52 protein-coding genes (1 of these 52 only partly in view) are annotated in these 57,201 nt (G+C 65.3%); 25 read left to right on the forward strand and 27 right to left on the reverse strand.

All coding sequences use genetic code 11. The features are described from left to right. Positions 1-3: 3 nt before the first annotated feature. Positions 4-384, forward strand: coding sequence for an aromatic ring-hydroxylating oxygenase subunit alpha (locus BN1313_RS07540; RefSeq protein ID WP_176695938.1), 381 nt, complete (start codon positions 4-6; stop codon positions 382-384). Between the two features lie 103 nt (positions 385-487). On the opposite strand, the gene BN1313_RS07545 is transcribed toward BN1313_RS07540, so the two are convergent. Further along, entirely contained in the window at positions 488-1,273 is a 786-nt protein-coding gene (locus BN1313_RS07545; protein ID WP_004213209.1) for an SDR family NAD(P)-dependent oxidoreductase, read from the reverse strand. Further along, complete coding sequence (locus BN1313_RS07550) at positions 1,270-1,821, reverse strand: recombinase family protein (protein WP_004213210.1); 552 nt, start codon at positions 1,819-1,821, stop codon at positions 1,270-1,272. Before BN1313_RS07550 ends, BN1313_RS07545 begins: the two co-directional genes overlap by 4 nt. 139 nt (positions 1,822-1,960) lie before the next feature. Between BN1313_RS07550 and BN1313_RS07555 the strand changes: the two genes are divergently transcribed. The 12 genes from BN1313_RS07555 to der all read left to right on the forward strand — a co-directional run bounded on the left by BN1313_RS07555 (position 1,961) and on the right by der (position 15,385). Next, positions 1,961-4,918, forward strand: coding sequence for a Tn3 family transposase (locus tag BN1313_RS07555; protein WP_031286087.1), 2,958 nt, complete (start codon positions 1,961-1,963; stop codon positions 4,916-4,918). Between the two features lie 120 nt (positions 4,919-5,038). Further along, positions 5,039-5,986 carry an SRPBCC family protein gene (locus BN1313_RS07560; RefSeq protein ID WP_091738546.1) on the forward strand — a complete coding sequence of 316 codons (948 nt, stop codon included), beginning with the start codon at positions 5,039-5,041 and terminating at the stop codon, positions 5,984-5,986. A 143-nt stretch (positions 5,987-6,129) separates the two neighbouring features. Then, positions 6,130-7,506, forward strand: coding sequence for an aromatic ring-hydroxylating oxygenase subunit alpha (locus BN1313_RS07565; RefSeq protein ID WP_091738549.1), 1,377 nt, complete (start codon positions 6,130-6,132; stop codon positions 7,504-7,506). Between the two features lie 94 nt (positions 7,507-7,600). Further along, entirely contained in the window at positions 7,601-8,884 is a 1,284-nt protein-coding gene (locus BN1313_RS07570; protein WP_091738552.1) for an MFS transporter, read from the forward strand. A gap of 10 nt (positions 8,885-8,894) precedes the next feature. Further along, the gene (locus BN1313_RS07575; protein WP_091738555.1) at positions 8,895-9,248 is read left to right on the forward strand and encodes an ArsC family reductase; all 354 of its coding nucleotides are present in this window, start codon (positions 8,895-8,897) and stop codon (positions 9,246-9,248) included. A gap of 106 nt (positions 9,249-9,354) precedes the next feature. Beyond that, on the forward strand, positions 9,355-9,735 hold the full coding sequence (locus BN1313_RS07580) for a DUF6249 domain-containing protein (protein ID WP_091738558.1): 381 nt from the start codon (positions 9,355-9,357) through the stop codon (positions 9,733-9,735). A gap of 25 nt (positions 9,736-9,760) precedes the next feature. Beyond that, positions 9,761-10,339 carry an RNA polymerase sigma factor gene (locus tag BN1313_RS07585; RefSeq protein WP_091738561.1) on the forward strand — a complete coding sequence of 193 codons (579 nt, stop codon included), beginning with the start codon at positions 9,761-9,763 and terminating at the stop codon, positions 10,337-10,339. Continuing rightward, positions 10,332-10,709 carry a hypothetical protein gene (locus BN1313_RS07590; protein WP_091738564.1) on the forward strand — a complete coding sequence of 126 codons (378 nt, stop codon included), beginning with the start codon at positions 10,332-10,334 and terminating at the stop codon, positions 10,707-10,709. The genes BN1313_RS07585 and BN1313_RS07590 overlap by 8 nt, the downstream gene beginning before the upstream one ends. 2 nt (positions 10,710-10,711) lie before the next feature. After that, positions 10,712-11,542 carry a 3-methyl-2-oxobutanoate hydroxymethyltransferase gene (gene panB, locus BN1313_RS07595; RefSeq protein ID WP_091738567.1) on the forward strand — a complete coding sequence of 277 codons (831 nt, stop codon included), beginning with the start codon at positions 10,712-10,714 and terminating at the stop codon, positions 11,540-11,542. Between the two features lie 113 nt (positions 11,543-11,655). Beyond that, complete coding sequence (locus BN1313_RS07600; protein ID WP_091738570.1) at positions 11,656-12,429, forward strand: tetratricopeptide repeat protein; 774 nt, start codon at positions 11,656-11,658, stop codon at positions 12,427-12,429. Beyond that, positions 12,426-13,811, forward strand: a complete 1,386-nt coding sequence (locus BN1313_RS07605) for a PQQ-like beta-propeller repeat protein (protein WP_091738574.1) — start codon at positions 12,426-12,428, stop codon at positions 13,809-13,811. Before BN1313_RS07600 ends, BN1313_RS07605 begins: the two co-directional genes overlap by 4 nt. A gap of 11 nt (positions 13,812-13,822) precedes the next feature. After that, positions 13,823-15,385, forward strand: coding sequence for a ribosome biogenesis GTPase Der (gene der, locus BN1313_RS07610; protein ID WP_091738577.1), 1,563 nt, complete (start codon positions 13,823-13,825; stop codon positions 15,383-15,385). Here der and BN1313_RS07615 read toward each other — a convergent pair. From BN1313_RS07615 to radA, 5 genes are read right to left on the reverse strand one after another with little or no spacing between them, the layout of a single operon-like run. Further along, positions 15,382-16,089, reverse strand: coding sequence for an SDR family NAD(P)-dependent oxidoreductase (locus BN1313_RS07615; RefSeq protein ID WP_091738580.1), 708 nt, complete (start codon positions 16,087-16,089; stop codon positions 15,382-15,384). The genes der and BN1313_RS07615 overlap by 4 nt on opposite strands. Positions 16,090-16,112: 23 nt before the next feature. Continuing rightward, on the reverse strand, positions 16,113-17,111 hold the full coding sequence (locus BN1313_RS07620) for a bile acid:sodium symporter family protein (protein ID WP_245620133.1): 999 nt from the start codon (positions 17,109-17,111) through the stop codon (positions 16,113-16,115). Next, a complete protein-coding gene (gene purF, locus BN1313_RS07625) occupies positions 17,108-18,622 on the reverse strand; it encodes an amidophosphoribosyltransferase (protein ID WP_091738582.1) in 1,515 nt (504 codons plus the stop codon). The genes BN1313_RS07620 and purF overlap by 4 nt, the downstream gene beginning before the upstream one ends. Next, positions 18,619-19,236: a CvpA family protein gene (locus tag BN1313_RS07630; protein ID WP_091738584.1), complete on the reverse strand. Its 618-nt coding sequence runs from the start codon at positions 19,234-19,236 to the stop codon at positions 18,619-18,621. Before BN1313_RS07630 ends, purF begins: the two co-directional genes overlap by 4 nt. 6 nt (positions 19,237-19,242) lie before the next feature. Beyond that, on the reverse strand, positions 19,243-20,622 hold the full coding sequence (gene radA / locus BN1313_RS07635) for a DNA repair protein RadA (RefSeq protein WP_091738587.1): 1,380 nt from the start codon (positions 20,620-20,622) through the stop codon (positions 19,243-19,245). Between the two features lie 110 nt (positions 20,623-20,732). On the opposite strand from radA, the gene BN1313_RS07640 reads away from it, so the two are divergent. Continuing rightward, entirely contained in the window at positions 20,733-21,917 is a 1,185-nt protein-coding gene (locus BN1313_RS07640) for a Yip1 family protein (protein ID WP_091738591.1), read from the forward strand. A 110-nt stretch (positions 21,918-22,027) separates the two neighbouring features. Here the strand turns inward: BN1313_RS07640 and BN1313_RS07645 are convergent, their stop codons facing one another. Both BN1313_RS07645 and BN1313_RS07650 read right to left on the reverse strand, forming a co-directional pair. Next, on the reverse strand, positions 22,028-23,974 hold the full coding sequence (locus tag BN1313_RS07645) for a TonB-dependent receptor (RefSeq protein WP_091738596.1): 1,947 nt from the start codon (positions 23,972-23,974) through the stop codon (positions 22,028-22,030). An 88-nt stretch (positions 23,975-24,062) separates the two neighbouring features. Beyond that, positions 24,063-26,006, reverse strand: coding sequence for a TonB-dependent receptor domain-containing protein (locus BN1313_RS07650; RefSeq protein WP_091738599.1), 1,944 nt, complete (start codon positions 26,004-26,006; stop codon positions 24,063-24,065). Positions 26,007-26,159: 153 nt separating this feature from the next. Here BN1313_RS07650 and BN1313_RS07655 point away from each other — a divergent pair, with 153 nt between their 5' ends. The 3 genes from BN1313_RS07655 (at position 26,160) to BN1313_RS07665 (ending at position 29,107) form a co-directional block, all read left to right on the forward strand. After that, the gene (locus BN1313_RS07655; protein ID WP_176695939.1) at positions 26,160-26,537 is read left to right on the forward strand and encodes an ElaB/YgaM/YqjD family protein; all 378 of its coding nucleotides are present in this window, start codon (positions 26,160-26,162) and stop codon (positions 26,535-26,537) included. Between the two features lie 96 nt (positions 26,538-26,633). Continuing rightward, complete coding sequence (locus BN1313_RS07660; protein ID WP_091738604.1) at positions 26,634-27,575, forward strand: 2-hydroxyacid dehydrogenase; 942 nt, start codon at positions 26,634-26,636, stop codon at positions 27,573-27,575. 119 nt (positions 27,576-27,694) lie between these two features. Continuing rightward, positions 27,695-29,107, forward strand: a complete 1,413-nt coding sequence (locus BN1313_RS07665) for an MFS transporter (RefSeq protein WP_091738607.1) — start codon at positions 27,695-27,697, stop codon at positions 29,105-29,107. Here the strand turns inward: BN1313_RS07665 and BN1313_RS07670 are convergent. Further along, positions 29,104-29,736, reverse strand: coding sequence for a TetR/AcrR family transcriptional regulator (locus BN1313_RS07670; protein ID WP_091738610.1), 633 nt, complete (start codon positions 29,734-29,736; stop codon positions 29,104-29,106). The two genes, BN1313_RS07665 and BN1313_RS07670, sit on opposite strands and share 4 nt — an antisense overlap. Before the next feature lie 104 nt (positions 29,737-29,840). Here BN1313_RS07670 and BN1313_RS07675 point away from each other — a divergent pair, with 104 nt between their 5' ends. After that, complete coding sequence (locus tag BN1313_RS07675; RefSeq protein WP_091738613.1) at positions 29,841-30,812, forward strand: quinone oxidoreductase family protein; 972 nt, start codon at positions 29,841-29,843, stop codon at positions 30,810-30,812. 13 nt (positions 30,813-30,825) lie between these two features. Here the strand turns inward: BN1313_RS07675 and alr are convergent, their stop codons facing one another. The 3 genes from alr to BN1313_RS07690 form a co-directional block, all read right to left on the reverse strand. After that, positions 30,826-31,899 carry an alanine racemase gene (gene alr / locus BN1313_RS07680; RefSeq protein ID WP_091738616.1) on the reverse strand — a complete coding sequence of 358 codons (1,074 nt, stop codon included), beginning with the start codon at positions 31,897-31,899 and terminating at the stop codon, positions 30,826-30,828. Between the two features lie 8 nt (positions 31,900-31,907). Then, positions 31,908-33,401 carry a replicative DNA helicase gene (locus tag BN1313_RS07685; RefSeq protein ID WP_091738619.1) on the reverse strand — a complete coding sequence of 498 codons (1,494 nt, stop codon included), beginning with the start codon at positions 33,399-33,401 and terminating at the stop codon, positions 31,908-31,910. A gap of 99 nt (positions 33,402-33,500) precedes the next feature. Then, on the reverse strand, positions 33,501-34,376 hold the full coding sequence (locus BN1313_RS07690; RefSeq protein ID WP_091738622.1) for a LysR substrate-binding domain-containing protein: 876 nt from the start codon (positions 34,374-34,376) through the stop codon (positions 33,501-33,503). 89 nt (positions 34,377-34,465) lie between these two features. Here BN1313_RS07690 and BN1313_RS07695 point away from each other — a divergent pair, with 89 nt between their 5' ends. After that, positions 34,466-35,248: a class I SAM-dependent methyltransferase gene (locus BN1313_RS07695; protein WP_091738624.1), complete on the forward strand. Its 783-nt coding sequence runs from the start codon at positions 34,466-34,468 to the stop codon at positions 35,246-35,248. Positions 35,249-35,288: 40 nt separating this feature from the next. Here BN1313_RS07695 and BN1313_RS07700 read toward each other — a convergent pair whose 3' ends face one another. After that, a complete protein-coding gene (locus BN1313_RS07700) occupies positions 35,289-36,407 on the reverse strand; it encodes a lysylphosphatidylglycerol synthase transmembrane domain-containing protein (RefSeq protein ID WP_091738627.1) in 1,119 nt (372 codons plus the stop codon). Between the two features lie 92 nt (positions 36,408-36,499). Between BN1313_RS07700 and BN1313_RS07705 the strand changes: the two genes are divergently transcribed. After that, the gene (locus BN1313_RS07705) at positions 36,500-36,994 is read left to right on the forward strand and encodes a BON domain-containing protein (protein ID WP_091738630.1); all 495 of its coding nucleotides are present in this window, start codon (positions 36,500-36,502) and stop codon (positions 36,992-36,994) included. Here the strand turns inward: BN1313_RS07705 and rsmA are convergent. The 6 genes from rsmA to lptF all read right to left on the reverse strand — a co-directional run bounded on the left by rsmA (position 36,991) and on the right by lptF (position 44,957). Continuing rightward, positions 36,991-37,818: a 16S rRNA (adenine(1518)-N(6)/adenine(1519)-N(6))-dimethyltransferase RsmA gene (rsmA, locus tag BN1313_RS07710; RefSeq protein ID WP_091738633.1), complete on the reverse strand. Its 828-nt coding sequence runs from the start codon at positions 37,816-37,818 to the stop codon at positions 36,991-36,993. The two genes, BN1313_RS07705 and rsmA, sit on opposite strands and share 4 nt — an antisense overlap. Continuing rightward, on the reverse strand, positions 37,815-38,825 hold the full coding sequence (gene pdxA, locus BN1313_RS07715; protein WP_091738636.1) for a 4-hydroxythreonine-4-phosphate dehydrogenase PdxA: 1,011 nt from the start codon (positions 38,823-38,825) through the stop codon (positions 37,815-37,817). Before pdxA ends, rsmA begins: the two co-directional genes overlap by 4 nt. 2 nt (positions 38,826-38,827) lie before the next feature. Further along, complete coding sequence (locus BN1313_RS07720) at positions 38,828-40,201, reverse strand: peptidylprolyl isomerase (RefSeq protein ID WP_091738639.1); 1,374 nt, start codon at positions 40,199-40,201, stop codon at positions 38,828-38,830. A gap of 58 nt (positions 40,202-40,259) precedes the next feature. After that, positions 40,260-42,596 (reverse strand): LPS-assembly protein LptD, encoded by a 2,337-nt coding sequence (locus BN1313_RS07725; protein WP_091738642.1) that lies wholly within the window; start codon positions 42,594-42,596, stop codon positions 40,260-40,262. A gap of 97 nt (positions 42,597-42,693) precedes the next feature. Continuing rightward, positions 42,694-43,803 carry an LPS export ABC transporter permease LptG gene (lptG, locus tag BN1313_RS07730; RefSeq protein WP_091738645.1) on the reverse strand — a complete coding sequence of 370 codons (1,110 nt, stop codon included), beginning with the start codon at positions 43,801-43,803 and terminating at the stop codon, positions 42,694-42,696. Positions 43,804-43,808: 5 nt separating this feature from the next. Continuing rightward, positions 43,809-44,957: an LPS export ABC transporter permease LptF gene (lptF, locus tag BN1313_RS07735; protein WP_091738648.1), complete on the reverse strand. Its 1,149-nt coding sequence runs from the start codon at positions 44,955-44,957 to the stop codon at positions 43,809-43,811. A 157-nt stretch (positions 44,958-45,114) separates the two neighbouring features. On the opposite strand from lptF, the gene BN1313_RS07740 reads away from it, so the two are divergent. The 3 genes from BN1313_RS07740 to BN1313_RS07750 all read left to right on the forward strand — a co-directional run bounded on the left by BN1313_RS07740 (position 45,115) and on the right by BN1313_RS07750 (position 48,405). Next, positions 45,115-46,569 carry a leucyl aminopeptidase gene (locus tag BN1313_RS07740; protein WP_091738651.1) on the forward strand — a complete coding sequence of 485 codons (1,455 nt, stop codon included), beginning with the start codon at positions 45,115-45,117 and terminating at the stop codon, positions 46,567-46,569. Between the two features lie 6 nt (positions 46,570-46,575). Next, entirely contained in the window at positions 46,576-47,025 is a 450-nt protein-coding gene (locus BN1313_RS07745) for a DNA polymerase III subunit chi (RefSeq protein WP_091738654.1), read from the forward strand. Positions 47,026-47,109: 84 nt separating this feature from the next. Then, positions 47,110-48,405 carry a M20/M25/M40 family metallo-hydrolase gene (locus tag BN1313_RS07750; RefSeq protein ID WP_091738657.1) on the forward strand — a complete coding sequence of 432 codons (1,296 nt, stop codon included), beginning with the start codon at positions 47,110-47,112 and terminating at the stop codon, positions 48,403-48,405. Here the strand turns inward: BN1313_RS07750 and BN1313_RS07755 are convergent. Continuing rightward, on the reverse strand, positions 48,402-49,658 hold the full coding sequence (locus BN1313_RS07755; protein ID WP_091738660.1) for a glycosyltransferase: 1,257 nt from the start codon (positions 49,656-49,658) through the stop codon (positions 48,402-48,404). The genes BN1313_RS07750 and BN1313_RS07755 overlap by 4 nt on opposite strands. 165 nt (positions 49,659-49,823) lie before the next feature. Between BN1313_RS07755 and BN1313_RS07760 the strand changes: the two genes are divergently transcribed. Next, positions 49,824-51,437: a Na+/H+ antiporter gene (locus BN1313_RS07760; RefSeq protein ID WP_091738663.1), complete on the forward strand. Its 1,614-nt coding sequence runs from the start codon at positions 49,824-49,826 to the stop codon at positions 51,435-51,437. 11 nt (positions 51,438-51,448) lie between these two features. On the opposite strand, the gene BN1313_RS07765 is transcribed toward BN1313_RS07760, so the two are convergent. The 4 genes from BN1313_RS07765 to BN1313_RS07780 form a co-directional block, all read right to left on the reverse strand. Further along, positions 51,449-52,444 (reverse strand): class 1 fructose-bisphosphatase, encoded by a 996-nt coding sequence (locus BN1313_RS07765; RefSeq protein WP_091738666.1) that lies wholly within the window; start codon positions 52,442-52,444, stop codon positions 51,449-51,451. A gap of 75 nt (positions 52,445-52,519) precedes the next feature. Continuing rightward, positions 52,520-52,702 carry a hypothetical protein gene (locus tag BN1313_RS07770; RefSeq protein WP_091738669.1) on the reverse strand — a complete coding sequence of 61 codons (183 nt, stop codon included), beginning with the start codon at positions 52,700-52,702 and terminating at the stop codon, positions 52,520-52,522. Positions 52,703-53,119: 417 nt separating this feature from the next. Then, the gene (locus BN1313_RS07775) at positions 53,120-53,578 is read right to left on the reverse strand and encodes a hypothetical protein (protein ID WP_091738672.1); all 459 of its coding nucleotides are present in this window, start codon (positions 53,576-53,578) and stop codon (positions 53,120-53,122) included. A gap of 320 nt (positions 53,579-53,898) precedes the next feature. Next, positions 53,899-54,120 carry a hypothetical protein gene (locus BN1313_RS07780; protein WP_091738675.1) on the reverse strand — a complete coding sequence of 74 codons (222 nt, stop codon included), beginning with the start codon at positions 54,118-54,120 and terminating at the stop codon, positions 53,899-53,901. Between the two features lie 391 nt (positions 54,121-54,511). Between BN1313_RS07780 and BN1313_RS07785 the strand changes: the two genes are divergently transcribed. After that, positions 54,512-56,275 carry a DUF262 domain-containing protein gene (locus BN1313_RS07785; RefSeq protein WP_091738678.1) on the forward strand — a complete coding sequence of 588 codons (1,764 nt, stop codon included), beginning with the start codon at positions 54,512-54,514 and terminating at the stop codon, positions 56,273-56,275. Positions 56,276-56,293: 18 nt separating this feature from the next. On the opposite strand, the gene BN1313_RS07790 is transcribed toward BN1313_RS07785, so the two are convergent. Together BN1313_RS07790 and BN1313_RS16845 are read right to left on the reverse strand one after the other, a co-directional pair. After that, a complete protein-coding gene (locus BN1313_RS07790; protein ID WP_176695940.1) occupies positions 56,294-56,866 on the reverse strand; it encodes a hypothetical protein in 573 nt (190 codons plus the stop codon). Between the two features lie 111 nt (positions 56,867-56,977). Beyond that, positions 56,978-57,201, reverse strand: partial view of a Fic family protein gene (locus tag BN1313_RS16845; protein ID WP_245620134.1) — the 3' portion only. Its footprint extends 43 nt past the window's final position; 224 of the gene's 267 nt are visible here — the last part of the coding sequence; its start codon lies beyond the right edge, outside the window; the stop codon is at positions 56,978-56,980.

Below are 57,201 nucleotides of genomic sequence, written 5' to 3' on the forward strand. Positions count from 1 at the left end.
CGAATGCTTTATGAAACCCAAGGGCCCTTTCGCAGTCTGGTGGATGTTCAGGCCGGGACGGTCGATCGCTCGATCTATGCGGACGAAGCCATCTATCAACTTGAGCTCGAGCGGATCTTCGCCCGCGCCTGGAATTTCATGTGCCATGAGACGCAGATTCCGAAGGCCGGCGACTTCTTCCTGAGCTTCATCGGTGAAGAGAGCGTCATCGCCACCCGCGACAAGAAGGGTGAGCTGCAGGTCCTGCTGAACAGCTGCCGCCACCGTGGCAATGCGGTGTGCCGGGCGGAAGAGGGCAACGCCCGGTCCTTCCTCTGCACCTACCACGGCTGGACCTACGGCCTCGACGGCCAGTTGATCGGCGTGCCCGGCTACAAGGGGTGACTACACGAAAGTGACGTATCTGCACGCTAAGGGCGAACAAATCCGGTACGATGCCAGCAGATGCTATTCGCAGGCTTTCCTGCCCCTTTTATGTGGTGCCGCCCTACGGGCGCCGATATGGGAGGGCGGCAATCCGATTGACCAACGATCGAGGTAGAACCCTGCTCGCCAAATATGTGAGCTGGTTGCCCATCCCCGGTATGGCGAAGGATTGCCGATAAACCAGAGCGTGGACTGCATGGGCCGCGCACCGGTCAACGTCCATCAAACCCAACCTCCCCCACTTCAAATCGCTGAGGGCAGCCATGTCTGTGTCGATTCCACCGGGTGCAAAAGATCCAACACTCACTCCCGTCCCGGCAAGCTCCACGGAAAGCGCTCGCATGAGGGTGCTCACATAGGCTTTCGACGCGCCGTAGACCGCTTGGAAGGGCACGGATGTTTCGCCCGCCAGGCTCGACACGGCGATTACTGAGGATTCAAACGGCTGCTCCCTGAAAATCGCAATCAGGCGAGCCAGCAAATCCGTGAAACCGAGTATGTTTGTTTCAATTACCTCGGCATAAGTGTCGGCACGGCCTGCATCAAATGAACCAACGCTCGTCATTCCGGCAACCAACAAAGCGGCTGTTACTTGCAATTCTGCAACCTTAGCCGCGATTTTCTCCCTGCCCTCGATTTCACGTTGATCAGCCACTATAATCTCGCACGGCACATTGAACCGCTCGTCAATTTCGGTCTGTAGCTCCCGCAAGTTGTCGAGCCTTCGTCCAACAATCAGGGGCTTGGCCTGGTACGATGCCGCCAAGCGGAGGGCGGACGCTCTGCCCAAACCGGTCGAAGCCCCTGTGACCAGCACCCACGAGTTCTTGATCGCCAGCGGTTTCACGCGTTTTCCAGAGCCTTGTATAGGGCGGTTTTGCCGATCTTGAGCCGGGCCGCCGCCTCACGAACAGTGAGGCCCGCTGCGATATGCGCCCGCGCTTTACGTAGTTTGTCGGGGGTAACGACAGGCCGGCGACCACCCTTGTTGCCCCGCTCGCGTGCGGCCTTGAGGCCGGCATGAGTGCGTTCACGGATCAGGTCACGCTCGAATTGGGCCAGCGAGCCGAAGATGTTGAACACCAGCATGCCGCCCGAAGTGGTGGTGTCGATATTCTCGGTGAGTGAGCGGAACCCGATGCCGCGCGCCGCAAGCTCGCCGACCTTCTCGATCAGGTGGCTCATCGAGCGGCCGAGGCGGTCGAGTTTCCAGACCACCAGCGTGTCGCCGGGGCGCAAATAGGCGAGCGCTTCGGTTAGGCCAGGCCGATCGGCTTTTGCCCCGGATGCGTGATCGTCGAATATACGGTCGCACCCGGCAGTGTTCAGCGCGTCAAGCTGGAGCGACAGCTTCTGGTCTGCGGTCGAGACGCGCGCATAGCCGATCAGCGCCACATGATGCCCGATCCTGTCCGTTTTCCCGTCATTATGCGATCTTGTCCGAATCGCCGTTACAGGTCCAGAGTTAACGGACATATTCCTGTTGGCCGCCAGAGGACCGTCTGACGGACACGCAAAGCGAAGGAGATGATGCTTGGCGAGACGGCGACTGGTGAGCCTGGAAATCTGGGCGAGGCATTATGGCGCGCCGCTCGATGAGCGCGAGATCGCGCGTCATTATACGCTGACCAGCGACGACCTGGAAATTGTCGGCCGCCGTCGCGGCGATGCCACCCGGCTCGGCTATGCGATGCTCATGCTATATATGAGATGGCCTGGCCGTGCGCTGGAAGCGGGCGAAGTCCCGCCCGCTCCTGTGCTCGCCTATGTGGCGCAGCAACTCGGCGTCGCGCCGGCAGCCTTCGCGGATTATGCCCATCGGGACCAGACCCGTCGCGAGCATCTCGTCGAAATCCGACGATCGCACGGGTTCAGGATTTTTGACCGCAACGCTTTCCGTGAAGTTGTCGCCTTCTCGGTCCCAATCGCGCAGACCATCATACACCCCGGCCAGATGGCAGACGTCATCGTCGATGAACTCCGGCGCCTGCAGATCCTCCTGCCTTCTCCGTCGATTCTCGAAGCGGTGCTGCGGCGGGCGCGCCAGCAAGCCGAACAGCTTACCTATGAAGTGCTCACGAATGGCCTGCTGCCTGACACCCTTCAGGGCCTGGACGATTTGCTGGCCCGACGACCGGGGCAGGTCGCGACATGGCTATCCTGGATGCGCAATGCGCCACAATCGCCGGCAGCGCGCAACATCCTGCGCCTGATCGAACGGCTCGCCTATATCCGCGCGCTGGGCCTCGATCGCGCCCGTGCCGACATGATCCCGGCTTTGACTTTTGACAGGCTGGCGGACGAAGGCAGCCGCATCACACCCCAGCACCTTGGCGAACTCAATGCCCTGCGCCGCCATGCGACGCTGGCGGCAACCGGCATCCGGCTTGAGGAAAGCCTGACCGACGCCACCCTGACGATGTTCGACAAGCTGTTGGGCAGCATGGCGCGCCGCGCCGAGAACCGGACCCGCGACAAAGCCCTCAAGACGGTGCGCGAGTTGCAAGGCCACCTCCGGACGCTCACGGGGTCTTGCCGCCTCCTCATCGACGCGCGCAGCAAGGGCGTGGATTCTCTGGCGCAGATCGAGGCGCTGGACTGGCAGCACTTCGCCGTGGCCGTCGAGCAGGCCGAAGTGCTCGGGCGACCGGAAACCGTCGATCGCACCGCCGAATTGATCGAGCGGCATCGGACGGTGAAGCTCTTTGTCGGCGCTTTTCTCAACGCCTTCGAGTTTCGCGGCGCCGGCGCGGTTCAGGGGCTCCTGTCAGCGCTGGCCATCATCGCGGAGCTATATCGGACCGGCAAACGGCGCTTGCCTGATCGCGTGCCGCTACGCTTTGTGCCGCCCGCATGGCGCCCGTTCGTCCTGCGGGATGGCATCGTTGATCGTGCCGCTTATGAACTATGCGCCTTGTCGCAACTACGCGAGCGGTTGCGAGCCGGGGATATATGGGTCGCGGGAAGCCGGCAGTTTCGCGATTTCGACAGCTATCTCATACCGCCGGCGACCTTTGCGGCGCTGCGCGAGAAGGGGCCGTTGCCGCTCGCCATCGAAACGGATTTCGAGCGCCATATCGAGGAACGGCGCACCAGGCTCGACACGGCGATCGAGCAGGTAACGGTCCTTGCACGGCAAGGGGAGCTGCCCCAGGTTAAGCTTGACGAAAACGGTCTCATCATCTCGCCGCTGAAGGCGGCAACACCGCCCGCCACCGAGATTGCCCGTCGCGCCGCCTATGATCGACTGCCGCGCGTGAAGATCACCGATCTTCTGCTGGAGGTCGATGCCTGGACCGGGTTCAGCGAATGCTTCATCCATCGTCGTTCGGGCCGGGAAGCCGACGATCGCAATGCGCTGCTCACGGTCATCCTCGCCGATGGCATCAATCTCGGCCTCACACGCATGGCGGAAACCTGCCGGGGCGCAAGTCTGCGTCAGCTCGCCCATCTTCACGACTGGCACATCAGCGAAGCCGCCTATGGCGAAGCGTTGGGAAGGCTGATCGACGCCCATCGCGCCATGCCGCTCGCCGCGCTGTGGGGAGACGGCACCACTTCGTCGAGCGACGGACAGCAATTTCATGCCGGGGGCCGTGGGGCCGCGATCGGCGACATCAACGCGCGCAGCGGCAACGAACCAGGCGTTGCCTTCTACACCCATGTCTCGGATCGATATGACCCCTTCGCAAGTCGGGTGATCGCGGCGACCGCTGGCGAAGCGCCCTATGTGCTGGATGGCTTGCTGTATCACCAGACCGGCCTGACGATCGAGGAGCACTACACCGATACGGGCGGGGCATCGGACCATGTGTTCGGCCTCATGCCCTTCTTCGGCTACCGCTTCGCGCCGCGCCTGCGCGACATCAAGGAGCGTCGTTTACACCTCCTTCCCGGCCAAGAATCCGGCCCCTTGCTTGCCGGCATGACGGCCGAACCGATCGCATTGGGTCATGTCGCGGCGCATTGGGACGAACTGCTGCGGTTCGCCACGTCGATCCGCACCGGCACCGTCACTGCTTCGGCAATGCTGCGCCGCTTGTCCGCCTATCCGCGACAGAACGGACTGGCCCTCGCACTACGCGAGCTGGGCCGCCTCGAACGCTCCATTTTCATGCTCGACTGGCTGCGCGACATCGACCTGCGCCGGCGCACCCAGGCGGGCCTCAACAAAGGCGAAGCCCGCAACGCGCTCGCCCGCGCGCTCTTCTTCAACCAGCTCGGCGAACTGCGCGATCGTCGGTTCGAGAACCAGACCTATCGCGCCTCCGGCCTCAACCTGCTCGTCGCCGCCATCATCTTGTGGAACACTCGCTATCTCGAAATGGCGCTGGCGGACATCGGCACAGCCGACGAAATCGCACGCCACATCGCGCCATTGGGCTGGGAGCATATCTCGCTGACCGGTGACTATAGCTGGAATGTTGAAGATCAACCCGATCCGGACGCCTTGCGACCGCTGCGCGCCGTCAACTCCCTACTTGCCGCGTGACGTTCGCTATCCGTTCGCCCTTTCCGTGCAGATACGTCACTTTCGTGTAGTCACCCCTACAAGGACTTTTACCACGAGCAACTGGACAAGAGCCAATGGGGCCTGGTTAAGGCCGGCAAGGTGGGCAGCTATCGCGGCTTCGTCTTTGCGACCATGGATCCGGAAGCGCCGGACCTGGAAGAATACCTCGGTGAAGTCGGCCGCATGGCCATCGACATCATGGCTGAGAAAGGCGACCTCGAGGTCGTCGGCGGCATCCAGAAAAACCTGATCGGCTGCAACTGGAAGCTGGCGGTCGACAACCTGTTCGACTTCTATCACCCGCAGATCAGCCACGCCTCGGCGGCCATGTCCGGCTTCCGACGGCAGATCGAGAACCTGACGCCGGAAGAACTGGAAAAGGCTCGCAAGGCCGGCGTCGTCACCGGCGTCGCCCGTCCGCACCACCGGGTGGTCTTCGGCGCTTACGGTCACGCGATCGGCGGCCCGCGCCTGACACAGGAAATTCGCGACGTCCGTCGCGAACTGGACGGTAAGCTGTCCCAGCTTGAAGTTGAGAAGTTCCGCGACAAGCCGGAAGCCGCAGCCCAGCTCGGCGAGATTGGCATCGATGTCACCGGCCACCCGAATATCTTCCCGAACATGTGGCTGACGAACGGCAACCAGGTTTCTCTGCGTTTGCCGCGTGGCCCTAGCAGCTGCGAGATCTGGTGGTTCACCTTCGTCCCGAAAGAAGCGACGCCTGAAGTCCGCGCTGACCTCGTTGATCGCGCGATCCACGTTTTCGGCGCCGCGGGCCTGCTCGAACAGGACGACGGCGAGAACTGGGATCAATCGACCCGGGCCATGAAGGGCCCGATCGCGCGCCGCTATCCTCTGCACTTCGGCATGAACGTTGGTGGCGGCGAGGTGAAGAATCAGGGTGGCGTGAGCTTTGTTGACACAAACATCAACGAGCACGCGCAGCTTTGGACCTATCAAGCGTGGTCGGAATGGATGGACGCCGACAGCTGGGCGGCGCTTCGTAAGGACCATACGCGTCCGCCTGAAGCCGCCTCGGCGCGCTGATACCGCAACCTGGGGCCCGCCAGCGCGGGTCCCAGGATTGCTTTAGCAAGCAATCTTTACTTACCTCCACCTTGTGTTAGCTTCATCACACAAGGTGAGGCCCGCATCTGTGAGCAGGCGCCTCCCACGTTTGGAGGACAACAATGCTTTACGACACACAGGGCCCATTCCGCACCATGGTCGACGAGAACACCGGCCAGGTGGATCGGTCGATCTTCGCCGACCAAGCGATCTACGAGGTGGAGCTGGAGCGCATTTTCGCCCGCGCGTGGAACTTCATGTGCCACGAGACGCAGATCCCGAAAGCCGGCGACTTCTTCCTCTCCTTCATCGGCGAAGAGTCTGTGATCGCCACCCGCGACAAGAAGGGCGAGCTGCAGGTCCTGCTGAACAGCTGCCGCCACCGCGGCAACGCGGTGTGCCGCGCGGAAGAGGGCAATGCCCGCTCGTTCCTCTGCACCTACCACGGCTGGACCTATGGCCTCGACGGCCAGCTGATCGGCGTTCCCGGCTACAAGGACTTCTACCACGAGCAGCTGGACAAGTCGCAGTGGGGCTTGGTGAAGGCCGGCAAGGTCGCCAGCTACAAGGGCTTCGTCTTCGCCACCATGGATTCGGAGGCGCCGGACCTGGAAGAATACCTGGGCCCGGTCGGCCGCATGAGCATCGACCTGATCGCCGAGCGCGGCGACATGGAGATCGTCGGCGGCGTTCAGAAAAACCTGATCGGCTGCAACTGGAAGCTCGCCGTCGACAACCTGTTCGACTTCTACCACCCGCAGATCAGCCACGCCTCGGCCTTCATGTCGGGCTTCCGCAAGCAGCTGGAAGGCGTCGACGCCGCTGAACAGGCGATTGTCGAAAAGGCCGAGATTAACGGCGGCATCCGCAACGCCCACCGCGTTGTCCTGGGCAAGTACGGCCACGCCATCGGCGGCCCGCGCCTCACCAAGGAAGTCCGTGAGGCGCGCGCCCTGCTGGGCCCGCGCTTCGAAGTCCTGACCAACGACAACTTCCGCATGACCGACAGCGCGCAGGAAGCCCTGGGCGAGATCGGCCTGGACGTGAACGGTCACCCGAACATCTTCCCGAACCTGTGGGTCGCCACGAACGGCCACCAGCTGTCGCTGCGTCTGCCGAAGGGGCCGGACAAGTGCGAAATCTGGTGGTTCGCCTTCGTGCCGAAGGAAGCGCCGGACTGGAAGAAGGCCGAACTGATCGAGCGTTCGATCCACGTGTTCGGGGCTGCGGGCCTGCTGGAACAGGACGACGGCGAGAACTGGGACCAATCGACCCGCGCCATGAAGGGCGTGATCGCCAAACGCTATCCGCTGAACTTCAGCATGGGCTTGAAGCATGGCGTGGTGAACCACGCTGAGGGCGACCTGCACTACATCGACACGACCACCAACGAGCACGCTCAACTGTGGACCTACCGCGGCTGGGCCGAATGGATGGACGCCGAAAGCTGGGGCCAGCTGAAGCAGATCTCCGTCGAGCATCCCGGCGATCTGGTCTGATCCAGAGGCATTCTGAAGACCGGACAGCCCGGGCCGCAAGGTCCGGGCTTTCTGCATTCTGCGCCCTGGGCGTAGAAAGGGGGCGGGGGTCTTGATGATCTCAGACCTGCTCGCCCAGCGCCTGGCGCGTCGGAACATCCATTACGCGTGGGTGGTCGCGGCCGCGACCTTTGTCGTCATGCTGTTGACGGCCGGCGCTGTTGGCACGCCCGGCGTCTTCATGACGCCGCTCCAGAAGCAGTTCGGCTGGAAGCCGGCGGACGTCTCGGCTGCGCTCGCCCTGCGCTTCGCCATCTATGGCCTGACCGCGCCCTTCGCCGCCGTTCTCATGAACCGGTTCGGCCTACGCCGCGTGGTGGTGATCGCCCTGACAGTGATCGTCGCGGCGTTGGGGTTGTCGCTGATGATGAGAGAGGTCTGGCACCTGATGTTGCTCTGGGGCCTGCTGGTGGGCCTGGGCACTGGGATGATGGCTGTCGTGCTCGGCGCCACCGTCGCCACCCGATGGTTCGCCAAGCGCCGCGGTCTGGTCGTGGGCCTTCTGGCGGCCAGCTTCTCCACTGGACAGCTGGTCTTCCTACCGCTGTTGGCGGCGATGACCGAGCGCTACGGCTGGAAGACTTCTATCCTCTTCATCTGCGGCATGCTGGGGACGGGCGGCGTAGTCGCCGCCCTGTTCATGCGTGACCGGCCTGCTGACCTGGGCTTGCCCGCTTTCGGCGATGATCAGGTCGCCCCGGCGCCGGCGCAAGCGGGTGGGTTTGCCGCCCTGGCGGCCGCGCCGATCAAGGCGCTGGCGGCGGTCCGCGCAAGCCGGACGTTCTGGCTGCTCTTCGCCACCTTCTTCGTCTGCGGCCTGTCGACCAACGGCCTGATCCAGTCGCACTTCATCGCCTTCTGCGGCGATTACGGCGTCGTGCCCGTCGCCGCCGCCGGCGTCCTGGCCCTTATGGGCGTCTTCGACTTCTTCGGCACGACGGCGTCCGGCTGGCTGTCTGATCGCTATGACAGCCGCTGGCTGCTGTTCTGGTACTACGGGCTCCGCGGTGTCTCACTGCTGTTGCTGCCTTTCTCCGGCTTCAACGTGATGGGCCTGTCGCTCTTCGCGGTCTTCTATGGCCTCGACTGGATCGCGACGGTGCCGCCCACGGTGAAGCTGGCGACCGAGCGGTTCGGTCCGGAGAGGGCCAATGTCGTCTTCGGTTGGATCTTCGCCGGCCACCAGCTGGGCGCCGCCGCCGCGGCCTTCGGCGCCGGCCTCTCGCGCACCATGCTGCTGACCTATCTGCCGGCCTTTTTCGCCGCCGGCGCCATGTGCCTCGCCGCCGCGGCGCTGATCTTGACCCTCAAGCGGCCGCAACCAGCGGTCGCCGCCTGAAGGACCTTCGATGGCTGACGTCACCCTCTACGGAATACGCAACTGCGACACGATGAAGAAGGCGTGGACCTGGCTGGACGCCAAGCCGGTCGCCTACGACTTCCACGACTACAAGAAGCAGGGGATCGATCGGGCGACCCTGGAAGGCTGGGTTGACGCCCTGGGCTGGGAAACCCTCCTCAACCGAGCCGGGACAACCTTCCGCAAGCTGCCGGACGCCGACCGCGCCGGTCTGAATCGCGAAAAGGCGATCGGCCTGATGTTGGCGCAGCCCGCGATGATCAAGCGACCTGTGCTCTCGGCCGGCGGGAATCTCTACGCCGGCTTCAAGCCGGAGACCTACGCCGCGGTGTTTCCCAGCTGAAGCATGACCAAGATTTCATGTGGCCGTACGCATCCAGGCCGGCCTTCGGAAGCCTCTTACCATCGAGACAAGGGGACATGACCCCACCCTCCATAGGACAAGAACGATGGAAATCCTGATCCCTTTGGCCCTGTTTGCGATGATCACCGCGATCGTCATTGGGCCCCGCTATTTCCGAAGCCTTGAGCGTCAGAAGCTTCAGGAAACGATGCGCGCGGCCATCGACAAGGGCCAGACGATCCCGCCGGAAGTGATCTCGGCGATCACCGCTGACGTGGCCCCCGCCAAGCCGCCGTCTTCGCCGCAGCGTGACCTGCGCCGCGGGGTCATCTGGCTGGCCATCGCCATCGGCCTGGTGGTCGCGGGCTTGATCATCGGCGTGGCTGAACCTGACTCCACTTTCCATTTCCTGGGTATCGCGACGATCCCGGGCGTATTGGGCGGAGCGTTCCTGACGCTCTACTTCCTCGGCCGGAACAAGGTCTGAGGCGGGGAAGCCCAGGACCCCTGTCATGGCTCTGGCCACCCCCGTCCGTTACGCGAATCTCCACGACGTGGAGCTGTGCGCGCTCTCGGCCGCCGGCGATCGGCGCGCCTTCGAGGAGCTCGTGCGGCGTCATGGCACGGCGGTCCGTGCGCTACTGCGCCGAATGGGGGCGGATGGGTCCACGGCGGACGATGTCGGCCAGGACGCCTTTATCGCCGCCTTCGAGCAGATCGCCGAGTTCCGCGGGGAGGGGACCTTCACCGCCTGGGTCCGCAAGATCGCCGCACGGCTTTATCTGCGCCGAATCCGTAAGGATCGCCGGCTGGTCGCCCTGGTCGCCGATGAGGCTGAACCCGCTCCCGAGACGGGCCCCGGCGCAGACGGCAAGATCGACCTGGACAGGGCGCTAAACACCCTGAGCGCGGTGGAACGGATCTGTGTCTCGCTCTGCTACGGCGCGGGCGTATCGCACGTCGAAGCCGCAGAAGCCTTGAACCTGCCGCTTGGAACGGTCAAATCCCATGTCAAACGTGGTCTGGATAAGCTCCGGGCGCGACTGGACCCGGACTCCGCAAGCTCCGAAGCGAGGCGCGGCAATGGCTGAGATCGATTTTGAGCACAGGCTCGACCGGCTGTTCGCCGAAGCCCCAGGCTTGCCTGACGAACAGGCCTTCGCCGAGCGGGTCAGCCGACGGCTGGATCGCGGCTGGCGCACGCGCAGTTGGATGATCGGGGCGGCCGGCCTCGCCGGGGGTCTGATCGGGGGCGGCCAGTTGGTGATGGGCGGCGTCTTCGAACGTATGGAAGCGGCGCGCGGGTCCCTTGTCGTGTTGCGCGAGAGCGCGTCACGCTTGAAGTTCAACAGCGACTGGCTGGAGGCCGTCCCCAACGGCGGCGGCACGGTCTGGATCGCTGTGGCCCTGGCGATCGTCATGCTGGGCTTTGTCGTGACCCGCGTGATCGAGGAGATTTGAAGATGTCGGCCCACCGTGAAGACACCGTTCGCCGCGTCTCAGCGCTCGACATCACCCAGCGCAAGGGCAAGACGCCGATCGTCTGCCTCACCGCCTATACCGCGCCAATCGCCGAGATCCTCGACGAGCACTGCGACGTGCTGCTGGTTGGCGATTCGGTCGGCATGGTGATTCACGGCCTGCCCAACACCGTGGGCGTCACCCTGGAAATGATGATCCTGCATGGCCAGGCGGTGATGCGCGGGTCGAAGAAGGCTCTGGTGGTGATCGACATGCCGTTCGGCTCCTATGAAGGCGGCCACGAGATCGCCTACGCCAATGCGACGCGATTGATGAAAGAGACGGGCGCGCAGGCTGTTAAGGTCGAAGCCGGTCCGACCGTCGCTCCGGTGATCGAATACCTCGTCCAGCGCGGCATCCCGGTGATGAGCCATGTAGGCCTGCTGCCCCAGGCCGTTCTCGCCGACGGCGGCTTCCGCGCCAAGGGCAAGGACGCTGAGGAGCGCAGGCGCATCCTTGAGGACGCCCGCGCCAGCGAGGCGGCCGGCGCCTTCGCCGTCGTCATCGAAGGCGTGGCCGAGGGCTTGGCGCGGGAGATCACCGACGCCATCGGCGTGCCAACAATCGGCATCGGAGCCTCGGCAGGCTGTGACGGTCAGGTGCTGGTGGTTGATGACATGCTGGGTCTATTCGACTGGACGCCGAAGTTCGTACGCCGCTATGCCGACCTGCGGACCGAGATCGCCCGCGCCGCTGAACGCTACGCCGAGGACGTCAAGGCCCGCCGCTTCCCTGGTCCGGCGGAGATCTACTTCGCCAAGAAGGCCGGCTAGCCCGTTCAAGCCGCTCTGCGGCCTGGGCAAGCGTTGCGGCGAGGGACGGCGCGCTATAGGTTCCCGGCCTCTGCTGGCGAAGGCGCCACACGAAGAGTCCGGAGTTTCAATTCGTGACCGATCTGTTCGAAGAGGTCGAAGAGCAGCTGCGCTCCGACCGTTACCGGACCCTTGCTATGAAGGCCCTGCCGATCGCTGCGGCGGTGGTCGTCCTGAGCGCGGTGGGTGTTGGCGGCTACTGGGGCTACACCCATTGGCGTGGTCAGGCCGAGACCAAGGCCTCAGAACAGTTCACTCAGGCCGCCGAGGCCTTCGCCCAGGGCGACGCCGCTCGGGCGACGGGCCTCTGGACAGAAATTTCGAAATCGTCCGCGAAAGGCTACAAGTCGCTGGCCTTGTCGCGCCTCGCAGCCCAACAGCTGACGGCAGGCAGGACGGCGGCTGCGGTGAAGCTCTATGATGAGGCGGCCGACGCTGCCGGCGATCCGGCGATCGCTGACATTTCGCGCCTCAAATCCGCCTTGGCCCTCATCGACACCGCTCCCTACAAGGATGTCGAGGCGCGCTTGAAGCCGTTGATGGAAGAAGGCCGCCCTTACCGTGTGCAGGCCCGCGAAGCCCTAGGATTCGCCCGGTTGATGGCCGCTGATACGGCTGGCGCGCGCCAGGAGTTCGTCGTCATCAGCCAGATGCTGGACGCGCCGGAAGGCGCGCGCAGCCGCGCCAAGGCGGCGATCACCCTGATCGACTCCGGTGCGGCCGTCGCCGTGCCCGCCACTGTCCGCGCCGCGGCGGCGCTGCCGCCCCCGAACGTTTCCCAAGGGGCCGCTCCCCAAGGGCCCGCTGCGCAAGCGCCCGCACAGACCCCAGCTCAGGGACCGCAATGATCCGCCGCACGCCTCTTCTCGTCGCTCTCCTCGCCGCGACGGTCGCCGTCAGCGGCTGTTCCACGCTTTCACGTCTGAATCCGCTGAACAAGGACAAGGGGCCGTCCGAGGTCGCCTCCGAGGGCAAGCGGATCTCCATCGTGCCGGCCGATCAGCAGATGATCCCCGCGGACGCCCTCAAGGGCGTCGATTTCTTCCTGCCGCCGGCGACGGAGCTGACCGCTTGGCCGCTGCCCGGCGGGACGCGCGAACAGTCTATCGAACACGTAGACGCCGCACCCAGCCTGGCGATCGCCTGGAAGCGCGGATTCGGCTCTGGCTCCAAGAAGACGCGCTTCTTGACCGCGCCGCCGGTGATGGCTGACGGCAAGGTCTTCGTCATGGACGCTGACGGGGATGTCTCGGCCTGGGACGCGCGCAGCGGTTCGGAAGTCTGGCGTCGCACCGTGCGGCCCTCGACCGGGCGCCGCGACCGTGTCGCCTTCGGCGGCGGCCTGGCCTATGCCGACGGCAAGCTCTACGTCTCGTCCGGCTATCGCGGCGTAGCCCAGCTTGATGCGACCACGGGCGCCATTGGCTGGACGGCGGTGACGGAACAGCCGATCCACGCCGCCCCCACGGTCGCCGACGGCCGCGTGATGGTCGTGGCCCTGGATAACACCCTCCTCACCTTCGACGCCGCCACCGGTGCGCCGGGTTGGTCCTACCAGGCGCTGTCGGAGCCTGCGCGCATGTTGGCGGCGTCGAGCCCGGCGGTGACCGGCGATACGGTGATCGCCTCCTTCGGTTCCGGCGAGTTGGTCGCTTTGCGCGCGCAGAACGGCAACGACCTGTGGAACGAGGCCCTGTCACGCGCCAGCCGGACCAGCGCGCTCTCAGAAATCCGCGACATCCCAGGCCGACCGGTGGTCTATCGCGGCGACGTTTTCGCCGTGAGTCACTCCGGCGTCTTCGCCGCCACTGATGTGCGCACGGGCCAGGCCCGCTGGAGCCTGCCGGTGACGGGCGTCTCGACGCCACTGCCGGTGGGCGACGTGGTCTATGTCGTCTCCAAGGCCGGCGAAGTGATCTGCGTGGCCCGTGAAAGCGGTCAGATTTACTGGATCCGCGATTTGAACGCAGGCGTGAAGACCAAGAAGGTCGGCGGTTTCCTTGGCATCGGCGGCCGGCGCGAGGCCAAGCCCTTGTGGTCAGGCCCGCTCCTGGCGAACGACCGGTTGATCCTCGTCAGCGCGAAGGGCCAACTGGCCGCGCTGAACGCCAAGACGGGTGAGATTCAGAACCGAGTGTCGCTCGGCGACGGCAGCCTGATTTCGCCGATCGCCGCGGGCGGCACGATCTATGTTGTCACTGACAACGCGACCCTCATCGCGCTGCGCTAAGGATCATCGAAGTGGCGGCCCTCAAACTGGCGATCGTAGGCCGCCCCAATGTCGGTAAATCGACGTTGTTCAACCGGCTTGCCGGCAAGAAGCTCGCCATTGTCGATGACCAACCCGGCGTCACGCGCGACCGCCGCTTCGCGACGGGCCGCCTCGGCGACCTTGACCTTGAGTTGATCGATACGGCTGGGTTCGAGGATGTCACCGACGAGAGTCTGGAAGCGCGGATGCGCGCCCAGACCGAGGCCGCCATCGATGAGGCCGATGTCGCGTTGTTCATCATCGACGCCCGCGACGGCGTGACGCCCATGGATCGCGTCTTCGCTGAACTTCTGCGCCGACGTGACATGCCGATGGTGCTGGCGGCCAATAAGGCCGAGGGCAAGCAAGGCGACGACGGAATCAACGACGCCTGGTCACTGGGGCTTGGGGAGCCAGTGCCGATCTCCGCGGAGCATGGGGAGGGCATGGCCGACCTCTATGCGGCGCTGTTGTCCGTGTGGGATCAAGATACCGAGGCTGAGGAAGATCCTGCCGATAAGCCGGTGATGATCGCCATCGTCGGCCGACCGAACGCGGGCAAATCCACCCTGGTCAACCGGCTGATCGGCGAGGACCGCCTGCTGACGGGTCCTGAGGCTGGCATCACCCGTGACGCCATCCCCGTCGACTGGACGTGGGACGATCGCAATGTCCGCCTCGTCGACACCGCCGGCCTGCGCCGTCGCGCCAAGGTCCAGGAAAAGCTCGAGAAGCTGTCGACCGGCGACACCATCCGGGCGATCACCTTCGCCGAGATTGTCATCCTGGTGATGGATGCGACCCACCCCTTCGAAATCCAGGATATGCAGATCGCCGACCTGGTCGAGCGCGAGGGCCGGGGCCTGGTGTTCGTCCTGGCGAAATGGGATCTGGTGGAAGACCCCCAGGCCAAGCTGGCCGAGTTCATCGAGGAAGCCCATCGGTTGCTGCCGCAGGTGAAGGGCGCGCCGATCATCGCCCTGTCAGCTGAGACCGGCAAAGGCCTGGATCGCCTGATGCCGGCGGTCTTCAAGACCTATGGCGACTGGTCGACCAAGGTGAAGACCAAGGATCTCAACAACTGGCTGAAGATGGCGACCGAACGCCATCCGCCGCCCTCCGTGGGCGGTCGTCGGGTCAAGCCGAAGTACATGGCCCAGACCAAGGCGCGGCCGCCCACCTTTGTGCTGTTCGCCAGTCGCGCCGACCAGTTGCCGGAAAGCTACCGTCGCTATCTGGTCAATTCGATCCGCGAGAGTTTCGACCTGCCGGGCGTGCCGATCCGCGTGACGGTGAAGTCGAACAAGAACCCCTTCGCCGAGGGCGAGGACGGCTCCGCGCCCACCGCACGCGCCAAGCCGAAGGCCGCGAGGGCTGAAGGCGAGCCGGCGCCCAAGACCAAGGCCAAGCCGAAGATGTTCCTTAAGCCGAAGTCCAAGCTGAGCGGCGCGACGCCAAAGGGCCGGACCCAGAAGCTGGCCCGGCCGGGCGTGAAGCCCAAGCGCGCCTCGCGGACAGCCGCCGGCACGCCGCGGCCGAAGCGCCGTTCCTAGAAGACGATGGTCTTCGTCGGCAGGCCAAGATTGGCCTGAGCCAGTTCAACGATCAGGGGGCCGAGTTCGGATGGGTCCGGCAAAGCACTGGCGTCTTCGCCGGGCATGGCCTCAGCCCGCAGCTTGGTGCGCATCGCCCCTGGGTCCAGCAGGACGGCGCGGACCGTGGTTTGTTCCAGTTCGTCAGCCCATGTCCGGACCAGATTCTCGAGCCCGGCCTTGGTGACCCCGTAGAGACCCCAGAAGGCCCGCGGTTCAGCGGCGCGGTGGCTGGTGAGGAAGATGGCGCGTCCCGCGGGCGCCGCGCGCAACAGGGGCTCGGTCGTACGGATCAGGCGATAGGCGGCGGTCAGGTTTACGGCGAGCAGCCGGTCCCAGTGGATAGGCTCGATGTGCGCCACGGGTGTGATCGGCCCCAGGATGCCGGCGGCATGGACAATGACGTCGAGCCGCCCGAAGCGCTGGTGAAGGGCGAAGCCCAGCTGGTCGAGATTGTCGCCCTCGGCGATGTCCATGGGCACGAGGGTGGCGGACTCGCCCGTGATCAGCCGGATCTCGTCATCGAGCTCTTCCAACGCGCCGGTGGTCCGGGCGACGCAGACGACGTGAGCGCCTGCTTCGGCCAAGGCCAGGGCGGCGGCGCGGCCGATGCCGCGGCTGGCGCCGGTGACAAGGGCTATGCGATCGGCGAGCGGTTTAGACATGGCGGCTTTCTGGTTCGCTAGGTTCAGGCGGCGGTGGGCGCGGGCGTAAGGTCGATCTCCCGGCGAGCGTAGGCCGAAGCGATCACCGCGCAGGCCATAAGCTGAATCTGGTGGAAGACCATGATCGGCAGGAGGATGAGACCAGCGGCCGCCGGTGGGAACAGGATGGCCGCCATTGGCACGCCCGCCGCGAGGCTCTTCTTCGAGCCACAGAACATGATCGCGGCCTCATCCTCGGTGGAAAAGCCGAGGCGCTGCGCCACCAGCCGTGTCGTGAACAGCACGATCGCCAGCAAGACCGCGCAGAGCAGCAACAGCCGCAATAGGTCGGCGACGCCCAGCATCGCCCAGATCCCGGCGGTCACCGCGCCGGAGAAGGCGACGTAGACGATGAGCAGGATGCCGCTGCGGTCAAACAGCGTGGTGACCCTCTTGTGGCGCTCGACCCAGCCGCCGATCAGCGGCCTCAGGAGCTGGCCAGCGATGAACGGCGCCAGCAGCTGCAGGATGATGGACTGGATGGCGCCGGGCGACACGCTACCCTGTGCGTGCAACAGCAGCCCGACCAGCACCGGTGTCAGGAAAACGCCAATGATGTTCGACGCCGAGGCCGCCGCCACAGCGGCGGCGACGTTCCCGCGGGCGATCACCGTGAAGGTTATCGAGGACTGAACGGTCGACGGGAGGCATCCTAGGAAGATCAGGCCGCTCGCCAGCGCCGGTGGTGACAGCATAGGGGGCAGGGCCGCCAGACCGACGGTGATCACCGGAAACAACACATAGGTCGCCGCCAGAACCAGCACATGCAGCCGCCAATGGCGGAAGCCCGCCACCACCGCCTCACGCGGCAGGCGCGCGCCATGAAGGAAGAAGGTGCCGCCGACCAGAACCTTGGTGAGCAGGCTGAGCCAATGCGCCGGCGCACCGCTGACAGGGAGGAACGAGGCCAGGACCACCATAGAAAAGATGGTCAGCAGATAGAGGTCCGGCTTAATGCGCCGGACCATCGTCGGCAGGATCACGCGTCGACCAGCAACGAGAGCTGGCGGTCGTCCTGGGTGTTACGGCCCTCGGCGATCTCGCGATCGAGGAGGCGGGTCGGGTAATCACCCGTGAAATAGTGATCGGTGAATTGCGGGTTGGCTGGGTCGCGCGGCTCGGACTCCATGGCCCAGTAGAGGCCGTCCACGGACAGATAGCCCATGGAGTCGACCTCCAGCATCTTGGCGATCTCTTCAACCGAATGGTTGGCGGCGAGCAGATGCTCGCGATCCGGCATGTCGATGCCGTAAAAGTCCGGCCATTTGATCGGCGGCGAGGCCGAACGCAGGTGCACCTCGGCGGCGCCGGCCTCGCGCACCATGCGCGCGACGCGCAGCGAATTGGTGCCGCGTACGATGGAGTCGTCGATCAGCATGACGCGTTTGCCGGCCAGCACGGAGCGGTTCGGTGACAGCTTCATCCGTACGCCGGTGTCGCGGGCGCCTTGAGTGGGCTGAATGAAGGTGCGGCCGACATAGTGGTTGCGGATGATGCCCATCTCGAAGGGCTTGTTCGCCTCCTGAGCGAATCCCAACGCAGCCGGCACGCCCGAGTCAGGCACAGGAACCACGACGTCGAACTCGGCTGTGTTCTCCTGCGCCAGTCGCCGCCCAAGGCGCTTTCGCACGTCGTAGATCGAGCGGCCGTTCACGACGGAGTCCGGCCGGGCGAAGTAGACATATTCGAAGATGCACGGCCGAGCCCGCTTGGCGGGGAAAGGTCGCAGGCTCTGGATGTCGTCGTCGTCGATGACGACCATCTCGCCGTGCTCGATGTCCCGGACGAAGCGCGCGCCGATCATGTCGAGGGCGCAGGTCTCGGAAGCCAGGACGAAATGGCCGTCGATTTCGCCGAGGACGAGAGGGCGGATGCCGAGGGGATCACGAACGCCGATCAGCTTCTTGTTGGTCAGGGCCACCAGGGCGTAGCCGCCCTCGATCTGGCTCAGCGCATCGATAAACCGCTCGACCAGCTTGCCACGGCGAGACCGCGCGACCAGGTGCAGGATGACTTCGGAGTCCGAGGTCGACTGGAAGATCGCGCCTTCGGCGACGAGCTGCTGGCGTAGCGCCAGGAAGTTGGTGAGGTTGCCGTTGTGGGCGATCGCCAGGCCGCCAGAGTCAAGATCGGCGAACATCGGCTGGACGTTGCGGATAAACGAGCCGCCGGCGGTGGAATAGCGGGTGTGGCCGATGGCCTGGGCGCCGGGCAGGCGATCCATGAGGTCCGAGCCTGCGAAGCTGTCGCCGACGTAGCCCATGTGGCGTTCGGTGTGGAACCGGTGGCCGTCGAAGGTGGCGATGCCGCAGGCCTCCTGGCCGCGATGCTGCAGAGCGTGCAGGCCCAGCGCTGTGACAGCTGAGGCCTCTGATACGCCGAAGACGCCGAAGACGCCGCACTCCAGGCGGGGGGAGTCATCATCCGGGTCGCGCCACGGGTGGACCTCGCCTTGTTGCTGGGGATAGGACCATCGCTCCTGAGGCAGGCTCATCGGTATTTCTCCACCAGATCGTCAAGACCTTCGCGTTGGCGCGCGTCGTACCCTTCTGTCGTCGTTCTGTCACCTGAGGCGTCGCCAACCGCGCGATCGAAAGCCGGCCGCAGTCTCCCGGCTGCATCAAGTCCGGTGGGCGCCATGGAGCCTAGAAGTCGGCCCATGTTCTGCGCGAGCGGCCAAGTGGCCGCGTTGGTGATCCAGCGCGGCTTGAGGTCATCCGGCGTCGCGGCGTTGAACATCAGGTTGAGGATTCCCAGGACGACGAGACCGCGACCTAGACCAAAGGCCAGGCCCAGCGAACGATCGAGCACGCTCAGCGCTGTCAGGCGCTGCACGCGCCGAGCGATATGGGCGCCCACCAGTCGGAGCGCCACATAGGCCACGGCGAAGAGTGCAATTACGCCGCAGGCGATCGCCAGCCAGGACGTGTCGATGACCTTGCGGGCGAGGTTGGCGGCCCACGGCAAGCCGATGATGGCGAAGGCGACAGCGCCGATCAGGGCGAGGAGAGCGGTGATTTCGCGCACCGCGCCGCGCACGAAGCCGACCGCCGCCGAGACGAGCAACAGCAGGAAGACCAAGAGGTCGAACTGACTGAATTCGCCCATCTTGCTCTACGCCTCCGGCCAAGCGCCATCGGCGATACGGCGCACGGCGTCGCCCAGACGCTGAACGCCCGCCGTGGCCAGGCCAGCAGATTCCGCGCCCAGAGGGGCGAGCGCACGGCGAAAGCCCAGTTTTGCGGCCTCCTTCAGGCGGCCTTCCATTCGACTGACGGCGCGCACATCCCCGGAGAGGCTGATTTCGCCGAAGACCACGCAGTCTTGAGGCAGAGCTTGGTCGAGGGCCGAGGAGGCGAGGGCGGCCGCGGCGGCGAGATCCGCCGCGGGTTCCGTGATGCGCAGTCCGCCAGCCACGTTCAGATAGACGTCGCGATCGCCGAAGTTCAGTCCGCAGCGCGCCTCAAGCACCGCCAGCACCATCGCCAACCGGCCCGAGTCCCAGCCCACTACGGCGCGCCGCGGCGTGCCATAAGCGGATGGGGCGACAAGGGCCTGGAACTCGACGAGCACCGGCCGCGAGCCCTCGATCCCGGCGAACACAGCCGCGCCGGCGGCGCGTTCGCCCGAGGTGTCGAGAAATAGCGCTGACGGGTTGGACACTTCGCGCAAGCCGGAGTCGCCCATCTCAAAGACGCCAATCTCGTCGGTGGCCCCAAAGCGGTTCTTGGCCCCGCGCAGGATCCGGAATGGATAGCCACGCTCGCCTTCAAAGGAGAGGACCGCGTCGACCATGTGCTCGACGACGCGAGGGCCAGCGATGGCGCCGTCCTTGGTTACGTGGCCCACCAGGATCACGGCCACGCCGCGCCGTTTGGCCAGGCGCACCAGTTCGCCGGCGGCGGCGCGGACCTGGGTGACAGAGCCTGGGCCCGCCTCATGGGCGTCGCTCCACATGGTCTGGATGGAATCGATCACCACCAGGTCGAAGGCGTCGCGCTTAAGCCCGTCGACAATGGCGCGCAGCGATGTCTCGGCTGCGAGCTTCACCGGCGCCAGCGCCAGGCCCATGCGATGTGCGCGGCCCCGCACCTGTTCGATCGCCTCCTCGCCGGAAATATAGGCGCAGGATGCGCCGCGCAGGGCGGCGCTGGCCACCACCTGCAACAGTAGGGTGGACTTGCCGACGCCAGGGTCGCCGCCCAGTAGGATTGCAGATCCCGGCACGACCCCTCCGCCGCAGACACGGTCGAATTCTGCCACGCCGGTGGCGATCCGGGGAGCGGCGGGGGTGATCTGTTCCAGGGTTTCAAAAGCCAGGCCGCCGCCACGCGGCGGCCGGCCGGCCTTCACCGGCGCCATCGCGCCCGGCGGCGCAGAGTGCGCTTCCTCGACCAGGGAGTTCCACGCATTGCAGGCTGGGCACTGCCCAGCCCACTTGGACTGGACGGCGCCGCAGACCTGGCAGGCGTAGACGGCGCCATCGCGGGCCAAGGGAGACTCCTGTCGAAGGGTGATTCGCGAACTTCCGACTCTAACCCGGCAGGGCGACTTGCGCGTGGCGGGCCTTGGCCTCAGGCTCAAACGAGGCTGGAGGTTCGTCCATGACCATCGTTGAACCCGGCGCGGGGCATACCGGCGCGATCGCCCGAATCAAGGGCATGCTGCTCAAGCCTGGGCAGACCTGGAATGAAGTCGAACCGGAGCCTGCGACCGTCGGCGGGCTCTACAGGGGTTACGTCGCGCCGCTGGCGGCGATCCCGCCGGTCTGCGGTCTCGTTGGCGCCCTGTTGGGCGGACAGATGCTCTTCGGCGTGTTGTCCTATCGACCATCGATCACCTGGGCGATCGGGGAGGCCCTGATCACTTTCGGCCTGTCGCTGGGCTGGGTCTATGTGCTGGCGCTGATTGTTGACGGCTTGGCGCCCCGCTTCGAAGGCCAGAAGAATTTTATCCAGGCTCTGAAGCTTTCCGCCTACGCGCCGACCGCCGCCTGGATCGCCGGCGTTTTCGGCCTGCTGCCTGGGCTCGGCGCCCTCGTGGGCCTCGCAGGCGCCTTGTACAGCCTCTACGCCTTCTATCTCGGACTGCCGAAGTTGATGAAGATCCCGGCCCCGAAGCGCGTGGCGTATTTCCTGACGATCCTGGGGATCAGCGTGGCGATCGCGCTGGTCATTGGACTGGCCAGCGCGCCTCTGCGCATGCTCGCCGCGCCGCCGATTCTCTCGGATGCGGCGGACCATGAGATCGTCCTTCCCGGCCAGGCGACCCTCGACCTCGACGATCTCGAGGCGACCACACGCGATCTCTCGGACGCCGCGGACGCCATACGTGAAGGCCGCGGCGGGGCGAGCGATCCGGACCTGTTGAAGGCGCTTTTACCCGACACCGTCGCCGGCTACCGGCGCGCGGAGGTCTCCACGGGGTCGGGCGGCATGGGCGGCGTGTCGGGGTCGAGCGCCGAGGGGGTCTATCGCAAGGGCGAAGCGAGAATCGAACTGTCCGTCGCTGACCTTGGCGAAGCCGGCAAGATCGCAGGCCTTGCCGACGCCCTTAATCTCAAGTCGAGCCAAGAGACCGACGACGCCTACCAAAAGGTTGGCAAGGTGGATGGCCGCTTCACCGAGGAGTCCTACGACCGCGCGGCGCGCCATGGGGAGTACAGTGTATTGGTGGCCAAGCGCTTCATGGTGAAAGCCGAAGGCGATCGAGCCTCGATCGAGGACGTCAAGACCGCGGCTCGGGCGGTGGATTTCACCCGACTGGAGCGCATGGCGAAGGACGAGTAGCCCGCCTCAGACAGGGTCGGTGAGGGTTAGCGCGAAGATGTTGCAGAGATCGGTGGACTGCACAAAAGCGCTGCGATGGCGGTCGCGGCCTAGGTCGACGAAACCAAAGGCTAGTAGTCCGTCGCGAGGCTGAGCGCGAAGCGTCGCTCAGGATTAACGGTCATGCCGCCGGACGTGGCCACGACCCAGTTGCGCGCATTGAGGACGTTCAGCGCCTGGAGCCGAAGCGTCGATCGTCGGCCGAGAATCGCGAACCGGTAGCGGGCGCCCAGGTCCAGAGTGACGTAAGCCGGCGCCTGCGGCTGCTTGCCGTCCAGCACGGCAAAGACACGGGCGGAGGCCGCGCGTGAGCCGAAATAGGTGAGGCTGCCTTCGAAGGAAGCCTTGCTGGCGGGCGTGCGCCGGAAGTCGATGTTCATGCGCCCGGAATCGCGAGCCTGGCCGACAGGCTCGGGGCCAATGAGGCCGGCGGCGACAGCTTCACCCGTGACGACGGGCTTCATGTGCACAAAGCCTGCGACGATGTTCATCCCTGTCAGCACTTGGCCCGTTAGAGAGAATTCGTAGCCATGGTGTCGCTCTACGCCGAGTTCGCGCCATAGGCGGCCCGAGTCGAGATTGATGTAGGGCTTGCGAATATCGAACCAACCCGCGACCAGGCGCAGCTGAGGCGTGATGGCATAGCGCACGCCCAGCTCCTTCTGGTTGGTGTGGATGGCCGGCGCGGCTTCCTGGGCGTTGATCGCGGCTTCAGGCGCTATGGGCGCCTCCTCTAGGCCTTCGACGTAGGCGGCGTAGATCGCGATGTTCGAGCGCGGCGTGAAGAGGGCCGTGCCACTCCAGAACAGCGGCTTGTCGACGGCGACGATATCGGTCCTGCCAGGGGTGGAGATGGTCTTCGTGTAATCGACCTTCTGGACGCCCACGCCGATATTGCCGAGGCCCGCCCTGCCGACCAGATAACTGCCGGCGAAGGAAGACTGTTGGATGAACTCATGCGGCTGGCGCGCGTAGGTCCAATTCGGCTCCGCGACCGGCGCGTTGTAGCGTCCGATCGGCACATTGGTGAAGTTGACCTGGGCCGCGCCGCCGAAGCTGCGGTCGACGTCGCGGGCGCGGAAGTCGAGGTGAACGATCTGGTCGAGGCCGAAGTTTCGAAACTGACCGGTGAGCCGGGCTTCACCGGAGTTGCTGTTGGAGTGGTTGTCGGGCTGGTCGGCGATGCGCCTCTGCTGAGCCACGCCTTCTGCGTTGGTGTTCAGGAAGGAGTCCGACATCGGTCCTTCGTCTGGAATGTGGAACACTTGGAAACCCGCGCGCAGCGTCCAGGCCTTGGTCAACGTGGTCGTGGTGATGACGCCCGTCTGAAAGCCCTGGAAGTTTTGGCGCGTCCAATCGGGCAGGAAGTTCCTGGCTCCCATAACCTCGGGCAATTGGGAGCCGCCGACGAAGACCTGGGTGACGCCAGGTTTGTTCAGTCGCTGATAGAAGGCGTAGTAGGGCTTGACCTCGACCCGGTCGGTCGGCCGCCAGCGCGCGTTCGCCGCCACGCCCCAGTTGTCTATGTGATCGCCGACGAGTTCATCGTCGCGCTTCAGGCTCATGGCCCAATTCATCCCGAACCTGCCCGGGGCAAGGTAGAGACCCTGTTCGAATTCGATGATGTAGGCGTCGTGCGGGCCCACTTGGATCAGGGAACTGGCGTAGTCGCGATCAGTAGGGCGAAGGAAGTAGTCGACGACGCCTGTCGGCGCTGGGAAGGGGTAGGCCTGAGCGGCGAGGCCCACGCGCACCTGTGAGCCTGCGGCGAGACGTGGCGGCGGCGGGAGGCGGAAGTCAAAGGCCATGCCTTCCAGGCGCAGGTTGCCGGCCGTAGCGGGGCTGAAGCCGCGCACATCGGTCTGCGTGTAGAGCCCGACGCGTTCGTTGCCGATGTTGGTCCCGAAGGCGTCACCGGCGGCGCGCGCCGCATTTTCCTCAGCGCGCTGGGCGCGCGCCTGGCCGGCGATAAGCACGACGCACGCGCCGAATACCGCGGAGGCGATCCGCTTACTCATACTGGTGTTCCCCCAAACGCGCGCTTCGGCGTCTATGTTCGGCGCAGCCTAGCATAGAGTTCGCCGAACGCACGTTCGATGAACATATTCAGTAATCCGTGGCCAAGCTGACGAAGACTCGTCTTGGCGGCGAGACGCTCATGCCACCGGCGGTCGGTACGACCCATTTCTGGGCCTCGAGTATGTTCAGCGCCTGGAGGCGAAGGGTGGAGCGATGGCCCGCCAAGGTGAAGCGGTAGCGCATGCCAAGGTCGAACACGACGTAGCCCGGCGCACGAGGCTGGCGGCCACCGAGTTGGGCGAAGACACGCGCGGAGGCCGCGCGCGCGCCGAAGTAGGTGATAGCCCCTTCGAAGGAGAGGGGCGTCGTCGGCGTACGCCGAAAGTCGAAGTTGACCTTGCCTGTGTCGCGCGGCTGTCCGACGGGTTCGGCCCCGATCAGGCCTGCGCCGACCGCCTCCCCGCTGACGACAGGGTTCATGTGCACATAGCCGCCGACCACGTTCAGGCCCGGCAGAACCTGACCGGTGAGGGACAGCTCGAATCCCTGATGCCGTTCGACGCCGAGCACACGCCAAAGGCGGCCAGAGTCGAGATTGATGTAAGGCTTTTCGATATCGAAGTAGCCCGCCACAAGCCGCAGGGCGGGGGTGAAAGCATAACGGACACCAGCCTCCACCTGTTTGGTGTGGATGGCGGGCGGGGCCTCCTGGGCGTTGACCGCGGCCTCCGGTGCGAACGGCGCCTCTTCCAAACCCTCCGTATAGCCGCCGTAGAAAGCAAGGTTGCTGAGCGGCGTGACAAGCGCCGTGCCGTTCCAGAACATCGGCTTGTCGATGCTGACGATGTCCGCCCTGCCTGGTGTCGTGAGCGTGCGTCGATAGTCCACGCGCTGCAGGCCGACGCCGACGTTGCCCAGGCCAGGCCGACCGACAAGGTAGCTGGCCGCGACGGTGTATTGGCCGATCAGTTCCTGGCTCTGTACGGCATAGGTCCAGGAGGGCGCGACGACCGGGGCGTTGTCCATGCCGATCGGCACATTGGTGAAGTTGACCTGCGCCGCACCGCCAAAGGTGCGGTCGACGTCGCGTCCGCGGAAGGCGATGTGGACCAGATGGTCCAGGCCTACGAGGCGATGCTGGCCCGTCAGCCGAGCCTCGCCTGACCAGGTATTTGTATGGTTCGGCGGTTGATTGGCGTATCGCCGGACGGCGGCGACGCCGTTCGCGTCGACGTTCAGCAGGGAGTCCGAGATCGGACCGCGGTCAGGGATCAGGAACCGCTGCGCGCCAGCCTTCAGACTCCAGCTGTCTGTCAGGCGCATATTGGTGATCAGGCCCGCGTTGTAACCTGCGAACCCTTGGCGGGTCCAATCTGGTTGGAAGCTTCGGCCTTCCGGCACGGGCGGCAGAACGGCGGCGCCAGGAAACACTTGGCCAACGCCCAGCTTGTCGAAGCGCGTGTAGGTTCCGAGGTAAGGCTTCAGCTCTATGCGGGCGGTCGGCCGCCAGGTCGCGTTCAAGCCCATGCCCAGATAGGTCATGTCGTCATGAGCGAGCTCCTCGTCGCGGCGCAGGCCGATGGCCCAGGCGACGCCGAGTCGTCCGGGCTTGATCGGCCGGCCGATCTCGTACTCCAGCGCATAGGCGGTATGGGGGCCGGCCTGGATCAGGGAAGCGGCGTACGCGCGATCCGTCGGTCGCAGGGAGAAGTCGACAATTCCGGTTGGGGCGGGGAAGGGATAGCTCTGCGCGGCCAAGCCTACCCGGACCTGCGAGCCGGCGACGAGCCTGGGCGGCGGTGCGGGGCGGAGATCGAAATATAGCCCTTCCAGACGCAGGTTTCCAGCCGCGGTGGGCGAGAAGCCGCGGACGTCCATCTGGGTGTAGAGACCGACCTTTTCGTTACCAATATTCGTGCCGAAAGCATCGCCGGCCGCGCGCGCGGCGTTCTCGTCGGCGCGTTGCGCGGCCGCTGGTGCGGCGATCGCCGTACAGGCGATGACAATCGCGGAAGCAGCCCGCAGCCCCATGTGATGTTCCCCCCGATGGCGCCTTGGCGACGCTCGTCGTTCGACTGAAGCGTAGCATATCGACGCACGAGCGCACCTGCGCGTGGCCAAGCGGAACCAGAGGCGTTCCGTCGCTTTCTGATGTCAGGGATTTCTCAACCAAGGACGAGAGTGATGACAGATGTTCTGGAGCCGGTTCCGGGCGCGCCGATCGGCGAACCGACGAACACGACCAACGTGACCGGCTCTGCGCCGAAGGAAGCGGCTGACCAGGCGGCGCGCAAGGTCCGCGAGATCGGCGCCAAGGTGCAGAAGACCGCGGACAAGGCCGCCAGCCAATTGTCAGATCGTGTCAGCCAGGCGACCGAGCGCACGGTCGAGGCCTATGACGTCGCCGCCAAGAAGGCCAAGCAGGTCGCCGAAACCGTGGATCCGTTCGTGCGCGAGCGCCCGTATGCGGCCATTGGCGCGGTCCTCGGCGTGGGCGTCGTGATCGGCATGCTGCTGGCCGCGCGCAGCCCCAAGGTGATCTACATCAAGCCGCGGGTCTGAGCTTTCACCTCGGCGGTTTCGCCGGGGGTCAGCTTTGTTGTTTACACCCAGCTGGGCCGATCTTAAGCGGGCGCCATTCCCTGTTTGAGGTCGGCCATGTCCAACAAGCCTGTCGTCGTCATCGCCGACGTTATCCTCGATCGCTTTTCTGGCTTGCTTGAAGCGGACTATGAACTGGCGCGTCCCTGGACGTCACCGTCATTCGAGGCGTTTATCGCCGGCCCAGGCGCAGGCGCGCGGGCGATGGTCACCGTCAGTGGCAAGACGCCTCCAGCTGAGATCCTCAGCCAATTTCCCGATCTCGGCCTGATCGCCTGCGCAAGCACAGGCTTCGAGGGCCTGGACTTGGACTGGTGTCAGGCGAACAGCGTGCTGGCGTCCAACGGCGCTGGGGCCAACGCCTTTGACGTCGCCGACCAGGCGGTCGGGCTGCTGATCGCGGCATATCGCCGGTTCACCGAAGGCGGGCAGATCGCCCGACGCGGCGGCTGGTCGCTGCCGGGCCTTTCGAGCCGATCGCTGCGCGGCAAGCGCGTTGGCATCGTTGGCATGGGCCGAATTGGCCGAGCGATCGCCAAGCGTATTGACGCCTTCGATATACAGGTCTCCTGGCTGGGGCCGAACCCGAAGCCCGATCTCGCCTATCCCCGCGCGGAAAGTCTGCTGGCGTTGGCTGAAAGCTGTGACGCCCTGATCCTTACGGCGCTGGCCACCCCGGAAACGGAGAAGATGATCAATCGCGAGGTCATCGACGCCCTGGGTCCGCAAGGCGTCATCGTCAACGTCGCGCGCGGCAGCCTTGTCGATGAACTCGCGCTCATCGCGGCCCTGCGCGAGGGTCGCCTGTGGGCCGCCGGGCTCGATGTTTTCGAGGAAGAGCCGTCGCCTGCGGAACGGTGGGTCGGCGTGCCGAATCTCGAGGCCATGCCGCATAGCGCCGGCGCGACACCGGAGGGCATGCAGGCGGTCGGCGACCTCCTCGCGGAAAACCTGCGCTGTTTCTTCGCGGGCAAGCCGCTGGCTTCGCCAATCCGCTAAGATAACCGGGTACGCCATTTACATCGTAAGGCTCTGATCCTAAGCGCATGAATCAACGTCTTTCGGGACCAGGGATCGCGATGTCGTCGAACATGCTCAGCCGCTTGCGACTCTCCTAAATGAGCCTCGACTCCGAGACGCGACCGAGCGGCCATGCGCTGCTGGTGGTGTTGATCGTCGCCACGGCGGCTTTCATGGAGGGGCTCGACGCCACCATCATCGTCACCGCCTTGCCGAAGATGGCGTCGACGTTCGGGACGAGCGCCGTCGCGATGAGCGTGGGCGTCACCGCTTATATGCTGGCTGTCGCCGTGCTGACTCCGACCAGCGGCTGGGTGGCTGACCGTTTTGGCGCGCGTAATGTCTTCGCCGGCGCGATCTGTGTCTTCACGCTGGCCTCTATCGGATGCGGTTTCGCCCAGGGCCTGACGGACTTCGCCCTGTGGCGTCTGTTGCAAGGGGCCGGTGGCGCGCTGATGACGTCGGTGGGCCGCCTGATCGTCTTCCGAAACACGCCGAAGAGCCAGTTGGTGAGGGCCATCAACTGGATGACCGTGCCGATGCTGATGGGGCCGGCGATCGGGCCGCCGGTCGGGGGGTTCCTCACCGAATACGTCAGTTGGCGGGCGGCGTTCTTCCTCAACGTGCCGATCGGTCTTGCCGGCGTGGCGGCGGTCATCATGTTCATCCCACGGACGGAGGGCGAGCGTCGTCCCTTCGACGTCACAGGGTTTGCCCTGAACGGCGCGGGGCTGGTCGCCTTGATCTGGGGCATGCAGGCTCTCGCAGGCGAAGCGGGCCGTCCAGCCGTGGGCGCTTTGGCGACCCTGGTCTCCGTGCCTCTGATTTGGCTGGCGATCCGGCACGCAAGGCGTGCGGAGCATCCGCTCGTCTCATTGTCCCCGATGCAGAATCCGATGTTCCGGATGACGACTCTGACGGGCGGCAATTTGATGCGCGTCGCCGTGGGCGCAGTTGGCTTCATGATGCCGCTGATGTTCCAGATTGGCCTTGGCCTCAGTCCATTGGCCTCAGGTCTTTTGGTGCTGTGTCACTCAGCGGGAGACCTCGTGGTGAAGATCATCACCACACGGACCCTTCAGGTGTTCGGCTTCCGCAAGGTCATGATCGTCAGCATCCTGTTGTTCGCCGCCGGAATCGCCACCTTCGCCGCCTTCGGGCCCGCGACGCCGATCTGGCTGATGGCGACGCTGGTCTTCCTTTCCGGGGCGGCGCGCTCTCTACAGATGACCGGGCTCACCACGCTGCAATATGCCGACGTGCCGCAACCGCAGATGAGCGCCGCGTCGACCTTGGGCGCGGTATCCATGCAGGCGGTGCGCGCGCTCACCGTCGCGATGGCCGCCATGCTTCTGCAGGCCGTGGCGCTGGCGGGCGGTCGCCCGGCGGGCGCGCTTGTTCAAAGCGACTTCCAGGTCGCATTCGCCGTGGTCGCTCTGGTCGCGGCATTGGGGACGTTGTGGTACGTGCGGATGCCGAAGACGGCCGGCGACGAACTTCGCGGACGTTAAGGTTGAGCGATCAGAGTGTCGCGCAGGAAGCTGGCCGCAGCGTTCTCGATATCCGCTGCCGAAGAGCGCTCCTGACCCAGCAGGCCCCGAAAGCTGCCGGCCAGGACGGTCGCATCGCAGAGCGCGCGCGACGCTTGGCGGGTGTCGTGCGGCGCTAACCGCCCATCGTCAACGGCGTCGGCGAGATAGGTCGCCAACCGACCCTCGACCTGGGCGTAGGCGTCGGAGAGCCGGCGGACAAACTGAGGGTGGCGCTGAGCTTCCGCCAAGATGATCCTCTTTAGGGGCGCACAGCCTTCAGCCTCGAAGATCGCCGAAGCTTCAGCCAGGAAGGCCCGCAAGCCAACATCGGGGTCAGAATCCAGTTCGGCAAGGGCGGGCAAGCGATCGACGATGGCGTCACAGGAGGCGCCGATGACCTCGGCGAAGAGGTCTTCCTTGCATCGGCAGTGGGCGTAGAGCGTGCGCTTGGTCGTGCCTGCGCGGAGGGCGACAGCGTCCATGGAGGCGAGCGCGAAGCCATCTTCGAGGAAAACCTCGCGCGCCGCGACGAGCAACGCGGTGCGCAGCGCCGCGCCACGCTTCTGTGGGTTTGCGTCGCGTTTAGGGGCGAGGATGGTGTTGACCAAAAAGTATACTCCGGAGTAGAGTTATACATCGAGCGCTCGGCCAACGCGAGCCTGATCGCACATGCCTGCGACGTCAACGAGCCGAGCCGCCACGGAGGGGAAACATGAAGATTGTTCGCTATCACGAGAAGGGACCGCCCGAAGTCATGAAGGTGGAGGATGCGCCGACGCCAGAGCCCGGTGCGGGTGAAGTCCTCTTCAAGATTGAGGCCTGCGGCATCTCCTACGGTCAGACTCTGCAGCGGGGAGGCCGGCACTATCCGGTGCCGATCACCCTGCCGCACGCGCCGGGCGGAAGCGTCGCCGGCGTTATCGAGAAAGTCGGCGAGGGCGTCGATAAAGGCCTGGTTGGTAAGCGCATGTTCGGCCGCGTCGCCGCCGGCGGCTACGCCGAATACGGCGTTGGCCCGGCCCAGGGCTTGATCGAAATTCCTGATGGCGTTTCCAGCGCCGACGTCGTGGCTTGCCTCAGCGACGGCGTCACGGCCTCCCTGATCCTCAACAAGGTCGGCCAATTGGCCCCTGGACAGTCGGTGTTCGTGCCGGCCGCCGCGGGAGGGCTTGGCTTCGTCGCTGTACAATTGGCCAAGCTCTATGGCGCGGGCCGGGTGATCGGCGCCGCCAGCTCCGAGGCGAAACGTCAAGTGGTGCTGGCCCTCGGCGCGGATGCGGTGGTCGATTACACGCAAGAGGGCTGGTCGGCCCAGGTGAAGGAAGCCAATGGCGGCGAAGGCGTTGACCTAGCGCTTGAGATGACCGGCGGCCCGGTGTTCTACGAGACCTTGGATGCAGTGAAGCCCGGTGGCCGAGTGGTGAACTACGGCAACGCCAGCGACACGGATTCCCCGATCAATCCGCGCGTCCTGCTGCGCAAGAACCTGACGCTCTCGGGCTTCATGGGCGGCCCTTATCAGGTGTTCGCCCCACAATACCGCGCCGAAGTTCTGGCGTTCCTAAAAGACGGCCGCCTGAAGGCCCAGCATCAGACCTACAGTCTGGAAGATGCGCCTAAGGCCCATGCGGCCATCGAAAACCGGACATCCACCGGCCGGCAGATCCTCACGCCGCACGGCTGAGCCAGATCAGGCGCTACGCGGTTTCGCCCGCGTAGCGCCGCTCGGCCCGGCTGCTGATCCGCGTCAATACCTCGTGGGCGACGGTGCGCGCGGCGGTGGCGAAGTCGTCCAGCAGTGCGTGCTCGCCGAGAAGTTCAACGCTGTCGCCGATCGCCACATCGGCGGCGCCGATCTCGATGGCGAGGATATCCATATTGATGATCAGGATCGGCCTGGCCGCGCCGGCCAACCAAGCGTAGGCGCCGCGCCGGGCGTCGCGGATCATGCCGTCGCTATAGCCGGCGGCGACGATCGCGCATCGGAGGGGCCGGTCGACCGTATAGTCGCCGTAACCCAGGCGATCGCCAGCGCCGAGGCTCCGGATATCGACCACCGGCGCTCTGAGCGTGGCGACCGCTTTCAGTCGAGGGTGGGGCCTCTCCAGAGGCCCGCCGCCGTACAGGCTGACCCCAGGCCGCACGAGGTCGAAGCGGTAGTCCTCACCCAGGAACGCGCCGGCCGAGGCCGCGAGGCTCGCCCGGGCGGTCGGGAAGGCTGCGCGTATGGCGCGAAATCGAGCGAGCTGGCGAGCGTTGTTGGGGTCGGTCGGTGTCGCGGCGGCGCCGAGGTGGCTCATCACGAGGCTGATCTGCGGGCCATCTCCGCTCTGGGCGACCTCGATCGCTTCGGCGACGGTCAATCCTTGCCGGTTCATCCCTGTGTCGACGTGCAGGGCCATGCGCGGCGCGGCGCTCCACTCGCGCACGGCGCGGACCTGCGCCGCCGAAGCGAGCGCCGGCGTCAAGGCTGAGGCCTCATAGCGCGCGCGCGCGGCCGCGGCGAAGCCATCCAGGACGTAGATCTCGGCGGGCCGGTCTCCGCCAAGGGCCACCCGCAGCCGTTCGCCCTCGTCCAGTCGCGCGACGAAGAAGGACCGAGCCCCTTCAGCCCAGAGCCGTCGGCCCACGGGGCCTGCGCCCAGCCCGTAGGCGTCGGATTTCACCACGGGCGCGACTTCGGCGCCTGTCGCGGCCTCCTTCAAGGTGGCGTAGTTTTGCGCCAGGGCGTCGAGATCGATGGTGAGGGTGGCGCGGGCGGCCTCGGGCATGGCGGAGCCTAGCGTGGCTCGTAGCGGTGCGGCGGCGCCAGGTTGCCGAATTTGACGATCTCTTCGTTGTACGAGAGCTTCACATTGCCGATCGGGCCATGGCGTTGCTTGCCGATGACGATCTCGGCCAGGCCCTTCACCTTATCCATTTCCTCCTGCCACGTGAGGTGCTCGGGCGTGCCCTCGCGCGGCTCTGTACGGCTGAGGTAGTAGCTCTCGCGATAGATGAACATGACCATGTCGGCGTCCTGCTCGATCGAGCCGGACTCCCGCAGGTCGGACAGCTGAGGCCTCTTGTCCTCGCGGTTTTCGACCTGGCGGCTCAGCTGCGCCAGGGCGATCACCGGAATGGCGAGCTCCTTGGCCAGAGCCTTCAGGCCGCCAGTAATGGCGCTAACCTCCTGAACGCGATTGTCATTGCGATTTCCAGAGTCACCCATGGTGATCAACTGCAGGTAGTCCACGATCAGCAGGTCGAGACCGACGCGGCGCTTAAGCCGGCGCGCGCGGGCCGTCAGGCGGGCCAAGCTGATGCCGCCGGTATCGTCTATGTAAAGCGGCGCATCCTGGATCTCGAGCGCAGCGTCGCGCACGCGGCCAAACTCCGAGGCGTCGATCTCGCCCTTGCGCAGCCGATCGCCTGACACGCCTGACACTTCCGCCAGCAGACGCATGGCCAGCTGGTCGGCCGACATTTCCAGTGAGAAGAAGGCGACGACGCCGCCGTTCACTGTCTTTCGGGTGCCATCGGGTTGCGGCTCATAGGCGTAGTGCCGGGCGACATCGAAGGCGATGTTGGTGGCCAGGCCGGATTTGCCCATGGACGGGCGAGCAGCGATGATCACCAGGTCGGAGGGATGCAGGCCGCCAATCTTGGCGTCGAGGTCGATCAGCCCGGTGGAAAGGCCGGCCAGCGCTCCGTCTCGGCTATGGGCTTCGGCCGCCATCTGCACCGCGCCGGCGAGCGCGTCGGCGAAGGTTGTGAAGCCCTGGCTCACTCCCCCGGTTTCCGCCAGTTCGTAGAGGTCTCGCTCGGCGCGTTCGATCTGATCCTTGGCGGACAGATCGGCCTCTCCTTGCGTGGCCAGGGTGGAGATGTCGCCGCCAATGCGGATCAGGTCGCGGCGCAGCGCCAGATCGTAGATGGCGTCGGCGTAGTCGCGGGCGTTCGCTGCAGGTGGCGCGCGATCGACCATGGCGGCCATGTAGCGCACGCCGCCAAGCGCCTCGAAGGCCGGGTCTCGGGCGAACTGCTCGGCCAACAAAATCGGCTCGGCCAACTGGCCTTTTCGGATGTTGTTCTCGATGGCGGCGAACAGGCGTTGATGAAACGGCTCAAAGAAGTGGCGCGCAGCAAGGTTATCGCTCAGGCGCTCGAAAGCGGCGTTGTCGTAAAGCAGCACACCCAGCAAGGCCTGCTCAGCTTCGAGGTTGGCGGGCGCTTGCGCGATCTCGGGGGTCGCCTCTTGCGGGCGCAGGTCTAGGGCGGGAGCGAGGGCCATTCCGACATCGATATCGGAAGGCGCGGGCCTCGCACTTCACAAGAATCAGCCGTCCACAGTCGTCCGCGGCGCCTGTGGATGAAACGGCGCGCCGCGGCCTCAGCGCGCCGTCAGGGCGTCGCGCATCCAATCGATCATCGCCTGCGCCGCCGGCCCCGGGGTCACGGTGCGCGAGATCGCGGCCAGGCCCTCGGGAAAGACCGCGAAGCCCGTCGGCGCCACCAGGACATTGGCGCGCAACTCGCGGCGGATCAGCCGACGGTCGACGAGGGCCACGCCCTGGCCTGTGATCGCCGCCTCGATGGCCAAGTGGCTGTGCGGGAAGGAGAGACTATGTTCGGTCTCCAGGCGCACGCCGGACCGCTCGCTCCAGAGGTCCCAGGCCCGCGAGGTGAAGTCATGGTCGATGCGTACCGGCGCTCGCAGGCTGTCGGCGCTCCGCTCGACCGGATAGTCCGGGGCGCAGACCAGGCCGAAGGCGATAGGGGCGAGTGGGATCGCGCGACCTTGTGCGCCGGCGTCGAAGCCTGTGCGATCCCACGCGATCGTCAGGTCGGCGTCTGCGGTCTTTAGCTCGCGCGCGCTGGTCATCGACAGCCGGACCTGGATGTCGGGGTGCGCGCGGGTGAAAGCGGCCAGGTTCGGCGCGAGCCAGCGGGTGGCGAAGGTGACGCTGCAGGCGATGTGCAGAGGCGGGGCGCGGAGATCGTCGACGACCTGGGCGTAACCGGCGGAGAGGTCATCCAGGGCGCGGCCCACCATGGCGCCCAGCATCCTGCCATGCGCGTTGGGCGCGACGCCGGTGCCGACACGATCGAACAGCGGCGCCCCCAGGGTCTGCTGGAGGGCCTGGATCTGTTTGCTGACGGCGCCGTGCGTGCGGTCAAGCTCTCCCGCTGCGGCGCGCACCGAGCCCAGCCGTACGACGGCCTCGAAACTTCGCAGCGTCGAAAGCGGTGGAAGCCGGCGGGCCATGGTGAACTTTCTTCACGAATCAGGGGCGAACTTCGCCATATTCGCCGGCCCCTCCGAAGTTCAGAAGAGCTGATCGCACGGAGGGACGCATGCACAGAGCGACGACCGTAGGAGACGCCGACTACAGCCGAATCGCCGCGGCCTATGACACCTATCGGCGCCCGGACAGCCGCCTCGCCGCGCGGATCGAGGCGGCGCTGGGGTCAGCGCGATCGGTCCTGAATGTCGGCGCAGGTGCTGGCGCCTACGAACCCGCCGCCCGAGCGGTCACTGCCGTCGAGCCATCTGCGGTGATGCGAGCGCGTCGCCCGAAGAGCCTTGGTCCGGCTGTAGACGCAGTGGCCGAAGAGCTTCCGTTCGAGGATCGGTCGTTCGACGCCGCCATGGCGATCTTCTCCGTCCACCAGTGGCGCGATCTGCAGCGCGGGCTGTCCGAGATGCGGCGGGTGGCGCGAGGTCCCGTTTTGATCCTGACCTGCGATCCCACCCAGGTTCAGGACTTCTGGCTTGGCGACTATTGTCCGGAGGTCCTGGCTGTGGAAGCCCGGCGCTACCCGGGGATGGCGCAACTCGAGCGGGCCCTGGGCCCGTTGCGGATCGAGGCGCCGCCCATCGCCCTCGACTGTACGGATGGGTTCCAGGAGGCCTACTACGGCCGCCCGGAAATGTTCCTGGACCCCGAAGCCAGAGACGCCTGTTCGGCCTGGAGTTTTGTTGAACCGTCGGTCATCGCGCGGTTTGAGACTCGCCTTGCTATGGACCTCGCGAGCGGCGCTTGGGACGCAAGATTTGGGCCCTTGAGGAGGCTTCAAGCGTACGTCGGCGCATTGCGATTGGTCACTGCCAGCGGTGTCACGCACCCGGCGGCCTGAGTCTGGTGGGCGCCTGGCTTGGCGCGTCGAGCGCCGACCTCTAGGTCTTCCTGCGGTGAATGAAGCTGTCGATCAGCAGGGCGGTCGAGGCCACCGCCAGGGGCAGCAGGAAGTAGGCGAGGCGATATCCGAGGAAGGCCGCTGCGACGGCCGCGGCGTTCTGGGTGTGCAGCAGCGTAAGTATGGAGCTTTCAAAGACCCCTGCGCCGGCCGGGACGGACGAGGCCAGGCCGATCACTGTGGCGACTGCGTAGGCGCCGACGAAGGTGATGTAGCCCACCATGTCGTCGGGCAGCAGCACCCAGACTATGGCGGCCGCTGTGGCGTTGTCCGAGACGCCAATCACCACCTGGCCGACGGCGGACTTGACTGAGGGCAGACGCAGGCTGCGGCCGAAGGCGTGGATGGGCGCATGTTTGATCGCGCAAAGCGCGACGTAGATGGCCGGCACGCAGACCAGGATAAGCCCGAAAGTCCGTGCGACGTTTGCGGGTGCTGCCGTGCGGGCCAATTCCGACGGCGGAGCCAACAGCATGCACGCGCCGCCCAGGGCTGACAGGCCGACAGCGAAGGCCAAGCCGTTGAAGAGGGTGGTGGCCGCGACCTGACGCAGACCCACGCCGTATCGCTCATAAAACTTGGCGCGAATGGCGCCGGCCACCAGAAGATTTGCGCCAAGGCTGTGGGCGATAGCGTTCGCCAAGAAGGCGCCGGCGAATACGGACGATGTTGGCACCCGGGCGCCTGCCCAGCGCAGGCCAAGTCGCTCGACAAAGCCCATCAGGATGAAGCTGACCGCCGATAGCGCCAAGGCCGCGGCGATGGAGCCAGGGCCCCAGGCCCTCATGGCGCGCAGCACCTGGATCAGGCTGAGTTCATGAAATTCACGCCACAGAATGCCGATCGCGGCGATCAGCAAGACGACTGGCACCAATCTAAGCGCCCACCTTCGCGCCAGCCGGCTAAGCGGCGCGCGGCGATCAGGCAGGGCGGCGGCGAACTCCGTGGTCAGCGGGGTGTCGGGGTCTGCTTGGTCCAGTTCGTAGAAGGCCGAGGGGTCGGTCTTCAACGGAGGCGTGCTGCGGCTCGCGCTGAGGCGTTCGCGAAGATCCGGCTTCTGCACAGGCTGGATGTCTCCCGAGTCCGCCAGGCCTGGCATCTTCCGACCAGACCCTCTCCCTACTTGTGGAACCAGGCTTCACGGCGCCGGTTTCCTTACGTGACACTGAACCTCATCAAGGAGCCGCTGTCATGGCGCAAGACCTGAAGGACTTTCACGGCCGCTCCCTGGCCAACGGCCCGCTTGATCGGAAGCCGTCGACCCTGGCCGAGGATTTCGGCCAGGCGGACTATTCCACCGAGTACGGCTACGACCCGCACACCCGAACCGGCTATCGCTTGGAAGATGACGGGTCGGCCAACCGCAAGACATTCGAAGCGCCGGCGTCGAATTACGCGCTGAAGCCAGATCCCGAGGTCGAAGAGCGAACCTTCACTGAGCGCGGCAAGAAGCGCGTCGGGCCGTCGGATCGCGTCCTGTGGGCGGTGATCGTCGAGCGGCTCGAGGACGAGCGCCGTCTCGACCTCAGTGACGTGCAGGTCCTGGTGCAGGATGGCGAAGTCACGCTGAACGGCACGGTGAAGCACAAGGCTGACAAGCGTCACATCGAGGAGATCGCCGACATCGACGGCATCAGCAATGTGCAGAACAACCTCCGCACTCGCGAAAAGAAGGGCTTGTTCTAAGACCTCTGCGCTAGCCAGGCGTCGGCGAGGGCGAAGAACCCCGCCATGGAGATGGTTTCGGCCCGCGCCTGCGGATCCAAGCCAGCCTCCAGGACCAGGGCCTCGCCGCCCATCACCTTGAGGCTGGATCGCAGCATCTTGCGCCGCTGGTTGAACGCAGCCGCTGTTATGCGTTGCAAGGCGTCAAGGCGGGCTGGGTGGGGGCGGTTCGCCAGCGGTGTCAGGCGCACCACGGCGGAATCGACCTTGGGTGGCGGGGTGAAAGCCCGCGCGGGCACATCCATCACCAGCTTGGCTTCCGTCAGCGCCTGAGCGAGCACGGCAAGCCGACCGTAGGCGTCTCCACCGGGCGCCGCGACGATGCGGTCGGCGACTTCCTTCTGAAACATCAGGGTGAGCGAGGCTGGCGTCCAGGGGCCCGTGAGCCATTTTATTAGCAGCGCTGTGCCGACATTGTAGGGTAGGTTCGACACGAGATGGGCCTGACGTCCGCGGACGATCTCGGTCTCATCGGCTTTCAGGGCGTCGCCAAGAATGAGCTGGAAGTCGCCGCCGGCCGCGCTGAGGTCATGCAGGAGCGGCGCGAACCGTGGGTCCATCTCGATGGCGATCACCTTGGCCCCGGTCTCGAGCAGCGCGCGAGTGAGGCCGCCAGGGCCGGGCCCAACCTCGATGACGAGGTCACCATCGCCGACCTCGGCCAGGCGCGCGATCTTGCGCGTGATATTGAGGTCCAGAAGGAAGTGTTGCCCAAAGCCCTTGTTGGCGACGAGGCCATGTGCGGCCAGGGAGTCGCGCAGGGGCGGCAGCGACGCGAGGCTCAAGGCCGGGACCGGTTGAGGACGATCTGATCGGCGGCGCGGATCGCCGCAATCATGCTGTCGGAACGGGCGAGCCCGCGGCCGGCGATGTTGAAGGCGGTGCCGTGGTCGGGCGAGGCGCGAACGATCGGCAGGCCCAGGGTCAGGTTCACCCCGCCCCAGAAATCGAGCATCTTCACCGGAATGAGGCCCTGGTCGTGATAGAGGCAGATCGCTGCGTCGTAGCCGCTGCGCGCTTCCGCATGGAACAGGGTGTCGGCTGGGAAGGGCCCCCTGACGTCGAGGCCAGCCTCGCGGAGAGCGTTCACCGCGGGAGCGATAATCTCGATTTCCTCAAGGCCCATGCCGCCGTCCTCGCCGGCGTGAGGGTTGAGACCGGCGATGGCGATCCTTGGATGGGCGATCGCGAAGTCACGCCGCAGGGCCTCATCCGTGATCCGGGCGACCTTGATGATCGCGGCTTTCGAGAGTTGACCAGGGACGTCGGCAAGGGCGGAGTGGACAGTCACCAGGGTGACCCGCAGGTCCTGCGACGCTAACATCATCAGCGGCCCACGCTCGCCTTCATAGGGCGCGCCAAGCGTCAGTTCACCGAGGAACTCCGTGTGGCCGGGGAAGCCGAAGCCGGCTTCGTAGAGCGGCGCTTTTGCGATCGGCGCGGTGACAACGCCCGCGGCCGCGCCCGAGAGCGCCAAGCCGACAGCGACTTCGATCCACTGGACGATGGGGCCAGCGGCGGCGGAATTCGGCTTGCCGGCGATGACGGGCGCTGAAAGCGGTAGATCAAGGACCGGCAAGGCGTCAGGGAAGATGGCTGCGGCCTGATCCGGGCCGCTGATCCGACGCAAAATCGAAGCGCCGTCGCCTGATGCTGAAGCCAGGGCGTTGAAGTCGCCGACGACGAAGAAGGGCCGAGATTTCGCGCGCAGCGCCCGCCAAGCCTTGACGATGATCTCCGGACCAATCCCCGCAGGGTCGCCCATGGTGAGGGCGAGAGGCGCCGGCGCCATGGTTAGCGGGTCTCGATCGTCGCCGAGTTGCGCAGGTCGCGCATGTAGCGGCGCGAAACCATGCTGATCTGCTGGCCGTAGAGACGGTTTTCAATCTGGTCGTGATCGGGCACGCCTTCTCCGGTGATCTGCTTGCCGCAGACGGCGACCAGGTGAAGGCCCGCCGCTGTGCGGATTGGATCCGAAACCTGGCCGACGGCGAGGGTCTCTGCGGCGTCCTTGAACTGTGGCGCGAGGTCGGCGACCTGCGCTTCGCCCAGATCGCCCGCGACCACGCCAGGTACCTTGGCGGCCTCGGCCTCCAGGTTCGAACAGCTGGTGATCTGGGTCTTCAGCGCCATCAGCTTGTCGCGGGCGGCGGCCTCCAGCTGGGGGCTCGTGCCTGGGGGCAGGGCGAGGGCCGCCTGTTTAAGATTGACCATCAGACCGCCGGCGCCGGCGCGCTTGTCGCGTAGGTAGAGGATGTAGACGCCATCGCGAACCGGGATTGGCTGCGACAACTGACCCGGTCGGAGCTGTTCGAGCGCGGCGTCGACCTCAGGCGCCATCTCGCCTTGCGACACCCATCCCGCATCGCCGCCCGAGGCGGCGGTTGGCGACGATGAGAATTGCCGGGCCACGGCGGCGAACGGGGCGCCTTGCTGCAGTTGGGCGACCAGTTGGGTCGCGCCGCGCATGGCTTCAGGCATGCCGCCCGTGCGGTTGGCGTCGATCAGGACTTCGGCGATCTGGTATTGCGGCTTTGCAGCGGAGGCGGCCAGGCGTTGTTGGGTCGCCTTGATCTGGTCTTCGCCGACGCGCAGGCGGCTGCCGTAGCGTCCGTTGATCCAACGCTGCCAGCTCATCTGCGCACGGATCTGCTGGCGCAGGGAATCAGGCGAGACGCCTTGCTTGGAAAGTTCTCCGACGAACTGGTCGCGGGTGAGGTTGTTGGACTTGGCGATGCCGTCCAATTCCTCGTTCACCTCGGCGTCGGTCGCGACAATGTCGATCTTCTGGTCGCGTTCGACGCGACGGAGTTCCTGCAACTGGAGGCGCTCATCGATCAGTGACACCAGCGATTCACGCTGGATCTGCGGGAGGCTTTCTTGGGTCGGTTGAACGCCACTCGTGACCATCAGCAGGCGCATTCGCATCGCCAGGTCATAGGTCGAGATGATGTCGTCGTTGACCAGCGCTGCGACAGACTCGCTGAAGGCGTTCGCCCGGGGGGCTGGCGCAAGCGCCGGTGTCGGGGCGGCAGGAGCGGTGGCCACTGGCCGGGCCGGGGGCGCAGCCTGAGCGCGGGCGATCACGGGGGCGGCGACGCTGCTCAGGAGCACACAGGCCAGGATCGCGCCGAACCGGGGGTCCGTGCCGAAACGCGCATCGATCATGGGTAGGGTCATTCCTCGGAAGGGCGTCTTTGCGCCCACTAGAGGCTTCAACGCGATCTTATCTGCCATAGATTGGTCCGCCCAATGTGGCGAGCGTTAGGCGCACGGACACGGAGTCCCGCGGACCGAGCGTCCCGATAACCGTGTCTTCTTGACGATAGACCACGTCAACCCTGATGCAGTCGTCATGATAGAAGACGCCGTAGTCACGAATGATCCAGGCGTTGGACGACAGGTCGCGATTGCCGTAGGCCGTGACGCCCCAGTTCTTGGTGACGAAGACATCGCCGCCAATGTCCAGGTTTTCCCGCCGGCGGCCGTTGATATCCAGGTCATCACGAAGGTAGCGGACATAGCCTGAGCCGCGCTTGGTCGAGACGTTGGCTCCGGCTTCGACGCGACGCAGGGTGAAGTCGTCGGCGTCGAGGCGCGAGCGCGCGAAGAACGACAACCCAGGGACGGGGTCCGCCGATAGAGCGACCACCCAGTCCGAAGCGCGGCGGCGCAAGCCGGAGCGCTCGCTGAAGATTGTGTTCGGATCGTCGCGGAAGCTGCGGCCGATGGTGGCGGTGGCGCGGCGACCATCGTCCCACATCACCGTCGCACGACCCGCGACATTCAGGCGCGCGCCGTCTTCGTACAGGTCGTAGCCCGGGAACTTGCTGGCTTCGAGCAGGGTCGTCTCGTCAAACTCAAAGGCGACGCTGTCCTCGTTCAGATAAACCGGCGCGCCAGTGGCTTCGCGACCGACGATGATCTGTTTGGCGCGCGGGGAATAGACCGCCTGGATCACGGGCTCCAAGACGACGGTGGCGTCCCCGATGCGACGATAGAACGGGAAGCTGACGTCGGCGCCCAGCGTAGCCAATCCGCGGGTTACGTTGCGGCTGGTGGTGTCGGTCCCGCCGGCGGTCAGGATGTCGCTGAGCGCATAGGCGTCGGAGCGAACGCTCACGAACGGATCGATGCGCAGGCCGGTGGGCGAGATGTAGCTGTCGCGCCAATCCGCCTCGATGCTGACCCGCCGGCTGTCGAGCCCAGCGGCGCGATAGGTCGTGATCGTCGGCGACTGTTCGCGGCTCAGCGAGACCATGCCGCCCTTCAACTTCAAGCGGCCGCCGAATACGTCGCCCACCGGCTCGTACCGGGCCTCGACGAGGGGCGCGATCAGCGGGAACGCGCGGTCGTTGTCGGTTGGGCGCAGGCCCTGGATACTGAAGGCCGCCATCGAGACGTAGGAGCGGTTCGCCTGGCGAACGGCGTAGAGCTGGGAAATCAATCGCCGGTCGTCGGCGATGTAGGGCCCGCGGGTCCGGTAGACCTGCGAAACGTCGTACTTGTCGAAGATCAACTGATCGGAGGCGCGTTCGGCGGTGAAGCCCCACCGCCAGTTGTCATCAAGCCGGAAAGCGCCGCGACCGAGGATATAGCTGCGCGAGGTCCGTTCGCCGAACTCGCGGCCGCCACCATCGAAGTCACGCTCGTAGGTGTAACCGAAGCGCAGGTCCATATCGCCGGAGTAGAAGCGCTTACGGACCCGGGCCTCGACGAAGGGGTTCACCTGGGTGTTGATCTGCGGCGAGATCGTCACGTCGGTATAGGGTGAGACCACCCAGAGATACGGCTGGGTGAAGGACATCCCGCGGCGGTTCGACACCGAGATGTCAGGGGACAACAGGCCGGACGCCCGTTCGGCGGTGGGGTCAGCGTGCCAGAACACAGGCAGGAACAGCACGGGTGCGCCCAGAACGCGGATCCGAGCGTTCTTATAAACAATCACGCGGCCTTTTTTGTCCTGGGTCACGCGGTCGGCGCTGATCGACCAGGTCGGCTTTCGCGGTTTGTCGTCTACGCAGATCGGGCAGGGGGTGTAGATCGCCCGGTTGAGCTCCTGGATGTCCTCGTTGCGGCGAAGCGCGCTCGCGGCGGCGATCTTTACCCCTTCCCCCATCCGCGCCGAGAAGCCGACGGCGGCGCCGGCGTACATCTCATCGTCGAGTACCAACTGTTCGGCATATTCCACAGAGCCGTCGGCGTTGATGATCTGTACATCGCCGTTGGCGCGGATGACGCCAGGGGTGCGCTCATAGATCACGCGGTTGGCCCGAAGAGTCCGCTGATCGTAGCGAATCTCGACCGATCCCTGGGCGGTGACGATGTTGTTCTCGTCGTCTTGGACCAGTTCGTCGGCCTCGATGAAGACCTCACCCTTGGACAGTCCATCCGAAGGCGGCTCGACGAGCGTAGGCCGCGCGGTCGGGAATTGTGGGGGCTTCTCCGACGCCGACTGGGCGAGGGCGGCCTGCGACCAGAGCGCCGCGATCGCTGCGCCGGCGAGCAGCGCGCGCTTGGCGGCGGTAGACGGCGAGGGTCGTCGCGACCTTGTTCCGCTCATGATCCCCTATCGCAGCGAGGCTTGGTGACGGCGCGGTCCTCTTTCAGGCGGCGCGCTCTCAAGCCGAGGGGCCTGCATAGCCGGCCAAGAAAAGGATTCAACCATCTTCGGTGTAACAGAGGAGCGTCACGCCTGCGAGAAGTGCGGTGACCGCCGGCGCCCAGGCCGCGGCGAACAGTGGAATGATCTCCGCCCGCCCTAGAGCGCCTGAAAACTGATTGAAGAAGAAGACGGCGAAGCCGATGGCCACGCCCGCGCCCGCCAGTCCGGCCAACCCACCGAGACGGGTCAGCCTGAGCGAGAAGCCGGCGGCGAGAATCATCATGGCGGCGAACAGGAACGGCGTAGCCAGCAGTTGGTGGAAACGCAGCCGGTAACCGGCGGCGGAGAAACCGGCCTGTTCAGTCACGTGAATCGCAGCAGGCAAACGCCAGAAGGCGATCGTCTCGGGCGAAGCGAAACGCTCCATAGCTGCTTCCGCGTCCAGGCCTGAACGGATCGACAGGCTGTCGGAGCGCACCGAGTTCTGTCCAGCGCCAGCCTCGCGCACGTCCTTCAGCTCCCAGAACCCCGGCATCAGGCGCGCTTCGCGAGCCTCCAGACGACGTTTGAAATCCAGCGTTCCATCGGGGCCGCGCTCATAGACGAACAGCGACACCCCATGCAGTCGCACCGACCCTGCAACGATGTCACGGTCGGAGGCATGGATGACAATCTGGCCGCGAGCGTCCCCCTGGCGTAACCAGACGGCGTCCGGGGCGTCGCCCAGGTAGTTCTGCATTAGCTGGGCGCGCAGGCTTTCGAACTCGCCATTGAGGATCGCGGCCATGGGGTTGATGGCGCCTACCGCCACAACGCCAGTGAGGAACGCCGCCGCGGCCGCAGGCAGGATAAAGCGCCAGGCGGATATGCCGGCGGCGCGCATGGCCACGAGCTCGCTGCGCCGGTTCAATCCGGTGTAGGCGGCGATCCCGCCAAACAGGAATACGAACGGCAGCAACAGCTGGATCAGCGACGGCGCGCGCAGCAGCGTCAGGCTGAAGATCTGCCCCACGCTAATATCGGTGCGCACGCCGACGGAGCGCGACAGGTCGACAAATTGAACCAGCAGGATCACCGCTGAAATGACCGCCAAGGCCGCGCCGACGCCGGCGAAGGCGCGCACGATCACGTAGCGTTCGAGCCCGCCCAGGCGGAAGCCGCTCAAAGGATTCACGCCGGGTTGCCCGAGGCAGCCGCCGCGGTGCGACTTGGCTTGCGGCTGATGTCGATGGTGCGGTTGACCTGTTGGCGGAAGATCGTGCGCAGGGCGAACACCGTGGCGGCCAGCGGGACGAGGTATTGCAGGATGTTCATCCAGGCCGCGTCCTCTGCGCCGGCCTGGACGACGAAACCGAGGATGCGGACCACCGCGGCGATCGCGCCGAAGACGGCGATCCGGCGTCCGTAGCCGGTCCGCGAAAAGCCCGCGCCGATGATCGCACCCAGCGCCAGAGCCATAAAGGCGATGTTGTAGAGCGGGGTCGCGATGCGCGCATGACCTTCGGCGAGCAGCCCCAGACGGTTCCGCTTCTCCCAGTCCTGCTGCAGGTCCGGGAAAAAGAGCTCGTGGGGATATCGGTCCGAGGGCTTGTAGTGCACGCGCTCGTCCGTCCGGCTGAGGCTGGTGAGATCGAAGATATACTCATCGAAGGTCAGGTAGTTCAGGACGCCGCGCTCGGAAAATTCCTGGTTGGACCCTTTGAGCATCACCATGACAGGCCGGCCCTGACGGGTCGCCATGTGGCCGGATTCGGCGGTGTAGGTGGTGGCCGTTCCGCCGTCGCGTTCCTGGTGGATGAACAGATTAAGGAACTCGCCGGCCCCATCGACTGACTGTGCGTAGACAGTCAGTCCAGGGGTCGGCTCAACGAACGCCCCGGGTCTTACAAGGGTGGCGGCTAGATCGGTGCGTATCTCGAACAATTCGGCGCGCATCGCACGCAGGCAGGCGGGTTGGACAAAAAGGTTCATCAGCAGGGCCAGCAGGGCCACGGTCGCCCCAAGCCGCAGGCCCGGAGAGATGACCCGCCACCGGCTCATGCCGCCCGCGAAAGCGACCACGATTTCCTGCTCGGTGTGCAGGCGGTTGAGCGCCACGAGGGCCGCGACGAAGAGCGCGATCGGCAGGACGATGTTGATCAGCTGCGGCATGGCCAGCAGCGTGACCTTCAGGAAAACAAGTGCGCTCTGGCGCTGATTGACCATGAGGTCGAGCGCCGACAGGCTCTGGCTCAGGAGCGCCACGCCCGTCAGCGCCGCGGTGGCCAGGAGCGTCGGCCCCAGGAGCTGGCGCAGAAGATAACGGTCGATCAGGCGCACCGGTTAAATACGCTCACCTTGCGGATTTTGACGCGCCCCGAGCGCGATGCTGTTCTAAACCATGCGTTCGAAGCGCGCACGGCGGACTGAGCAGGTCAGATACGCCGACGCCGGCGCCGCGTGAAGCGGGACCTTAAGAGCATAAGAAGGATGGCCCATGGAAATTGAGTTCGTCGCAAGCGGAGCGCCGACGCCGGCGAAGACCGCTCTGGTCCGTATCGTCCTGGAAGGCGCCGTGCTTGAAGGCGCCCAGGCTCAGGCCCAGGCGGCGAGCCGGTTCACCGGCCAGAAGGGACAAATCCTGGATTTGCTGGCGCAGGACGCCTCAGGCGCGGTCCGCGTCGTGGTCGTCGGCGCAGGCAAGCCGGATGGCTTCGACGCCCTGGGCGCGGAGCACGCGGCGGCTTCGGCCTACCATGCGGTGAAGCTATCGGGACTTGAAGCGCTGCGCGTCGAATTACCGTCTCAGGACGTGAACTTGGCGGCGCACGCGGCGCTGGGCCTGCGTCTGGCGAGCTACCGGTTCGACAAGTACCGCACTAAGGAAGCCGCGGAGAAAAAGCCGACGGTCAAGGCCGCCCAAATTCTTGTGGCGGATCCCGACGCTGCGCTCGCGGCCTTCGCCGGCCTGGCGGCCGTCGCCGATGGCGTGGCCTTCGCTCGCGACCTCGTGTCGGAGCCAGCCAACATCCTCTATCCGGCGGAATTCGCGCGCCGCGTGAAGGCGCTGGAGAGTCTTGGCCTCGAGGTCGAGGTCCTTGGCGAGGCGGAAATGACCGAGCTGGGCATGGGCGCCTTGCTAGGCGTGGGCCAGGGGAGCGTCCGCGAAAGCCAGCTCGCCATCATGCGCTGGAAAGGCGCGGACGATAAGGACGCCCAGCCCATCGCCTTCGTCGGCAAGGGCGTTTGCTTCGACACTGGCGGCATCTCGATCAAGCCGGCTGACGGCATGGAGGACATGAAGTTCGACATGGGCGGCGCCGCCGCCGTCACGGGGCTGATGTATGCGCTCGCCGGCCGGAAGGCGAAGGTGAACGTCGTCGGCGTCATTGGTCTGGTCGAGAACATGCCCGACGGCAACGCCCAGCGGCCCGGCGACGTGGTCACCACCATGTCCGGGCAAACCGTCGAGGTGATCAACACCGACGCCGAGGGTCGTCTGGTCCTGGCCGACGCGATCACCTACACCCAGCAGCGCTTCAAGCCGAAGTTCATCGTCAACCTGGCGACGCTCACCGGCGCCATCATCGTCAGCCTGGGCATGGACTTGGCTGGGCTGTTCTCCAACAACGACGAGCTGTCGCAGAACCTGTTGGACGCCTCGACCGCCGAGGCCGAGCCTCTGTGGCGGATGCCGATGCCGGCGCAATATGACCGCAACATCGACTCGCCCATCGCCGACATGAAGAACGTCGGCGCCCGGCCGGGCGGCTCGATCACCGCGGCCTTGTTCATCCAGCGTTTCGTCGAGAACAACCTGCCTTGGGCGCACCTGGACATCGCCGGGACCGCCTGGCGCAAGAATGGCGCCGTGCCCACCAGTCCTGAAGGCGCCACCGGCTACGGCGTGCGGTTGCTCAACCGCATGGTGGCCGACAAGTACGAAGGCTAGTTCGAGATGCCGGCGGAGGTCTGGTTCTATCACCTGGAACGCACCGGGCTGGACCAGGCCCTGCCGGAGCTTCTCGAGAAGACTCTCGGCCGGGGGTGGCGAGCGGTCGTGCGGGCGCGCCAACCTGAGCGGGTCGCCGCGCTCGACTCCTGGCTCTGGACCTATCGCGACGAAAGTTTCCTGCCGCATGGCCCGGACGACGAACCGGGCGCATCGCGCCAACCGATACTGCTGACCACCGGTTTCGAGAACGCCAATGGCGCGCAGGCTCTGTTCCTCATCGATGGGGCCGAGGCGGGCGCAGTGGAGGGCTATGAGCGGTGCCTGGTCCTTTTCGACGGCGGCGACGAGGCGCAGTTGGCGGTCGCTCGCGCGCAGTGGAGCGCGCTCAAGCGCGAGGGCCTGAACCTCTCCTATTGGCGCCAGATGGCGCGTGGCTGGGAGAAGCAAGCCTAGGCGTCGACGACGGTTGATCCGTCACACGGCACAACGCATGGTCCTCTTCGAACCGGGCCGTAGACCCGCGTGTTGGAGGAAGCCATGAGCCTGAAGTCTGTCGCGGTGCTGGCCGCTGTCCTGATCGTGGGGGGCACGGCTGCGTATGCTCAGGCGCCGTCCGCCAAGCATGTCGCCGCGCAGAAGAAGCTGATGTCGAGCGCGGCCTTCGCCGCGGTCGGCCAGGCTCTGGAGCGCAATTTCGACCAGCAGGTCGCCGACTGGATCATGCTGACCGAGATCGCCGCGCCGCCTTTCAAGGAGGAAGCTCGCGGCAAGGCTTACCTCGAACTGTTGAAGAAGGCGGGGCTGTCGGACGTCCAGATGGATGAAGTCGGCAACGTCTATGGCGTGCGCAAGGGTCTGGGTGGCGGGGGCGGGAAGGTCGTCCTGGTCACCGCACACCTCGATACAGTGTTCCCCGAGGGCACCGATGTGAAGGTGAAGCGTGAGGGCGCCATCCTGAAGGCGCCGGGTATCGGCGACGACACGGCGGGCCTTGCCTCACTCCTGGCCATGATCCGCGCTCTGGATGCCGCGGGCGTGAAAACCCAGTCTGACATCGTCTTCATGGGCGACGTCGGCGAAGAAGGCCCCGGCGACCTCCGCGGTATGCGCCACCTGTTCACCAAGAGCGCGCTGGGCAAGCAGATCAAATACTTCATCGCGGTGGAGCCTGGTACGGAACGGCTGACCGCCGCGGGTCCGGGCTCGAAGCGCTATCGGTTGAAGTTCAAAGGTCCGGGCGGCCATAGCTTCGGCGCCTTTGGTTTGGTGAACCCGGCCTACGCCATGGGCAATTTCCTGGCCGAGTTTGGCAAATCGCAGGTCCCGACGACGCCGAAGACCACCTTCAACATCGGTTCGATCACGGGCGGGACGTCGGTCAACTCAATCCCGTTCGAGATGACCGCCGAGATTGATATGCGTTCCGACAGCAAGGCCGCGCTGGACGCCATAGAGCAGCGCTATCTGTCGTTGCTGCAGCCTGCGGCGGACGCCGAGAACGCGGCGCGCTCGACGCAGGCTGGTAAGATCACCATCGAAAACACCGTCATCGGCGACCGCCCTGTCGGCGAGACCCTGAAGACGGCCGAGATCGTCCAGGTGGCGATGGCGTCGATGGCCGCGGCGGGCGTGACCCCCAGTTTCGGCACGGGATCAACCGACTCCAACATACCGATGAGCATGGGCATCCCGGCCATCACCATCGGTTCAGGCTTCGACGGGGTGCGCGCGCACTCGCTGGATGAAGCCATGACCATAGACAAGGCCAAGGCGGTTAAGTTCATGACGATCAACCTGGCGACGATCGTCAGCCTGGCCGGCGCAGCGCGTTAGTACTGGAGGGTGCGGCTGACGCCGGGGATGGGCATTCCCGCCTCAACGATCAGCCGCAGCCAGGCCGCCGTGCCGCGTCGGGAGTCGAACTTGGCGACGGCCTTTTCGCGCGCGGCGGCGCGCAGGCCAACGCTGGCCTGCGTATTGCGGCAAGCGTCGATCATGGCCAGCGACAGCGCATCGACATCAAAGAATGGCAGCAACGTCCCGTTGACCCCATCGTCGATTGCGTCGCGCAAAGGGGCGGTGTCCGATCCGATCACGTTGCAACCGAGCGCCATCGCCTCGACCAGCGACCAGGAGAGCACGAAGGGGTAGGAATAGTAGACGTGGGCCGCGCCCAGCCGCATGCCCGCGTGCATCTTCGCCAACGGCACCCTGCCCATGAAGTGGACCCGGTCCGGTGTGAGTTTGTCCTCAAGCCCGCGCATGCAGACATCCTTCCAGGTCAGGCCATCAGGCGCCGCGCCGCCATAGCCGGACTTGGTGGGATTTCCGAAGATCAGCACCTCGGCGTTGGGGACTTCTTTCAGCAGACGGGGCAGGGCGCGCAGGAAGATGTGCAGTCCCCGCAGCGGCTCCAGCTTGTTATTCACATGGGTGATGACCGGCGCGCCTGGCGCGATGACCCGCCCATCCGGCAGGACGAAGGGCTCGGCCGGGCCCGGCCGGATTGCGTCGACGTCAATGCCTTCGTGGATGACCTGGGTTTGCTCGCGGAAGATGCGCGGCAGCAGCGAGGCTTGGAACTCTGTAGGGGCGACCAGCACGTCGGCCTGAGCGAGGGCGTACGACATGGCGGCGTTCTTGCTGCGCGCCACGAGGCGCGATTCATCCGTGGGCTTCGAAAATTCCGGATCAAAGTCGATGTCGGAGTCGCGGCCCTTGTAGAAGAACTCCGAGAACAGCAGCTGCTTGGCCTCTGGCCAGACCTCGGCAAGAAACAGCGTTTCCCCCCAGCCTGGATGACCGATGATGACCGTCGGCTCGAAGCCTTCCTTCTTCATCGCCAAGGCCCCGTTCAGCGCGCTGCGGCCGCGGATCATGTCGGCTTCGGCGCGGACCGCGAGGGGAAGGATTCCTTCTGTGGTGCCCCGAATTAGGGCGCAGCGCGCCAGCCTCACCCCGTCCAGCCCCGGCGCGCCCTTGGCGCCGATGGCGTAGACCGGCACGCCGCGCGCCACCAGGGTCTGCGCCAGGGTGCGGAACTGCGCCGGGAAATTGTTGTGTACGAAGAGCACGCCGCGAGCCATGGCCTTCCTTCTGCCGATTCAGCCTGCGCCTGTCACCTATGCTGCTGTTAGGAGTGTCGCGGCGCAGACGCATCACCTGCCCATAATTGCCCTGCGCAGGGGAAGCGTCGTCGCCTGAAGGCGGATGCGCCGCCCAGGGTCGGGGAGCGGCCGGCTGGAGGCTTCATGAGTCCTGTTCCGACGATCCTGAACCTGCTTTTGGCCGTGGTCGTGAGCGGCGGGCTGGCCCGCTTCACGCGACTGCCCCTGCCGATCGTGCAGATGAGCCTGGGCGCGGGCATCGCCTTGTCGGCGATTCCGACCGTCGAGTTGCACCCTGAGCTGTTCTTCCTGCTTTTCCTGCCGCCATTGCTGTTTCTTGATGGTTGGCGGATTCCGAAGGACGAGCTGTTTCGCGACCGGGCGACCATCCTGGAATTGGCCATCGGCCTGGTGATCCTGACGGTGCTCTGCGTCGGGATTTTCATCCATTGGCTGATCCCCGCGGTGCCGCTGGCGGTGGCCTTCGCCCTGGCGGCCGTGATCTCGCCGACAGACCCGATCGCGGTGTCGGCGATCGCGGCTCGCGCGCCGATCCCCAAGAGGATGATGCACATCCTGGAGGGCGAATCGCTGCTGAACGACGCCTCGGGTCTGGTGTGCATGCGCTTCGCCGTCGCCGCCGCCTTGACCGGGGTCTTCTCGCCATCGCAGGCGCTGGTCACCTTCGCCTGGCTGGCCTTCGGCGGCATCGCCATCGGCTTCGGCGTCACCTGGACGGCGACGCGGGCCAAGCAGTGGATCGGTGAACGCCTGGGCGAGGACACGGGCACCCAGGTCCTGGTCAGTCTCTTGATCCCCTTCGGCGCCTACATCCTGGCGGAAAAGCTTCATTGCTCAGGCATCCTGGCCGCGGTGGCGGCGGGCGTGACGATGAGCTTCGCCGAGCAGCGGGGCCGCGCGCTCGCCGCCACGCGGGTGCGGCGGGCCGCGGTCTGGGACAGCGTGCAGTTCGCGGCGAATGGCGTGATCTTCGTCCTGCTGGGCGAACAGATGCCGGGCCTTATCGGCAAGGCGTCAGATACGATCCGCATCACCGGCCATGCCGAGCCCTGGTGGCTGCTGATCTATGTGTTGGCGATCTGCCTTGCCCTGGGCGGCTTGCGGTTCGCCTGGGTGTGGCTTTCCTTGCGGTGGACGCTGTTCAAGGCTGTCCGGCGCGGAGAGCCGAGGCCTTCGGTCAGCTGGCGGCTGGTGGCGGCCATGTCGCTGGCCGGGGTCCGGGGCGCAATCACCCTGGCCGGCGTGCTGACCCTGCCCCTGACGCTGACCGATGGCTCGCCGTTCCCGGCGCGCGACCTGGCGATCTTCCTGGCCGCGGGCGTGATCCTGGTCTCGATGGTCGCTGCGAGCGTTCTGCTGCCCAAGGTTCTGCGAGGTCTGGAACTGCCGCCGGAGCCTTCACGGCAGGCTGAGATCGACGAGGCGCGCAGCGCGGCCGCACATGCCGCCATCCTGGCGATCGAGGCGGAGCAGCACAAACTGGCCGCAGGCCGCGAAGACGCCGATCTCTACACCGACACCGCCGGTCGGATCATGGAACTTTATCGGCAGCGGATAGAAGGCCGCCGCGACGCCGTGGGCCAAGGACCCCATGTCGATCAGATCGAGCGCAAACTTCTTCTGGTGGGGTTGGAAGCTGAGCGGGCGGAAGTTCGCCGCCGCATCCGCGCGCGTGAGTTGGATGGCGCGGCCGGCCAGCGCCTCGTGCGGGACATCGACCTGCGCGAAGCGCGCTAGGGCGCCCGGTCCTAGGCCTTGCTGTAATAGTCGGCGATGAGCGCGACCTCATCGGCGGAGCCCAGGATCACGCCCGTGCGTTGGTGCAGGCGTTCGGGTTGCAGCTCCATGATCCGTCGCGCGCCGTCCGTCGCCATGCCCCCGGCCTGTTCGACGAGGAAGGCGATCGGATTGGCCTCATACATCAGGCGCAGCTTGCCGGCGGTCATGTCGGCGCGTTCATCCGTCGGGTACATGAAGACCCCGCCGCGGGTCAGAACGCGGTGGACGTCTCCGACCATTGAACCCATCCAGCGCATGTTGAAATCCACGCCGCGCGGCCCGTCTCTGCCCGCCAGAACCTCGGCCACATAGCGCGACACGGGCGCCGGCCAATGTCGCTGGTAGGCCATGTTGATCGAGAATTCCTTCGTCTTCCGCGGAATCTGCATGGCCTCGCTGGTCTGCACCCATGCACCGGTCTCACGGTCGAGACTGAACGCCTGGACGCCTGCGCCAAGCGTCAACACCAGCACGGTCTGCGGACCATAGATGGCGTAGCCGGCGGCCACCTGCTGGACGCCGGGCTGCAAGAAGTCGGCCTCGGTGGCGACGCGACCTTCGGCGGCGCTGGGCGCCTTCAGGACGGAGAAGATGGTGCCGACCACGCCGTTGACGTCGATGTTGCTGGAGCCGTCGATGGGATCATAGACCAGCAGGTACTCGCCGCCGGTCTGGGCGTCAGGGACGATGGTGTCCATCTCTTCGGAAGCCTGGCCGGCGAGATGACCGCCCCAGCCATTCACCGCCAACATGATGTCATTGGCGATGACGTCGAGCTTCTTCTGGACTTCGCCTTGGATGTTCTCCTGGTCCAGAGCGCCCAAGACCCCTTCGATGCCGCCCTTGTTCACGGCGTTGGCGATCGTGACGCAGGCTTGGGAGACCACCTCGATCAGGAAGCCAAGCTGCTGGGGCGCGCCGACGCGCTGCTGCTCGACGAGGAACTGGGTCAGGGTCTTGCGCATGGAGGTGTCCTAGTAGGGCTGCGCAAGGACTTAGCCGAGAGGCGCGCGAACGCTCAAGCCTTTCGGGCAAAACACCTAGACGACGTGTGTCAGTCCAGCGACCACCACCAACAGAAGCAGACCGATCAGGCCGGCGCGAACGATTGGCGGCCCCTCAATTCGACTTGCGCCGCATTCGTCGCTGATGAAAGTGCGGATGAGACGCATGACGGATGACGCGCGCAGCGGCGCGTACCGTTGGGGCTGCGGTTCGGACATCGGGTCTGGCCTTTGGGGGGAGGGTGCGAGACTCAAGCGCTACAGTGCGCTGCATCATTAGCGCTGCAGTGCGAGATGGGGAATGCGACCGGCCTGCGACAAATTAACATATGATAACATATGGGATGCGTCTTCAGCACCGTCGTCCGGCTGGGCTGCTCCGCCCGCCCTTGCTCTCCCGAGGGGATTTCCCTAGGAGAACGCCGTCGCGGATGTGGCGGAATTGGTAGACGCACTGGATTTAGGTTCCGACCGGACTAGAAAATTATATCATACAAACAGTTAGTTACAACGGATGCGTTTTGGGGGTGTGGCCAAAAGTGTGTCCGCGCTGAACGTGTCACCTCTTGGTTCTCTCTCGTAGTCTTCGTGGATCGCGACCTGGATGCCCCCTCCGTCGGGACGGCCCAATGAAGGTCAACGCCTTTCGCGCAGTCGGCTGAGAAGCGTGGGCACGGTAGTCAGGATGTCATTCTTCACCGCTACCAGCCGCTCGACCCGCAGAGCATCGCCATCCCACCGGACGGTCTCGAACTCCACGCGGTGAGGCGATCGAGGGTCCTGCCGCATCATCACTGGGCCGTTCCAGTTGAAGCTGACGCGCTGCGGCCAGAGGACCTTCAGCTCGCTCGCGTCTTCAGCGGACCAAACGATTGCACCCGTCAGGCTGTCTCTGATCTTCCGGGCAGGTCGGCCGGAGGTCCTTTCGACCTTTGCAACGGGAACCCAGCCGTCGAGCTGCCAAGCGGGTGCGTTGCTTGGCTCCTTGACGTCGCCATCCCTCAGTCTGAACCCCGTACCGGCCGGCCAGCGCCACGTTGGACGGTCGGTGCAGGGGTGCTTGGGCCAAGGCCAGCCGAGCTGATCGAAAAACACCCGGCCGCCATTTTCTGACTGGTAGTAGAAGACTGGACGCTGACATTCCGGGCAGCGGGCGTTTGGATTCACAAACGAGCGCCAGACCTCGCGGGCGGCCGAACGCGAAAGGCTTTCCCGGGCCGGCGTTGTGGACCGGCCGTAGTTCGAGCCTCCCCACCCGCAGTTGCAGCCTACGTGGTTCCAGGCATTACACCCCATGATCAGCCCTCAGCTTCACCACAGTTCGGTATAACCGACTTGCGGCCTGTCAGCCTACGCGGTGCGCATTTGCAGAGGAGCACCAGCGGCCACTGCAAGCGACCGCTGGTTAAGTCCAATCATGCCGCCTCGGCGTCTTCTCGGTCCGTGATCGCCCGTAGGACCAGTCGCCCATGCAGTGGGATCGCGTCGCACTGAAGGCTGAAGCCCAGGCCATCCTTGTTCGGCCACGCGGCGCCGATGGGGGTCCAGATTGCGGTCTTGCCGTCGCCGAGGACGCGGTAGAGGCGATGGGTCGGCTTGCGGCCGGGCAGCGTGGGTTGGAGGTTCAGCTTGGCCATGGTGTTTCTCCTTCATCCGCCGCGGGACCATCCCGCGGCTTCATGGGGAGCCAAGGCGCCGGGCCATGAGCCGGCGGTCACACCCCGCGCGTCAGCGCGCCCGCAGGGAGCGGAGCTGCACGGAGCCGAAGGCGAAGGAAGCGAGCTGGGTTGACCGGCGGCGGGCCTGGCGCAGAACGCTCACCGCTCGAAGCCGGAGATGTCCCGTAAACGCATAAGCGGAAAGCCTATGACCAAGCGTGCTGTCGCTCCCAACTGGTGGAAGTAAGCTGTACTTGAGTCCCGGGAGGGGACAGCTCGGACCCGGCTTGGTGAGTGCTCACCTAGCCGGGCCATTGCTGGTTGCCCTACTGTCTGACGGCAGTTCGAATTAGGGTAGGTTGGGGGCGGAATGTACAAGCCGGGCGGCACCATCAGAGCTGCGCTCAATGACATTGAGCAAAAGAACTGGGTCCTTCCAGCGATTCAGCGGGAGTTTGTGTGGAAGACGGAGCAGATCACCGGCTTCTTCGACAGCCTGATGCGTGGGTTCCCGTTCGGGACCTTCCTCTTTTGGAAGATCTCGCCTGATCGTGTCGGCGATTGGAAATTCTACGACTTCATCCGCGACTACCATGAGCGCACGGGGCGTCATTGTCCGGAACACGGCCCGATCTCCAACCGCGAGGTCGTAGCGGTCTTGGACGGCCAGCAGCGGCTCACAGCCCTCAACATTGGCCTACGCGGCTCGATCGCGCTCAAACGCAAACACGCGCGCGAGACGACTGTCGATGCCTATCCAAAGTGGCGGCTGTTCCTGAACCTTCTGTCCCGTGTAAGCGAGCAGGAGGCTCCCGAAGGCGAGCTGGAGAAGTCTCGCTACGACTTCCGATTCCTCGAAGACGCCAGGCCTTATGTGCCTGGAAGAGAGTTCTGGTTCCTCGTCAGTGACATCCTCGCGCTTCAGAGCGGTCCAAGCATGCTGCGGCTATTGCAGGAAGGCGGCCTAGAGGGGGACGACCTCAATGTCGCGTTCGAGGCGCTCGACAAGCTCTACAAGGTGATCCACGTCGATCCGGTTGTTCAGTATTACGAGGAACAGAGCCCCGACCTTGAGCGGGTGCTGAACATCTTCATCAGGCTCAACAGCGCGGGCACGCTCCTTTCCCAGTCCGACCTTCTCCACAGCATCATCGTCTCACAGTGGGCGAAGCTCGATGCGCGGAAAGAAATCGCCTCACTGGTGGACGAGATGAACCAGATCCGCGCGGGGTTCTCGTTCACGCAAAACTATGTGCTCAAGGCGGGCCTTATGCTCACCGACGTGGCAAGCGTGGGTTTCAGGGTTGAAAACTTCACGCGTCCCAACATGGCGCTTCTGGAAGACAACTGGCGCCGCATTCGCGTGGCCCTCATCCTCACGGCGCACCTGGCCTCACAGTTCGGCCTCAATCGACAGAACTTGCGAGCCGTCAGCTCGCTCCTGCCGATTGCCTACTACCTCTATAAAATCGAGGCCCAGGAAAGCTACCTGACCCATACAAAACACGCTGAAGATCGCGGAGAAATTCGGCGGTGGCTCGTTGCTTCCCTGCTCAAACCATCTGGCATTTGGGGAAGTGGGCTGGACACCTTGCTGACGCTTCTGCGCGCCACCATCCGAGACACAGGAAGCGACAGCTTTCCTGCGGCCGAGATTCGAGAGGCCATGGCCGCTCGCGGAAAGCCGCTGACGTTCGATGAGCGTGAGATCGAGGTGTTGCTGCAGGCGGAATACGGAAAGCCGAACACCTTCCTCGCCCTTTCGCTGCTCTACCCCTTCGTCGATCTCCGCAACCAATATCACGTCGACCATGTCTTCCCTGAGTCTCAGCTAAAATGGGCCGAACTCAAGAAACGGGAGTGGCCGGACGAAGAGATCAGCTGGGTTTCCGGCCGGCGCAATCAGATGCCCAATCTCCAACTATTGGCGGGCGCTGAGAACGTCGAAAAGCAAGCGGTGCTTCCGGCCGATTGGCTGTTCAACAGGTTCCCGGACAAGGTTGAGCGCACCCAATATCAGTCCGCTCACGACATCGGCTCGGGTGTCGGCGAAGGGTTGTTGGGCTTCCGGCAGTTCTTCGAGACGCGCCGCGATCTGATGAAAAAACGTCTGCTAGATGTTTTGAATAAGTAGCCCTATCGATCCCAATTCCTAAATCGGCCTGATCGCTACGACATGGTCTTCTATGGCTGTTGCAAGCTTGCTTGGACGGACAGTGACCATTGGCGCCTCGATCAGACAGAGGCGGGACAGATTGAAGATCACCTCTCCGTCCGCGCTGGCGAACGACATGACGTCCTGATGATCGCCTGACGCCTCCAGCAGCGAGAGGAGCCACTGCACCTCGGCGCCACCTTCGCCGGCCTCCTGGGATATCTCCACTTTGTCGGGCTCGACATCGAACGCCTGGGCTTCGGCTTCGCCGTCGAAATAGAGCTTGAGCCGAAAATCCAGCACCGCCTCGGCAGCGCCGTGTCCACCATCGTCGATGATCGGATCGGGGTCGAAGATTACCTGGGTCCAAGCGAGATTCGCGCAGTTGATGACTGCGGCGACATCGGCAGCATCGAACGCCAAGAAGCCCTGCTGGCCATTGGCGAGCGCCGCGCGAACACGGCGGGCCGTGGTTGGGTCAACGGGATAGTGTTTTTCGAGCCCGCCTGCGAAGCGCATGTGGAGCGCGGCGGTGCTTCCCTCCGTCTCCAGGCGCGTCTGCACACTCACTGGCTTGCTCCGATCGTCGCTCAAGCTGACCATTGAGCGCGCCGACCACGACCGATCAACCGCGCTCCAGGATTCGTAGGGGTATGGCGTAGGATTAGCGGCAGGCGGCAGTCAGGACCGCACGAACCTCAGAAGCGGTTCGATGACTTGGCCATCGGCCGCGCGCAGGGCGTCCACATAGCGCTTCCGCAGGTCGCTGATGGCGATCAGATTGCCCCGGCCCCAACTGAATCGCTGGCCGCCGAGTTGAACGATCAGAAGGTCAGCCGCCATCCGCGACAGGCGTCCGTTGCCGTTCGGGAACGGGTGGATCAGCACCAGCCGGTGATGGAAGC

The sequence above is a fragment of the Phenylobacterium immobile (ATCC 35973) genome (assembly GCF_001375595.1).
GTDB lineage: Bacteria > Pseudomonadota > Alphaproteobacteria > Caulobacterales > Caulobacteraceae > Phenylobacterium > Phenylobacterium immobile.

Coding starts and splice junctions, on each gene's coding strand:
- BN1313_RS07540 (WP_176695938.1), top strand. CDS start 4: ATGCTTTATGAAACCCAAGGGCCCTTTCGCAGTCTGGTGGATGTTCAG.
- BN1313_RS07565 (WP_091738549.1), top strand. CDS start 6,130: ATGCTTTACGACACACAGGGCCCATTCCGCACCATGGTCGACGAGAAC.
- BN1313_RS07570 (WP_091738552.1), top strand. CDS start 7,601: ATGATCTCAGACCTGCTCGCCCAGCGCCTGGCGCGTCGGAACATCCAT.
- BN1313_RS07575 (WP_091738555.1), top strand. CDS start 8,895: ATGGCTGACGTCACCCTCTACGGAATACGCAACTGCGACACGATGAAG.
- BN1313_RS07580 (WP_091738558.1), top strand. CDS start 9,355: ATGGAAATCCTGATCCCTTTGGCCCTGTTTGCGATGATCACCGCGATC.
- BN1313_RS07585 (WP_091738561.1), top strand. CDS start 9,761: ATGGCTCTGGCCACCCCCGTCCGTTACGCGAATCTCCACGACGTGGAG.
- BN1313_RS07590 (WP_091738564.1), top strand. CDS start 10,332: ATGGCTGAGATCGATTTTGAGCACAGGCTCGACCGGCTGTTCGCCGAA.
- panB (WP_091738567.1), top strand. CDS start 10,712: ATGTCGGCCCACCGTGAAGACACCGTTCGCCGCGTCTCAGCGCTCGAC.
- BN1313_RS07605 (WP_091738574.1), top strand. CDS start 12,426: ATGATCCGCCGCACGCCTCTTCTCGTCGCTCTCCTCGCCGCGACGGTC.
- BN1313_RS07615 (WP_091738580.1), bottom strand. CDS start 16,089: ATGTCTAAACCGCTCGCCGATCGCATAGCCCTTGTCACCGGCGCCAGC.
- purF (WP_091738582.1), bottom strand. CDS start 18,622: ATGAGCCTGCCTCAGGAGCGATGGTCCTATCCCCAGCAACAAGGCGAG.
- BN1313_RS07630 (WP_091738584.1), bottom strand. CDS start 19,236: ATGGGCGAATTCAGTCAGTTCGACCTCTTGGTCTTCCTGCTGTTGCTC.
- BN1313_RS07640 (WP_091738591.1), top strand. CDS start 20,733: ATGACCATCGTTGAACCCGGCGCGGGGCATACCGGCGCGATCGCCCGA.
- BN1313_RS07645 (WP_091738596.1), bottom strand. CDS start 23,974: ATGAGTAAGCGGATCGCCTCCGCGGTATTCGGCGCGTGCGTCGTGCTT.
- BN1313_RS07650 (WP_091738599.1), bottom strand. CDS start 26,006: ATGGGGCTGCGGGCTGCTTCCGCGATTGTCATCGCCTGTACGGCGATC.
- BN1313_RS07655 (WP_176695939.1), top strand. CDS start 26,160: ATGACAGATGTTCTGGAGCCGGTTCCGGGCGCGCCGATCGGCGAACCG.
- BN1313_RS07660 (WP_091738604.1), top strand. CDS start 26,634: ATGTCCAACAAGCCTGTCGTCGTCATCGCCGACGTTATCCTCGATCGC.
- BN1313_RS07665 (WP_091738607.1), top strand. CDS start 27,695: ATGAGCCTCGACTCCGAGACGCGACCGAGCGGCCATGCGCTGCTGGTG.
- BN1313_RS07675 (WP_091738613.1), top strand. CDS start 29,841: ATGAAGATTGTTCGCTATCACGAGAAGGGACCGCCCGAAGTCATGAAG.
- alr (WP_091738616.1), bottom strand. CDS start 31,899: ATGCCCGAGGCCGCCCGCGCCACCCTCACCATCGATCTCGACGCCCTG.
- BN1313_RS07685 (WP_091738619.1), bottom strand. CDS start 33,401: ATGGCCCTCGCTCCCGCCCTAGACCTGCGCCCGCAAGAGGCGACCCCC.
- BN1313_RS07690 (WP_091738622.1), bottom strand. CDS start 34,376: ATGGCCCGCCGGCTTCCACCGCTTTCGACGCTGCGAAGTTTCGAGGCC.
- BN1313_RS07695 (WP_091738624.1), top strand. CDS start 34,466: ATGCACAGAGCGACGACCGTAGGAGACGCCGACTACAGCCGAATCGCC.
- BN1313_RS07700 (WP_091738627.1), bottom strand. CDS start 36,407: ATGCCAGGCCTGGCGGACTCGGGAGACATCCAGCCTGTGCAGAAGCCG.
- BN1313_RS07705 (WP_091738630.1), top strand. CDS start 36,500: ATGGCGCAAGACCTGAAGGACTTTCACGGCCGCTCCCTGGCCAACGGC.
- pdxA (WP_091738636.1), bottom strand. CDS start 38,825: ATGGCGCCGGCGCCTCTCGCCCTCACCATGGGCGACCCTGCGGGGATT.
- BN1313_RS07720 (WP_091738639.1), bottom strand. CDS start 40,201: ATGATCGATGCGCGTTTCGGCACGGACCCCCGGTTCGGCGCGATCCTG.
- BN1313_RS07725 (WP_091738642.1), bottom strand. CDS start 42,596: ATGAGCGGAACAAGGTCGCGACGACCCTCGCCGTCTACCGCCGCCAAG.
- BN1313_RS07740 (WP_091738651.1), top strand. CDS start 45,115: ATGGAAATTGAGTTCGTCGCAAGCGGAGCGCCGACGCCGGCGAAGACC.
- BN1313_RS07745 (WP_091738654.1), top strand. CDS start 46,576: ATGCCGGCGGAGGTCTGGTTCTATCACCTGGAACGCACCGGGCTGGAC.
- BN1313_RS07750 (WP_091738657.1), top strand. CDS start 47,110: ATGAGCCTGAAGTCTGTCGCGGTGCTGGCCGCTGTCCTGATCGTGGGG.
- BN1313_RS07755 (WP_091738660.1), bottom strand. CDS start 49,658: ATGGCTCGCGGCGTGCTCTTCGTACACAACAATTTCCCGGCGCAGTTC.
- BN1313_RS07760 (WP_091738663.1), top strand. CDS start 49,824: ATGAGTCCTGTTCCGACGATCCTGAACCTGCTTTTGGCCGTGGTCGTG.
- BN1313_RS07765 (WP_091738666.1), bottom strand. CDS start 52,444: ATGCGCAAGACCCTGACCCAGTTCCTCGTCGAGCAGCAGCGCGTCGGC.
- BN1313_RS07770 (WP_091738669.1), bottom strand. CDS start 52,702: ATGTCCGAACCGCAGCCCCAACGGTACGCGCCGCTGCGCGCGTCATCC.
- BN1313_RS07780 (WP_091738675.1), bottom strand. CDS start 54,120: ATGGCCAAGCTGAACCTCCAACCCACGCTGCCCGGCCGCAAGCCGACC.
- BN1313_RS07785 (WP_091738678.1), top strand. CDS start 54,512: ATGTACAAGCCGGGCGGCACCATCAGAGCTGCGCTCAATGACATTGAG.